Raw genomic sequence first — 47,797 nt, forward strand, 5'->3', positions numbered from 1 at the left:
CTCAAGCGATTTTGCCAATTCGTGGGAAGATCCTTAACGTTGAAAAAGCCAGTTTGGATCGGGTGTTGGCGAATGAGGAAATTCGGTCCTTGTTTACTGCGTTAGGCACTGGATTTGGTGAAGATTTTGATATTTCTAAAGCGAATTATCATAAATTAATTATCATGACCGATGCCGATGTGGATGGCGCTCATATTCGTATCTTGTTGTTAACTTTGTTCTATCGGTTTATGCGACCAATGATCGATGCTGGCTACGTGTACATTGCTCAGCCACCGCTTTATCGAGTGGCCCAAGGTAAAATGATGCGCTACATCGATTCAGACGAGGAATTGAACACGATTTTAGGCCAATTACCACCTTCGCCAAAACCAACCATTCAACGGTACAAAGGGCTAGGTGAAATGGACGCTGAACAATTATGGGAAACGACAATGGATCCAGAAAAACGTCGCTTACTGCGTGTTGATCTACAAGATGCCATTGAAGCTGACCAAATTTTTACGATGCTAATGGGTGACAAGGTCGCACCACGGCGCGAATTTATCGAAGCCAACGCGAAATTTGTTGAAAATTTGGATGCTTAGCATTTAGTGTGTACGGCTTCAAGACGCATTGTGTCACACTGAGATTGTTGTCGTGTTCCACAATGCTGAAGCCTGCGCCTAACTTAATCATCGCCATTGACCAAGAACGTCAATCCCGCTGATTTTGTTAGTGCTCAGCTTCAGGGCACATTGTGTCACACTGAGATTAAAGGAGTTGCAAAATGAGCGAAGATTTACCGAGTCGCATTACCGACGTCAATCTGTCGCAAACGATGCGGACATCATTTTTGGACTACGCCATGTCCGTCATTGTGGCACGGGCGTTGCCAGATGTGCGTGATGGGATGAAACCAGTTCATCGGCGAATTTTGTATGATATGCATGAACTGGGCAACACGCCAGACAAGCCTTACAAAAAGTCCGCCAGAATTGTGGGAGACGTGTTAGGTAAGTATCACCCCCATGGGGATAGCGCTGTGTATGAGTCAATGGTTCGCATGGCACAAGATTTCAGTTATCGGTACATGTTGGTTGATGGTCATGGGAACTTTGGGTCGGTGGACGGCGATGGTGCCGCAGCCATGCGGTACACTGAAGTTCGAATGAGCAAAATCGCGCTAGAAATGTTGCGAGACATCAACAAAGACACCATTGATTTTCAAGATAACTATGATGGCACAGAACGGGAACCAACCGTTTTGCCGGCTCGTTTTCCCAATCTGTTGGTGAATGGGACCTCAGGGATTGCCGTGGGGATGGCAACCAGTATTCCACCGCATAACTTATCTGAAGTTATCAAGGGGATTCACATCCTGATGAATAATCCGGAAGCGACGACTGCTGACTTGATGGAAGCCATTCCGGGACCAGACTTCCCAACTGGTGCAATCGTCATGGGGAAAGCAGGCATTCGCAAGGCCTATGAGACCGGAAAAGGTTCCATCACGGTCCGTTCTAAAGTCGATATTGAAACAGCTAAGAACGGTAAAGAACGCATCATTGTGACGGAATTGCCCTATATGGTTAATAAGGCTCGCCTCATTGAACATATTGCTGAATTAGCCCGCGACAAACGAATTGAAGGAATCACTGATATCAATGACGAATCCGACCGTGAAGGATTGCGGGTGGTAATTGATGTTCGCCGAGATATGTCGGCATCGGTAGTTTTAAATAACTTGTATAAGATGACGATGTTGCAAACGTCCTTTAGCTTTAACATGTTGGCGATTGAGGACGGCACACCAAAAGTGCTGGGCTTAAAGCAAATTTTGATTGATTACTTACGCCATCAAGAAAGTGTGATCCGGCGGCGGACTGAATTTGATCTAAAACGTGCGCAAGCGCGAGCTCATATTTTGGAAGGTTTGCGGATTGCATTAGATCACATCGATGCGATTATTTCGATCATTCGTAATTCTCAAACAGCTGATATTGCTAAAACGCAATTGATGGAGAACTACTCACTTTCCGATAAACAGGCACAAGCCATTTTGGATATGCGGTTGGTTCGGTTAACCGGTTTGGAACGGGGTAAAATTGAGGATGAATACAATGCCTTGATGAAAGACATTGCTGATTATCAGGATATTTTGGCTCATGAATCACGGATTAATGAAATCATTTATCAGGAATTATTAGAGGTTCAAAACAAATTTGGCGATGCACGACGGACAGAACTACAAGTTGGTGACATTTCGAGCATCGAAGATGAAGATCTTATTGAACAAGAAGACGTCATCGTCACTTTGACGCACAAGGGCTATATTAAGCGCCTACCAACGACTGAATTTAAATCGCAACATCGTGGTGGTCGTGGTATTCAAGGCATGAATGTGCATGATGATGACTTTATTGAGCATTTGATTTCCACTTCAACCCATGATCGTCTATTACTGTTTACCAACACCGGTAAAGTTTATACGATGAAGGGCTACGAAATTCCTGAATATGGTCGGACGGCCAAAGGAATCCCCGTGATCAATCTGTTAGGGATTGATGGTGGTGAACGCATTCAGGCAGTGATCAATGTCACTGGAGACCCGAGCGAAAGCAAGAATTATTTGTTCTTTACGACGGTTCACGGGGTCGTCAAACGCACAGCGGTGACAGAATTTAGTAATATTCGCAGTAACGGGTTGAAGGCGATTACGCTACATGATGATGATGAAGTCATGAATGTGTCGATTACCGATGGTAGCCAGAACATGATTATCGGTACCCATGCGGGCTATGCAGTCTCATTTGCGGAAACAACGGTTCGTGACATGGGTCGGTCAGCTGCCGGGGTCCGTGGGATTCGGCTACGTGATGATGACTTTGTTGTTGGTGCTGACGTATTAAGTCCTGATAGTCATGTATTGGTTATCAGTGAAAAAGGTTATGGGAAGCAGACCAAAGCCAGTGAGTACCCGATTAAAGGCCGCGGTGGTAAAGGGATTAAGACCGTTAATGTGACGAAAAAGAATGGCCCATTAGCTGGGCTAACGACTGTTGATGGCACTGAAGACATCATGCTGGTCACTGACAAGGGTGTCATGATTCGGTTTAACATTAATAGTGTGTCCGAAACTGGCCGGGCAACCTTGGGGGTTCATCTCATTCGGATTGATGAGGATGCTTCTGTTGCCACGATGGCAAAGGTGGAACCAGAGTTGCCTGAAGATGAAACCGATGCTGGTGCAACGGAAGGTACAGTGACGGGACCGGTAGCTGGCGATCAACCTGCTGGCAATGCTGATGCACAAGTAAAGGAACTTTTGCAACGAGCAGAGAACGATGATTCCGATGATCCGGATGCTGAATAGCAGTTGTTAAACATGTTTATCCAAAGAAAGTGGTTTCAGTTTTTAAACTGAAGCCATTTTTATAATTGAGTTTAAAAATAGTATTGATTGCCTTTTGTAAGTTGTTTGGGCGACAATGGTCTTATATCAAAATTTAGTTCAGACGGGGGTTATCAGATGAGTGAAGCAAAAGACCTATTGGTTGTGACCACAGAACACATTCCAGGACAAGAGTATGAAGTGATTGGGGAAGTCTTTGGCTTAACCAGTCAATCTAAAAACGTGGTTAAGAATATTGGCGCTGGATTAAAGAACATCGTGGGTGGCGAAATCAAGGCGTACACAGAACTGTTGACTGAAGCGCGGGACATTGCTATTGGTCGATTGCGCGATAACGCTAAGGCCATGGGTGCTGACGCAGTTGTAATGATGCGCTTTGATTCGGATTCCATCAGTCAAGATATGGAAACAGTTGCCGCTTATGGAACGGCAGTCAAATTTAAATAGTGTTGAAAATTACGCCTTGTTTGCAAGGTGTTTTTTTGTGATCTGGCGTTTAAAAATAGAGAAGCCGCGTATGTATAGTTGTGTGAACGAACTTCAGGTGTCCGGCAAAGGACCTTGTTATTAAAGCTCCAGCATGCTATACTTTTAGCTTGTGAGCGTTCGTCTTAATTAACGAACGACGCCTTACCCACTGGAATAACAGTGGGTCAATAGACCATAAGGAGGTAGACAGTCGATGTTAGCAACTAAGTATGAAATTACTTACATCATTCGTCCTGATTTAGACAGCGAAGCTAAGCAAGCCTTAGTGGATCGTTTCGACAAAATCTTGACGGACAACGGTGCCCAAATTGCTGATTCAAAGGACTGGTCAACTCGGCGCTTTGCGTACGAAATCGGAGGCTTCAACGAAGGAACTTACCACGTTGTTAACCTAACCACTGACCAAGCCGAAGCTTTAAACGAATTTGATCGTTTGGCTAAAATCAACGATGGCATTTTGCGTCACATGATTGTTAAACGTGACGCTTAATAATCAGTAAAACTCAACTTTTACAGAGAGGAGCACTTCACTATGATCAATCGCGCAGTTCTCACTGGTCGTTTGACTAGGGATCCTGAAGTTCGTTACACACAATCAGGTGCTGCTGTCGCTACCTTTACATTGGCTGTGGACCGTCAGTTCACTAACCAACAGGGGCAACGTGAAGCAGACTTCATTAACTGTGTTATTTGGCGGAAATCTGCAGAAAATTTTGCTAATTTTACGCATAAAGGATCCTTGGTGGGGATCGAAGGTCGGATTCAAACCCGAAATTACGAAAACCAACAAGGCCAACGCGTGTACGTCACAGAAGTGGTCGTTGAAAACTTTGCGTTACTTGAATCCCGTTCACAAACTGAACAGCGAGCAAGTAATACGAATAACAATGACAACTTTGCCAACAACGCTCCTCAAGCGGGAAGTGCCAATCCGTTCGGGAATAACGGTGGGGGTAATGGAAGCAATGTTAGCAATGCGCCAACCAGCAACCAGCCTGCTCAACCTGTCGATCCGTTTGCCAGTAATGGCGAAAGTATCGATATCTCGGACGATGACCTTCCATTCTAATTTTAATCGTTAGGAGGATTAGACAATGGCAGATCAACGTCGTCGTGGTGGTAACCGTCGTCGCCGTAAGGTAGACTTTATCGCTGCAAACCACATCGAATACATCGATTACAAAGACACTGAATTATTGCAACGCTTCATCTCAGAACGAGGCAAGATTTTACCTCGCCGAGTAACTGGGACGTCCGCTAAGAACCAACGTCGTTTGACGGTGGCAATTAAGCGTTCACGGATCATGGGCTTGCTTCCATTCGTGGCTGAAGACTAATTGAACGTATTGAAAAGCAGTCCATGATGGGCTGCTTTTTTAGTGCGCAAGGAATGGTACTGTTAGTTAATTTCAAACATGGGAAAAGCACTCATAAGCGGTAATTCCAATCGCGGTGATGCGTTGAGTTTTTGTGTTTCAAGTTATCGCAGGCTAGGTGTGATAAACTACTATCAGTAGTTTATACAGAAAGGACCGGACGTTATGCGACAATTATTTGCAAAACTTCATCTACCCGTCTTTATGCAAAATACACGGTTACGCTGGGTGGCGGGATATGGCTTCGCATTAGGCCTGTTGAGTGTGATTATCGCATTCATCCTTAATTGGATTTTTGGCATAGTCATGCTGGTGATCGTAGTCGTCTTGCTAGTCCTAGTTTTTAATACGCTTCAGGAAATCAGTATTGATACTCAAGAATTTATCGCAGACTTGTCTTATCGCATCAAACGTGGCGAGCAAGAAGCACTAATCGAGATGCCAATGGGAATCTTGATTTTTAATGAACGTCAGCGAATTTCTTGGATTAATCCCTACTTACAAACTTATTTTGGGGAAATTGACGTATTAGGTAAGACAATTGCGGAAGTGAGTGGTCAGTTAGCAGAGGCCATTGAGACACATGAAAAAGATGGTGCGTACACAACCATTACATGGGCTGATAAACAATTTTATCTGTTGGTACAGCCGGAACTAAATGTCGTTTATTTAATGGATGTTAGTCATTATGCCCAGATTGAACGAGATTACCATGATGAACAATTAGTTCTAGGTATGATTTCGCTAGATAATTATGATGAAGTCACCCAAAGTATGAATGACTCAGACGTGTCTACGCTTAGAAACTATGTGACCAGCACGTTAACAGACTGGACATTAGCATTTAATATGTATTTACGTCGATTAAACTCAGATCGTTATTTAATCTTGGGGCATCTAAGCGATTTAGAGCAATTAGAGACGGATAAATTTAAAATACTGGACACCATTCGTGAAACCACCTCTAAGCAAAATTATCCATTAACATTATCACTGGGAATTGCATACGGCCAGAAGGATTTGAATCGTTTGGCCACTTTATCGCAAAGCAATCTTGACTTGGCGCTTGGCCGTGGTGGTGATCAAGTGGTGGTTAAGGCAGAAGATGCTGAGGCGCGCTTCTATGGTGGTAAGACTAACCCGATGGAAAAACGAACCCGGGTTCGTGCTCGGATGATCTCACAGGCCTTACAAGAGCTTTTCAGCCAGTCTGACCAGATCTTTGTTGCTGGTCACCAATCACCAGATATGGACTCGCTAGGCGCTTGTTTGGGTATTCGAAGAATTGCGCAAATGAACGGGAAAAAATGTTGGATTATTCTTGATGAAGCGCAACAAACACATTCTGACATCCAGCGACTGTTAACCGTTATTGAAAAAGATTCTGAAATTCAAGATGCCATTATTACGCCGGCCGATGCTGCTAATCGTGCAACGGATCAGAGTTTGTTGATCATGGTCGATCATTCAAAACCATCACTTTCGATGGGAAGTAGCATTTACGAATCGCTCCAGAATCGGACCGTGATTATTGACCATCATCGACGTGGTGAAGAATTTCCAGAGAATCCGTTGCTGGTTTATATCGAACCCTATGCAAGTTCCACTTGTGAACTGATTACCGAAATGTTAGAGTATCAGCCACAAGAAGCTAATTCTATTAATCGGATTGAAGCAACAGCGATGCTCTCCGGGATCGAAATTGACACCAAACACTTCACAGATCATACAGGGACACGGACATTTGACGCTGCTAGCTATTTACGGTCTGCCGGTGCCGATGCCGAATTAATTGCTCAATTTAATAAAGAAAATCCCGATAGTTATATGGAACGAAATCACTTAATCAGTCGAGTTGAGTTGATCAACGACAACATGGCGTTGATTGCTGGTGAAGACAATCGCCCATATGACTCGGTTACCGCAGCTCAAGCCGCGGATTCGTTATTGAGTATGTCGGGAATCGATGCGTCTTTTGTCATTACACAACGAGGTGATGGTCGGGTTGGTGTGTCAGCTCGATCAACGGGCGAAGTGAACGTGCAAGTCATTATGGAACAAATGGGTGGTGGCGGACATCTGCAGAATGCGGCGACTCAAATTGAAAATCAAAGTGTTAGTGACGTTCGGCAGACACTAGTTGACTTGTTAATTAATCAAACGGACGACAATCCTACTGAAGCAAAGGAGTAAGACAATGAAAGTTATTTTTACTGAAGATGTACGTGGACGAGGCAAGCGTGGTGAAGTGAAAGATGTTCCAGATGGTTATGCTCAGAACTTTTTGATTAAATCAGGTAAAGCCAAAGCCGCAACAGCAGCTGCTTTAAGCCAGCTAAAAGGGCAGCAACGTGCCGAAGCACGTGAAGAGGCGACTGAGCTTGCCCACGCACAAGCGCTTAAATCACAGTTAGAAGCAGATGAGACGGTCGTGGAAATTAAAGCCAAGGCTGGTGCCGACAGTCGGTTGTTTGGTTCCATCCCATCTAAACAGATTGCCCAAGCGTTGAACCAACAATTTCAGATAAAACTGGATAAACATAAGATTGAACTACCAGAACCAATTCGAGTCCTGGGGTACACAAACGTCCCCGTTAAGTTGCACAGCCAAGTAACGGCTAAGATTCGAGTTCACGTCGTATCACAATAATGGCGCAATCTTGACCGTACTATTTCCTGGGAAATAGTACGGTCATTGTCTTAAAGTCGTGTTATTAGACCGGAGAAAGCATGGATAATGTAGATTTGCGGGAGCAAACCCCGCCCCAAAATATTGAAGCTGAACAGGCTGTTTTAGGAGCAGTATTTCTAAGTAATGATGCCTATTCAGAAGCAGCCGAATATTTACAACCGGAAGATTTTTATCGGCGCGCCCATCAGATTATTTTCCAAACTATGGTGGATTTAAATAATAACAACACTGTCGTGGATGCTGTCACTGTCAACGAGGCCTTGACTGCAAATGGACAGTTGGATGATGTCGGTGGTGTGGCCTATATCGCAGAATTGGCTCAAGCGGTACCCACCGCGGCTAATGTGGGTTACTACGCGCAAATTGTTCGTGAAAAGGCAGTATTACGTCGTCTAATCAAAACCGCCACGGATATCGTGACGCATTCTTATAATGAAGACGACGATGTTGCTACATTACTGGAAAATGCTGAGTCTGAGATCATGAAGGTGTCAGATGACCGGACGAGTGGTGGTTTTAAACCGATTGCCGAAGTTTTGAATCAAGCTATGAACACCGTCAATGAACTGGCAAAACATGGTGACGAGATTACTGGTTTAGCGACCGGTTTTCATGAATTGGATAAAATGACGACCGGATTCCATGATGATGAGTTAATCATCTTGGCGGCCAGACCAGGGGTTGGTAAGACGGCCTTTGTGTTGAATATTGCAGAAAACGTCGCCACGAAGACCAACAAAACCGTCGCATTGTTTAGCCTTGAAATGGGTGCCGAATCCTTAGTGAACCGGATGTTGTGTTCGGAAGGTAGTATTGATGCCAATCATTTGCGAACGGGTCAATTAACCGATGATGAGTGGCAAAATTTAGTGGTTGCCATGGGGGCATTGTCCAAGACTAGCGTGTTTATTGATGATACGCCTGGAAATCGAATGGCCGAAATTAGCGCGAAATGTCGACGATTAGCTAAGGAGCATGATCTGGGGCTAATTGTTATTGATTACTTGCAACTAATCGAAGGCGGAAATAAAGAAAACCGTCAGCAAGAAGTTTCCGAAATTTCCCGACAGTTAAAAAAATTAGCTAAAGAACTTAGTGTTCCCGTCATTGCGTTATCACAATTGTCACGTGGCTTGGAGCAACGACAAGATAAGCGGCCTGTTTTATCTGATATTCGTGAATCAGGCTCAATCGAACAGGATGCCGATATTGTCGCCTTTTTATACCGTGATGACTACTATCAACGGGATAACGATGATGAAGATAGTAATAGTGATCCACGGGATGACGAAGATCAGAATGTTGGTGAAGTTGAAGTCATCATTGAAAAGAACCGTTCCGGGGCACGAGGAACGGTTAAGCTATTGTTCGTGAAGTCATATAATAAATTTTCTAATATTGCTTATAATGCGCCTGGTTAATATCGGTATCACATGATTTTAGCTAGCCGCCTGTAGGCTGCATATTTCCAGGGAAATAATCGGGGAGGAGGGGACCTATGCAAACAAAGACAAACGGTAAAGAAATTAAACTACCGTGGTTACTAGTTGCCGGTTTATTAAATAATATGGGGCAGAGTTTCATCTGGCCCTTAACGACGATTTATATTCACGACGCGCTTCATGAGTCACTGACCATGGTCGGAATTGTCCTATTATTGAATTCAACGGCTAGCATCATCGGTGCTTATTTAGGCGGTTGGCTTTTTGATCGGGTAAATGCTTATCGACTAACTTTGATTGTCACGATATATGAATTTCTAGCTACCGCCTTCTTGATCTTTTGGCATGGGTGGCCGGCCTTTCCAATCGGGTTAGTCTTTATGGGATTTGGCAGTGGTCTCTTAATTACCCTGATTAATTCTTTAGGTACCACGATTAAAAGTCGTGATGGCCGTTATGTTTTCAACATGATTTATTTCATGCAGAATCTAGGGACGGTCTTTGGCACGATGATGGTGGGCTTTGTTTACCAGCATGGGGTCCAGTACCTTTTCATGATCACGGCCGCAATGTACTTTTTGTATTTCTTCATCGTGTTGTTTCAATTCAATGTCCCGACAATCAGCCATCATGTACAACACCGTGATCAGGCCCAGGCGTCGGTTAAGCTAGCTAAACCGAATTTAATTGTGATCTGGACACTGTTTATCTCGTTGATCGTGATTTGGATCATGTACGAACAATGGGTATCTAACATGGCCGTTTATATGACCGATCAAGGAATTCCATTGACGAAGTATAGCTTTTTATGGACGATCAACGCAGCACTCATTTTGGTTTTCCAGATGGGGGTAAATGTCCTTGGGGATCGAATTCGCAATCCATACTATCAAATTATTCCTGGGATTGCAGCGGTGGTTGTTTCGTTTATCATTTTGCTTTTTGTTAAACAGTATGGTGGTTTTGTTTTAGCAATGGCGGTATTAACTTTGGGCGAAGCAACCGCGTTCCCAGCTATTCCGGCTTTAGTCAATCAGTTAACACCGTTGGCGGTAAAGGGAAAGTACCAAGGATCGGTCAACGCAGCTGCATCTGCCGGACGAGCGCTAGGTCCATTATTAGGTGGAATTTTAATCGATGCGACGTCGTATAAATTTATGTTTGGATTTGCGGCGATTGCAGTGGCGGTGATTTTAGGGTTAGTCATTATTGTTCGGCGAACATTTTATGCCAAAACGGTTAGGTATTAATGTTTCACATGAAACAAAGCGTAGAATTGGAATTAACATCTCCAATTAGGCGTAATATTCAGGTAAAGTACCCCTCAATTAAAGGCCCTTATTTTGAAGCTATGATTTGCTTTGAAATAAGGGCCTTTTTGTTCTCGGTTAAATGTCATACGCGCTGTCCATACATACGCATTGAGTCACCACTAAAAGTACCAATTGTGAGGCTCGCAATAACGGTTCCTAACCCGCCGATTTTGAGAATTAAGACATAACCATAAAAAAACTGACCTAGGATCGGGGAATCCTAGGTCAGTCATCATTCTAGAGAGAGTCTTAACATATCTGGGGGGAGATACATTATGCGAAGGAGTGAGGGGTATCAACTCCTTCGATGCTTATAATATACCGATGTAACCTAAAGTGAAGCTTAAAAAGAAGTTACAAAAAATTTGCGGTGGTGAATCATGAAGCGTTAATCCGTTGATATGACTGATGTTTAGAGACAAAGAGGTCGTCAAAAGCAATAAAAATTTTTTTGATAGCAATCTAGGAGCACTGAGAACGCACTTTTTTACGTTAGTCAGTTATAATGACAGTCGTTAACAATGAATGACAGGAGGAAATAACAATGGATCTATCAGCAACAGATTACGATATTTTATCCGCCATTTCCGATGGGCGCGTTGAACCAGGGACACCGGTTACTCACTTCGTCGATTACTGTGATAACGCGATTGGGGGTAATCCGCGACCATTGATTGCGGCCGGGTATATCGATGCATCCGATAATGCTGTAACGGGATTGACCGACAAAGGTAAACAAGCGCTAGCTGAGCATCAAGCCTAGTTTCTAAATGAGGTCGTGTGATTCGTGGAATTGTGTCATAATGGATGACATTAATTAAAAAGGACGGAATTCCATGAATCAGCAATGGCGTGAAGAAGCAACCACAGCGGTTAGAGGTCTTCTCTTATGGGCCAGTCTCATTAATATCTTTGTCGGCGTGGTTTTAGCTTGGACAATGTTAAATAATGGTGCACCATTTTGGCTTTATATGTTATTTTTAATACCAGCTGTCGTGGGGGTCTGGCAATACACTAAAGTGGGTCGGTTAAGCGATCGTTGGCTAATTAATGCGCGGATGTTTTATAGCCAGGCAATTATCAGTTTTGTACTTGCCTCATGGCTTTCCAGCATTTTCTTATGGCTCGCTGGTCGCCGAGTGACTTTGATTGCTAACAACCATCAATCATAAGCTTAAAACTAAGGGTCTCTGGAAATCTGGAGGCCTGTTTTGTTGGCTTAATCGTCGCCGTGGTGAATTGTTTCAATTAAAATTGAAAATTGTTGAGAACGGGTAAAGTAGTGTATGATAAAGGGCGATTAAAATTTTATTGAGCAATTTTTTGGAGGATACACGGATGAGAAAGTATTTCGCCGAATTTATCGGAACTTTTATGCTCGTCTTTATTGGGACTGGTGCGGTGACAATCGCAAAGGGTGGTACATTAACCATTGGACTGGCTTTTGGCTTAGCTATTACAATGATGGCTTACGCGGTCGGTGGCGTTTCTGGTGGTCACTTTAATCCTGCGGTTTCAATCGCCATGTTCATTAACGGGCGGTTATCCGGCACAGATACCTTGTTTTACATTGTTTCACAGTTTTTAGGAGCAACTGTAGCTTCCAGTGTGATTGCCTTTATGGAACACGCATTAAAATTATCTAAAGCGGTTGGCTTTGGGCAAACAGATTTCCCCAATATTTCAGCTGGAGCAGCATTCTTGACGGAAGCTATCATTACATTCTTATTCGTCTTTGTTATTTTGATGGTCACGAGCGACGAATACGGTAATGGCCAAATGGCGCCCTTAGCGATTGGGTTAACTCTCGGCTTCTTAATCATCGTCGTCTTAAACTTAACAGGTGGCTCATTAAACCCAGCGCGGAGTTTTGGACCAGCTATTTTTGCTGGTGGTTCTGCTTTAGCTCATTACTGGGTCTACTTAACCGCCCCAGTTGTTGGAGCTGTGATTGCCGCTTTTGTCGGTCGTTTGATGGGTAGTGAAGATTAATTAGTTTGGATCAGTGAATCGCCAGTTTGGGCTTAACCCAGACTGGTTTTTTGTTCAAAAAATTTATTGATATTCGATAAACGATCCGAAGAGGAACGAACTATTTGGACCTAGGTATGTATAAATGAAGCTGGTCAGGTTAACGGTGTGATTTATTGGTCTATCAAAAAATATCTCACTAATGAAGAATCTGTTTAATGTCTTATTGACGATACTGTTACCAGACAAAAATTTTATGGAAAATTGGTCTACTTTTTGCCACAAAGGTTGATGGATTTAGCATTATCAGTAGGTTTACAAACAATTACATGAGTTATACTATTATACTAAATGTTTAATTTTGAAAACTGTTGATATAAGCGTTGCTTTTTTAGGATCCGGGGGAGTTATGAAAGAAAGTCAATTGGGGCATGTAAATACTGCACAAAAAACCCACTATAAAATGTATAAAGCCGGCAAACAATGGCTGTTTGCGGGCTTAACTTTACTGTTTTTTGGTGTCGCTGAGGGCTTTGCGACACAAACGGCAGCCGCTGATACAACTACTGACCAGACAACATTGACTGACGAATCAAAGGCAGCAACCAGTTCAGTTGCCAGTCAAGGCAGTGTTGTGTTATCGAACACGAGTGCTGCGAGTGAACCGTCAGCAGATAAACAAGCTGATTTGATGGCTGTCGCCAGTGAAGCACAGGTTGATGACATTGCAGTCTTGCAATCAACTCAACTAACATCACGGGCCAGTCTGACTGATTTAACAGATGTACCGACTGATACACCTGCGCCACAACCAGTTGATTTTCAAGCAGCGATTATTAATCCGGCGACGCTCACTTCGCGGGCAACGTTAGCTGCTGATTCGCAGGCGACCACTGTTGGTCCCACACTGGCTCTGCCAACTGGAGCGACTTCAAGTACCGCTGTTGATGGTGTGTTAACGGTCAATTTACCGACTGATACACCTAGTTCAGCTGTGCAAACGGTTAAGGCTGAATTAGCTGCTTTAAATCAACCGGTTGCAATTACGCAAACAGCAGCAGCTTCGACGATCTCAACTTTAAGCGACGGGATGGAAATCGGCACGACAGTCGGTAACGTGACCGCCACAAACGCGTCAACTCAATTTACTGGTAATGGGACCAGTGTGCAGTTTGATAGCACTGGAACAGTTGGATTAACGGACGATGTAAATGATCAAGTTGGCCATGCCAATTTAAACAATGTGGTGGATTTGACACGGAATTTCACTTTAAAGGGTGCTATTGAGGTTGGTAAGAGTGGTGGTGCTGATGGCATTTCGTTAGTTTTTGTTCAAGCACCTGAAAACCCTAGTGATACTTATGTTGCTCAAAAAGGGGGCGGATTAGGTATTGCCGGGCTATCTAACGCACTGGGCTTTACCTTTGATACTTATGGGAATACGGGTTCGCCTTATGAAGACCCCGATACAAAATCATGGATTTTTGGATCTTGGCAACCATATATGGGTTGGCGGACGACTAATAGTTCTGGGGTAATTAATGATTACTCGTCTGTGTCTGCTGGTCCAACAACTTGGCAAGTAATGAACAGCACAGTGTTAGACGCGCAGTATCATAAATTTACGATGGCATATCATTACGATAGTTCCAAAAATCAAGGCACGTTTACGATGACCGTCCCTGATAATGGAACAAATCAAACCTTTACGTACACCTTAACCATTAACCCTAGCTTAGCTAACTATACGATGTCCTTCGCGGCTTCAACTGGAAATTCCACAAATAAGCAAGGGGCGCAGGTAACGTCGTTTGAATACACTAAAGGAACTTCCCAAGTAACCCTCAACGTGCAAACGCCAAATGGAACATCGGCGCCACTGATCGTAACAGCTAACATCGGGGATACAATTCATGTTTACCCCGATCAAAAGTCAGCACAAGCCGCGATTGATATGGGGATGGGCCCATCTACAGTGGTGGTGTGGGATAACAGTGTTGGGTATGGTTTGAAGAAGCCATTTGATTATGTGGTGAAGAACAATCTGACGCAAACGACACCGGTCATTAATGCTGCCGCCGTTGTGTCGACAACGATCCAGTATCAAACTGCAAATGGACAAGTCGTCTTGCCTGATCGAACAGTGTCTGGGGTATTAGGGACAGCGATTGACTTATCAGTCGTTGAGCCAGGTGCTGAAGTGACGAGCACCAAAGACGGTGCTAAATATTTACTGACAACCTCGCCAGCGTTGAATGAGACATTTTCAAATAGTCAAATACTGACCTACACCTTTACACCTGACCCAACGCCAACTGTGACAGCGGCAGAAGTGCAAGTCAATTCATATCAAGGATTAACCAGCACAGCGTTATCAAACGCAGAATCAGCATTGTCAGCAGCTAGTTATGCAGCTTCAGTGTCGCCTAACGATTCAGCGGTCTTGGCTCAATACTCGGCCACACAAACCTATTACGATGAAGTCCAGAAGCAAGGTACAGCCGCGATCAGCGCGCAAGCTGTGCTTGATTCCGTTAATGCTCAAGTTGCGAATGTGATTATCACTGCTAATTCAGCTAATGATTTAGCGATGAGTCTAGAACAAACCTACCTAAAGGAGGTTGCCGACGCTTCAGCGGCGACAACTGCTGAAGCTTCCGCCACTTCACTGTACAATTTTGAATCTAAAAACTTTTCGAATGATTCTAATACTTCATACTATGCTGCTACGGCTTCATTGAACGCTTTAAAAGCAGCTAGTGCAACAGCTGCCGCCACTTCAGCAACGCAGGTCTACAATAGTGCTTTATCAGCAGCGCAAATGGCAATTAACAATGCGGCCAGTGTGGCTGACAGTGCTGCGGCTGCGGCTGAAGCCCTTACTTTGGCGACGAGTCAAACCGCTTCACAGACGACTTCAACGGCTTCACAAGCGATCGTTGTTGCGGATAAAGCCACCTCAATTGCAGCCTCCAATGTCGCGTCGACGGCGAAAAAAGTGGTCGATTCTGTACAATCAATGGCACTTTCAGCCGCTATGACCGCGATTGAAGCTAATTTGACTGCCAGCCAGGCAATGTCATTGGCTAGTGCTGACCAAGCAAATAACGATGTGCAGACAGGTGCCAATGCGACCTCGACGACAGCTAATGCCGGAAATGTGGCCGCCCAATCGGCAACGAATGATGCTAATCAAGCTTTACAGTACGCGTCCTTAGCTGCCAGTGCCGCATCAGCCAATGATGTTAGTGGCGCATACTCTTACGCCATGCAAGCTTCCAGTTTGGCGGCACAGGCAACCTCTGAAGCGGCGGTGACACACAGTGCGGCGTCAATCGTTACTTCTTCAACAAAGCAAGTGGCCAGTCAGGTTACGGTTGACAGCCAGGTTTCTTCGCAACTAGCCAGTCAAGCGCAAAGTGTGGCTTCGACAGCGGTAACGAATGCGGCTACTGCTAGTGGTGCGGCTGACTCGGCAGTAACCAACGCTAATGAAGCATCAGCTACTGGGCGGACCGACTTAGCGAACAGTGGGGTTGTTAGTGCAGCTAGTCTAGCCCAGTCGGCCGCCAGTGGCGCGATATCCGCTTCCTCATTGGCTAGTTATGAAGCTAAACAAGCGACCTCCTTCGCGAGTGCATCGAGTAACTACGCAAGTACGGCTAGCGACTTTGCTAGTCGAGCTTCGTTAGCGGCGGCGTCAAACAATGCCAGTTTAGCTAGCGATTTTGCGTTGTCTGCTTCTAGTGCTCAAGCGGCAGCATTTTCGGCAGCGATCGTGGCGACGAGCTTATTCGGTGTGGCGCAAAGTGCTAATAATTATGTTCAAAGTGCGGTGGCATCGGATAGTGCGGCAGCTAGTTCAGCAGCGACGGCTACCAGTTTAGCTGCTGACCAAGCTAGTCAGGATGTTATCACGATTCAAAGTTATGGTGATCACAACACATCCTTAAGTAATAAAGCGGCCTCTTTAGCCAAATTAGATCCGAATAATGCGAAAATTCAAACGCAAGCGGCTTCAGCGACAGTGGTTATCGCTGAAAATGCCTCCTTGCAAGCTGTTGCTAGCACCCAAACATTGAGTGCTAATCAGCTGTATGCGGCGGCTGTCTCAGCTGCAGATTTAAACCAAGCAGAATCGGCTCAGGGCATATATCAAAGTGCGGTAAACGCTCAAAGTATTGCCGACTCTGCGGCGGCTCGTGCACATCGGATCTATTTGGACTTTTTAGCCGTTGATGACGATATGGAACAACAAGTCAATACTGATTCAACGGTGGCGTCTACAAATGCCTCGGTGGCGGCTTCCGCAGATTCAGCCGCGGCTCAAATAATAACCAATGCTGCTACTACCGGCAGTGTGGCGATGTCTTTGGCAAACAAAGCGTTATCAATTGCCGCGACTGATTCGCAAAACGTTTCGGTGCAAGCTTCGGCCGCCACGGTTAGTACCGCTGCTTCGCAAATTGCTAGTACTGTTCAGCAGTTGCAAGATAATCAGGCGACAATTAATCAGTTAACCGCTAGTGCTGCTAGTGCGGCCTTGAGTTACGACGCTAGCCAAGCGGTCACGATGGCTTCACAAGTCAATTCCTTGATGACACAGGATAACGCCTTAATTGCAGCAATGAATTCGGCTGCGACAGTGATTAGTCAACAATCGCCGATTCTAAGTCAGGCGGTGCACGTGGATAGCGTGACTGCCAGTGAAAAGGCCTCAGACGCGGCGGCAGCGGCTTCAACGGCGTCAGGTCAAGTTAAAACGGTTAGTGAACAAACAAATACGATTTCACAGGCGACTAGTGAAGTGATGAGCGCGGCCAGTGCTGCAGCCACGGATGTCAAGTTACAGTCCGCAGCAGTTTCTGCGGCTTCGATGGCTGAGCTTGCAAATCAACTGGCGACAATCGCTCAGGAAGATGAAAACGCGGCGGCAGCGGCCAATACATCCGCGCAAAGTGCGGCGCAGGCGAATGATGTTGCTTCAGCGACCTTCTTCGCTTCAACAGCTGCCAGTTATGCGGCGTTAGTCCCGAGTTTACAGAATTCGCTAGCTTCGTTAATTAGTGCGGCTAATTCATTAGCGAGTGCTGCTGGGCAAAAAGTAATTGATGACCAGACAGCCGCTCAAATACAAGCTTCTGCTGCATCGATGACAGCGAGCGCGGCAACCAAAGCAGCCAGCGCCGGTTCCGCAGAAGGAATGAACGTCAACAATATCTTGAATTCTGCTCAAGTGATTGCGGCGACAGCACCTAAAGATGCTGCAGTAATTAATCTGCTTTCTGAAGCCAATAGCTTAACAGCTCAGGTAAACGCTGATAATGTTGCGGCCTCCGCGGCAGTTAGTGATGCTGATCGGTATGCCTCATTAGCTGTGTCAGCTGCAACTAATAATGATGTTTCAGGCGCGGCCGCATATGTGTTAGCTGCATCTACAGCGGGTTCTACGGTGAGTTCCTTGGAATATCAAGTGGATCATTTAGCTACTGCAGCCAACAACGTCTACAGTCAAATGACAACCCGAGTTGCTGGTGATGCGGCAGCTGCTAGCCAAGCGTTAAGTGAAGCCAATAGCTACGCGAGTCAAACAACTAGTGCGAACACTGCAACGATACAAGTTTCGGCAGCGATGAGTACGGCTGCCAGTCAGATTGCCCAGTTGGTGACAACTGATTCAGCTAATGGCGATTTAACGGGATTGTTAATTTCAGCCAATCAATTGAATCAGCAGGTCAGCGCGCTGACCAGCCGTGCTTCGATTGCACAGAGTATAGCCAATTCTGCGGCAAGTGATGCGCAATCAGCGACTGGCTTAAATGACAATCAAACGGCCAGTGCGGCGGCATCAGTTGCCGCTACTCAAGCCGGTGTGGCCGTAGCTGCTTTGGCCAGTGCGACAGCGTTAGCGACTAGCGTTAACGATTTGGCTAACCAAGTCAGTCAAGCTGTTAGCACTGACGCCAGTGTGGCTGCCAGTGCCGCTAGTGGTGCTAGTGCTGATGCTGCTTCAACTAGTAACGATGCAGCACTTGCTAGTCAGCAAGTGATTGATTTGAACAGCATGGTTGATCAAGTAAATTCTATTGTTGGTGCTGATCAGAAGAATTCTGCAGTTAAGGCTGATGCCACATTAGTCAAAAGTTTGGCTGACCAAGCTGGTAATGTCGCTAGTACCGCAGCTGCTTTTACTGACTCGGCAAATGAATTATCACGTCAAGCCAATTCAGCTGCCGCAGATAATAACGCCAGCGCAGCGCAAACATTAGCCAGCCAAGTGACAAGTCTTGAAGTTCAGGCAGCTAGCGCGGCTAACCAAGCAGTCGCTGCGGCTAAAGCTGCTAAAAATGCACTGGCGGATGCGACCAACAACTTAATTAACGATACGATTGGCGCCAATGATGCTGCTGATCAAGTTGCCAGTGCGGAAAATGTGACAAGTATCGCCGCGTCGTTAGTGGCCGCTAACGCTTCTGCCGCTGCGTCAGAAGTGGACTCACTCGTTAAAACAACGCAAAGTGATGCAGGCAATTCGACGCTATCAGGAAACATTGAAGCGGCTAAACAGCTTGTGAGTGGTTATGAGGAATTAACCAGTGCGGCTGCCAGCACGGAACAACAGGCGCAGTCCTTGGTCAGTGCTGCCAGTGTCGCTGCCGCTAGTCATGACCTGAATACAGCAAGTCAATTGGCTGATCAGGCGCAAACTGTGCAGACGCTAGCGAATAGTTTGGAAACGAGTGCGGAAAACTTAGCTACTCAGGTGGCCAGTGTGGCAACAACAGTCGATCACACTGTGGCATCTGATTTAGCTGCGACAGCCGCAGCAACAGTGGCCGCGGCTGCAAGTAACGTCACTTCAGCGAATACGCTGTCAGCAGCAGTTCTTAGTGATGTTGCCAGTTTGCAAGCCGATGTTGCGCAGACACCAAATGATTCGCGATTGGCAAGCGCACTTACGACGGGTCAATCTTTGAGTAGTGGCTACGATTCGGCCGCTAGTCTAGCTAGTTCAATGGCGACAATTGCCGCGAGTGCTGCCAGTGCGGCAAATAGTTTAGCTGAATTTAATAATCCATTATTGACCAGTCAGGCAGCGTCAACGGCGGCCAGTGCTGCTAGTGTCGCAACAAGTGCGGCAGCAACAGCCGCTACCATCCAACAATCATTAGCGGGGTTAGTGGCTAGTGCGGCAGCGGTTAATTCAGCTGATCAGAGTGCAGCAACACAGGATCAATTGGCAACTGATACGTTGAATACTAGTGCTCATCAAGCAGCAACGTCGCTGGCGGATATGTTTGCTAACCTGACCAGTGCCGACAAGGTCAGTCAGTCAACAGCCAAGACTGATTTACAGAATGCTGCAGTTACCAATTTGGCTAGTGATGCTAGTAGCGTACAGGCAGCGGCTAGCTTAGCTAATTCGCAAGCCATCATTGCCATTTCCTTGATTAACAGTGCGCAACAGGCGGCCTCCACCGCAGCTTTAAGCAATGATTCTAATGCCACCAGTCTTGCTTTATCAGCTGCACAAGTGGCGACTAAAGCATTGTCAACCGCTGCTGCACAATTAGATTCATTAGCGACGGTTGCCAAAGACACGGCGACAAAAGTTCAAAGTTCAGTCACGGCAGACTCAATGGCAGCAGTGGTTGACGCAATAACAGCCAGTGTTGCAGCAAATAATGCCGATCAGGCAGCCACCAGTGTTGATCAATTTAACCAGCAAATAAGTGCCCTGACCGACAGCGCTGCGACCCTAGCCAAAACTGATTTACAAAACGCAGCTGTCCAAAATGCAGCTAGTACTGCTGTGTCAGCGGCCAGTACCGCCGATTCGCTAGCAGGTGTGGCGCAATCAGCCGCTGCCGTGGCCAGCGTCGCGGCGGCTAAAGTCACCAGTGCTGCCGCTGCTAATGATGTCAGCGCAGCTAGCCAATTTGCTAGTGCCGCGATCGTCGCACAAAGCACGGCTACTTCAGCCGTGGCCGCCGCCAGCACCGCCGCAGTGACTGCGCATCAAGCGCAATCAACTGTTAGTGACCTAGTAACGGTTGATTCACAAGCTGCGTCTGGGTATGCGGATAATGCCAGTGACCAGGCTGACTCAGCCGGTGTGGCAACAACGAGCGCCCACACTGATTACACTAAAACGAGTAGTTTGACAACCGCTGGCCAACATCTAGCAACGACTGACTTGCAAAACTCGGCTGTTCAAAGTGCTGCAAACGCCTTATCAGCGACCAATAACCTAGTTCAGTCATTGGCGTCGGTCGCTGCGAGTGCTGCGGAGATCGCTAGTTTAGATGCTCAAAAAGCTGCGCGTGCAGCTCAATTAAATGATGTGACTGCCGCTAGTCAACTTGCTAGTGCCGCGACCAGTGCTGACCGTGTGGCTAGTTCTGCTGCCAGTCAAGCTGCTAGTGCTGAACAAGTTGCCAGTCAGACGATGACTGATTTAAGTACCGCCGTGACGACAGATTCTACGGCAGCTTCAGTTGAAGCAACAACGGCAGGCTTGGCGGCAAGTGGCGCTGACAAGACGGTCACTAGTGCCGATCAACTTAAACAGCAGGCGAGTGATTGGGCGGCTAGTGCAACTTCCCTAGCTAAGCGTGATTTACAAGATTCGGCCGTTCAAAATGCAGCTAGTACTGCGGCTTCAGCGGCCAATACTGCCGATTCATTGGCAAGGTTAGTGCAATCTGCGGCCGCCGTTGCTAGTCAAGCAAGTTCTTTGGCCGCGAGTGCAGCAGCGAACAATGATGTTAACTTGGCCAGTCAGTTGGCTAGCGCAGCGGCCAGTGCGCAAAGCGTCACTACTTCGGCCATGACGGCAGAAAGTGATGCGGCTAAAGTTGCTAGTCAAGCACAGTCTACCGCCGGTTCATTGGTAACAGTTGATTCTGTCGCGGCTGCAAGTAATGCAACGAAAGCTAGTACCGCGGCCAATCATACGAGTGACTTGTCTGCTCGTGCCGATCAGACGAGTAAGGCGCTGAGTTCATTAGCAACTGGTGCAACTTCTTTAGGCCAGACTGATGGTCAGAATGAAGTGGTTCAAAGTTTAACTAATAAAGTCAGTTCGATCGCTAATATTGCCGAGTCATTAACTAGTGTTGCTCAGTTAGCGGCTTCAGCAGTGAGCGCCGCCGCCCTAGCCGCTTCAAATGCTGCTAGTGTTAACGATACCAGCGCCGCTAGTCAGTTCGCTAGTGAAGCGGCTAGCGCGCAAAGTATCGCCACTTCCGCTAATCAAGCAGTGGCTGATGAACAACAGACTGCTACGGAAACGCTATCGGCAGCTAATTCATTAGTAACCGCTGACTCACTGGCCGCGGCAAAAGGTGCCGCTAATGCTAGTACAGCAGTCAGCGCAACCGGTGATGTCGTGACAAGCGCGGACCAACTCAACCAACAAACGCATTCTTTGGCTACCGAGGCAACTTCTTTAGCTAAAACCGACTTACAGAATTCGGCAGTTCAGAGTTTGGCGAATGTCGCAGAAGTAGCGGTCAGCGCTGCTGATTCGTTAGTCAGCCAAGCCCAATCTGCCGCGGACGTTGCTAGGATTACTGCGTCATTAGCGGCCAGTGCCGCTAGTGCCAATGATGCCAGCGCGGCCAGCCAATTTGCTAGTGAAGCAGTGAGTGCTTTAAGCTTAGCTACTTCGGCAAATCGAGCGGTCGGCGCTGAACAGATCACTACCAGCCAAGCCCAATCGATGACCGATTCGCTGGTGGCAGGTGACTCAAATGCGGCATTAGCCGCAGAAAGGGCAGTCAGTGAAGCCACGGTTTCACTGACTGGGGTCACTGAAAGTACTGATCAAAGTCGGCAACAAACCGATTCGCTTGCTGCAAATGCCGTTTCTCTAGCTAAGACAGATTTGCAGAATTCTGCCGTGCAAAGTTTAGCGGACGTTGTGAGCGCGACGGCCAGCGGTGCTGATTCATTAGTGGTTGTTACCCAATCAGCGACGGCGGTAGCTAGTGCAGCGCTTGAGTCAGCAAAATGTGCTGCTAGTGCCAACGATGCCAGTGCCGCCAGACAATTTGCTAGTGAGGCAACGAGTGCTCAACTTGTGGCGCAATCAGCAGCTAATCAAGCAACGAGTGTCGAAACTTTGGCGAGTCAGCTGGTCAATGAATTAAGGACAGCGGTTCTTGACGATGCCAGCGCGGCCTTGAGTGAGGCAGCGAAGGCCAGCCAAGCCGCAGCTGCTGCAGAGGCGATAGCAATTAGCGCTGATCAAGTTGATCAGCAAACGAGTGCATTAGCTTCAACAGCCGGTTCACTCGCAAAAACGGATTTACAGAATTCCGCCGTGCGAAGTTTGGCTGGTGACGCCGGTTCCGCAGCAAGGACAGCCGATTTCCTGACGAGTGAAGCCCAATCCGCGGCCTCCGTCGCTAGTGAAGCCAGTTCGCTAGCTAAACGAGCCGCTAGCGTTAACGATGCCAGTGCCGCTAGTCAATTTGCCAGTGAAGCAGTGAGTGCACAGAGCGTGGCTGCTTCCGCGAATCAAGCTGCCAGCGCTGAACAAATTCGCGCCAGTCAAACGCAATCTATGGTTAGTTCATTAGTGACTGGTGATTCGACGTCCGCTTTGAAGGACGCCCAAGAGGCCAGTGAAGCCGCAGTTTCTGCTAGTTCAATTACGAACAGTACTGCTAAGTTGACTCAACCAACCAGCGAGCTAGTTACCCAAGCCGCGTCATTGGCTGAGCGCGATTTACAAAACTCCGCCGTGCAAAGTTTGGCTGCCCAAGTTAATTCGGCTAATCAGGTAACTGAATTATTAACTAGTGTGACCCAGTCAGCGACAGCGGTTGCTAGTATCGCTGCCTCATTAGCTGCTAGTGCTGCCGAGATCAACGATGCCAATGCTGCCAGTCAATTTGCTAGTGCAGCAGCGAATGCGCAAAGTGTTGCTGCTTCTGCAAACCGAGCTGCGACTCAAGCAATTCGCTCGGCCAATGATGCCTTATCGACAGTTGAACAATTGGTTGAGATCGATCAGTCAACTGCCCAAAGTGCGGCGAAAGTTGCTCAACAGCAAGCCGCAGTTGCTAGCTTGCAGGCCAGCGTCGCCGCTGAAAGTAAGCGCCAGACAGACTTAGCAACAGCTGATGTAGCAGCTTTGGCGGCCACTGATTCCAGTAACGAAGCGGTGCAAAGTTTAGTCAATGCCGCTAATGTTGCCGATAAAGCAGCCGATTCATTGAATGGTGCTGTTGAATCAGTTGCCTTGCTTGTTAGTGCAGCGGCTTCGTTAGCAAGTAGCACTGCCGCAAGCAATGATGCGTCACTAGCTAAGTGGTGGGCGACGCAAGCACAACGAGATGCTACCTACTTGTCCAGTCTGACGAATGAAGTCAAACAGCGGCGACAAGTCGCAGCGCAAGCTCAATCGCAGGCGCAACAATTAATTAAAATTGATTCAATGGCTGCAGCTCAACTAGCCAGTCAAATTGCCGAAGTAGCAGCTAGGTTGGCTAGTGCCGCAGCGGCGCTATCAGCAGCCAAGTTGGTGGCGAAAACAGGCGCTGCAGCACAATCTGCAACGAACCAAGTGTCGCAATCGTTGGCGAGTCAGGCGCAACAATTGGCCAGCCAAGCTGTCAGTCGGCAAGTTGACGTTAATCGATTGGTCGGGCAAGCAACGAAGCAGCTGCAGCCACATACGACTAATGAGCAAGCTCAACAGATACTAACCCATTTGACAGCCGCACAGCAGCAAGTGCAATCAATAACGGAGAACATTTCGTCATTGGCAGACCAAATTGCGAAATTATTGTTAGAGGCAGCCCAAACGAATGGTGACGCGAAATCAGTTGAGCCGTTAAAACCGATGTCTTCGAATCAGCCGATGGTTTCAACAAAGCCGGGAGCTTTCGCGGATCAACATTTTGGCAAATCGCAAGTTGAGGAAATTAAGGTTAGTGCTAAAACAATTGCATCAGCGCCGAAAGCAAGCAATATTTCGACAGCTAAGCATTCAACAAAAGCGCAGCCGCAGCTACCAGCAACGAATACGCCAGTAAGCTCATCACGCTGGGGGTTGGTTGGCTTAACCTTACTCAGCTTAGTGGGGCTTGGCAGCTTGCGAAGGAAAAAAGATAATTAAGAGGGATTAAAAGTTCGTTCAGTCGTAACGAGGTACGGTAAAATAGGGTTTAGCAATGTGCTAGATCCTATTTTTTTGAAAGGCACTCAGTGAGGTCATAAAATGTATTATTTTATTAATGCGAGTTTCAATGAAAAAAAATCAGGGATTGAGCACGCTGAAATGAAGCGACTCAATTTGTTTAAAGATCACCATGTGCCAGCTAAAATCGTGACGCGCTCGTTTTCACTGAGCCTACACGACACACTAGCTAATGCCGGTTTAGCTGATGACGATATGGTCAATTTATTTGATTTTTTTGAAGGGACTGAGACATTCCCCAAGCAGTCTTTTAAGCTAGCTGATTTGCATATCAAACCCAATTTGCAAGTTTTGGTGAATGATCAAGACGAGCATGGTTTTATGGTGCGCAATTCAGAGCGAATTATTCAGCGTATTAAAATGCGCGCCCCGCAGTATCAAGAAGTTGAAAACGTCCTGACGTTTGATCGGTTCGCTAAATTGGTGAAGAGTGAATATTGGGATACCCGTGGCTTTAAGGCGTTGGAACAGTGGCATGATGCTAATGGGGCAGTCACGGCTGAACAGGTCTTTAATCCGCAAGGCGACGTGGTTTACCAAACATTTCATATGAAAAATCAACAAGGGAAAGCGGTCAATTCGCTTTATCGAATTTTGAATTGGCATGGCAGCGATTACTCGTTTAACGGTGAGCAAGCGATGATGCGTTTCTTCCTTGATGAATTAAACCGGCGCGATGGTGAGAATAATGTTATGGTCGTTGATCGGACGTTTGAATTAGCTTGGTCGGTCCTAAACATGAAGACGCGCGCCTTCAAAATGATGCATTTACATTCCAACCACTTGAATGACCCAGAACAAGTGATGACAGCGACGCTTAATTATAATTACGAATATGCGATTAAGAACTTACATCAGTGGCAAGGTGTGATTGCACCGACGCCACAGCAACGCCTCGATTTCATGCATCGGTGGGGTGATGTACCAACGGTTTTCGAATTGCCGGTGGGAATTGTGGATGACCAAGTGCTCAATGCTCCGCACGTGGATTGGCGTAAACGGACACTTGGAAAAATCATTATGGTGGCCCGTCTCTCGCCTGAAAAGCAACAGGATAAGGTGATTGAAGCGTTCGAGCAGGTCCACAAACAGGTACCAAGTGCGCGTCTAGAGTTCTGGGGTTACGCTAATGGTAAGGAAGGTGAACGACTGCATAAGATCGTTGCCGACAAACAACTGGGTGAACTCGTTACCTTCCACGATTACACGTTGGATATTGGCAAGGTTTATGATGGTGCGCAGATCAATGTCTTGGCCTCTCGAGCTGAAGGCTTCTCATTGGCGCTGTTAGAAGCGCAGTCACATGGGGTACCAACGGTTTCTTACGATGCTAAATATGGGCCACAGGGGATTATTCAAAATGATCGGGATGGCTATTTGGTCAAACTTGACGATGTGGATGCCTTAGCTAACGCAATTAGCAAATTATTGAGCGATGATACGCTGATGCAGACTTTTAGTGAGCATGCCTATGACGACGCCAAACGTTTTTCTGAAGCGGCAGTTTGGGAAAAATGGCAGGCGGTCTTTGAAGCAGTGGCCGCGTTTAATCAAGGTCATGAACAGGAGGTTCAAGCGTGATTTATTTTGTAAACGAATACTTGATGGCGTTGAACTCTGGGATTGAACACGCCGAAATTAAACGGCTCCAATTATTCAAACACCAAGGTAAGCCAGCGAAGTTAGTGACGCGAAATTTTGATCAAATGTTGTACTCGAACAAGCAACGCTTTGGTCTTGAAGATGATCAAATCGTTAATATGTATGACTTTTTCCAAGGAATTGAAACACGGGTCCCTGTTGGGAAAAATGAACCAAAAATTGAAGCACTTCACTTAGCACCTGAATATAATGTTGATCCAGGGGCAGATGTGAGCCATGTCTATGATGGTGATCAGCTCATCATGGATGTCCATTTTGCGCCTGGGACAATCGGCCAGCTATACAGCGTCGATGTGTACGATAAGACTGGCAAAAAAGTTCAAATGAGTTTGTGGGATTTTCGTGGTTTCAAGACCCGGGATCAGTTCTTTAGTAACGAAGGCGACCTGATTAGTCAGGTGACTTATGACCCCAGCGGTCAACGAGTGATTGAAGAATATTTTGGGCATGATGCAGATGGTCGCACTGTGTTGACATTGTTACAGTTGTTGGATTATCAGAATCAGGATTTGTTTTTTAATAGTTATGACGAATTATTCACGTTCTTTTTGGATGAACTTAATCGACGTGACGGTGAGAAATCGACTTTTGTAGCCGACCGACCAGGGGCTTCCTACGATGCCGTTTTGAGTATGACGACCAAGGCTCGGCGCTACATAACGCTACCGACAACGCATACGGTGGACGCCAAGGATCAAGTTTATGCCAACCTGTCGGGATTGTATGCTAACGCGCTGGTTAATCATATTGATCAACTCGACGGCGTGATTGTGGCGACTGAAGCTCAAAAAGCTGATTTAACGCGTTGGATGGGCGGCGAAGAACGTGTGAAGACACCGATTTTTGCTGTGCCAGCAGGCGTCGTTGATCCAAAACAAGAGCACGCTAAGCACATTGCGTTGGCGCAACGTCACCGGCACGAGGTAGTCGTCGTCGGTCGTTTAACCAAAGAACGGCATACCGAAGATGTTGTGACCGCTTTTGCTAAGGTCAAACAACAGATTCCTGACGCGACATTAGCGATTTATGGTTACGGAGATCAAGAAAAACCGTTAAATGACCAAATTAAACAACAATCGTTGACTGATAGTGTGAAGTTACACGGTTATCAAGCCAAGCTGGACGACGTATATGATCAAGCCCAAGTCTACGTGAATGCCACAGAGGGCGACAATGATCCACTGGCATTAACAGAAGCGTTGTCACATGGCTTACCAGCAGTTGTTTATAACGTCTTCTATGGACCAGCTGATCTAATTATGGATGGCCGTAATGGTTATTTAGTCGGCCGTGGTGATGTGGATGGTTTAGCAGGAGCGATGATCCGGCTGCTTAAAGATGACAAACTATGGCAACAGATGAGTCAACATGCTTATCAGAGCATGACAACTCGGATTGAATCGGTCGTGTATGCAAAGTGGAAACGTGCTTTACACATAACGCATTAAATTGAGTAATCAAAAAGATCAGCAAATTTGCTGATCTTTTTGTTTTGTGAGCTTAAGTGAATGGTAGGGCAATGGATTGCTGAGGAAAGCGGTCTTGTAAGTCGTTTAGCGAAACTTGGTGAATTTGTTGGGTTCTGGTGGATTTAAAAGTCATCTGCAGATTAGTCAAATCCAAAACATCCTCATAATGAGTGTAGTCTAAATTATGACGGGTTAAGCGGTCGGGGGTACGCGCAATGACCACATCATCTAGCAACATAATTAATTGATTAACAGCCGCTGCTGCGTCTTGTGGTTGCGCTTGTTGCCACAGGTGAATGGCAGTTCGTTGAAACCGATCGGTGGGTAAATTTGTATGTGGCAGATCACCGATAAAAGCTTTTATTTGTGAAAGTAGGTTTGACCAAGAGGTCGCTTCTGGGTGGCCTAATCGTTGCTGCAATCGTTTGACGTGCGCCGGATAATTCGGCGTATTCGTCAGGACGTGCAATGGTGCTGGGGTTAAGGTAAGCGTCTCATCCCGTGGTTCAAGGATGGCTGTTTGTCCGGTCCGATCGGTTAACAGCCAGTGAAACGGCCGCCAGTTGTCTTCTTGTTGCCAAGCCTTTGCAACGATGCGGAGGGTGGGTAGATCAGCTGCAACACTAGCAATTGAGTCGTGTAAGAGCGCCCAGTAAATAAAATCTTGGGGCGTGAGGTTCAAATGATGTGCCGATGGCGTTGTCGCATAGTGGGCTTCGATGGGGAAAAAGAGCTCTGCGCAGGCTAACCCGGCCGTATTCATCGCGTCCCCCATTAGGTAATGATTGCCGGGCGTCCAGCGACCGCCACCTAATAAGGCAAATGGCAGTGATTGTCCAGTATCGCCAGTGGATGGTTGCCACCAACTATCTGCGGGTAAATAAACTGGCCGCCATGGGGTCGTTGTTGGTAAATCCATCGTGCGCGCAAAAAAATGATGTTGGTCTAAACTAGACGTTGTGATTGCTGTACACATGATATGCCTCCATGTGGCTCAATATACCACAATTGGCTTGAAAAACGGTTATGAAAATAGCAGAGCGTGAACCATCACGGGTGAAGGCGAGCAACAACTGAAAATCGTGAGCGGGCGGTCTTGGCCCGAACAGGATTTTGGGTTGTGCACAGGCTTCAGTGATGGTGAGCGCGTTTATGTCAGAGTGTGAGCCAGACTGGGTGAGACCGAGCAACAACGGACAATCGCAATTGGGCGCTTTTGGCCTGGTGGCGATTGTTGGTTCTGTACAGGGCTCAGGCCTGGCGAGCACGTTAATAGCAAATGCTGGTCGGTAGCCTTTTCTAAGCGGAGACCTGTCTACAAATCTCGTTTAACGCCAACGGTGGTAATTTTTTACCAATCCTTACGATTCCTCATCTTGAAAGCTGGGTAAAAAGGACTAAACTTTGGTGACATTATTAAATCGGACAAGAAAAACGGAGGACCACAAATGGGTTTATTAATCGGCTTAGCCCTGTTACTTTTATTCGGACGTTTTATTGGCAAATTAGTTTTTTGGATTTTAGGTGGGCTATTAGTCATTGGTGCATTTATGTTTTTTGCCCATTTAGCGATCTGGTTAGTCGTAATTTTTCTAGCAATCGGCGGGTTGTCGTATTTGGGAAGTAACTAAGGAGGCTTGGTTTATTTAAAGACCAAGGTTGCCAAGAGCAGTGTTTTTGTTTCACGTGAAACAGGCAGTCTTGGGGAAACGAAAATAGGTATCTAAGGCGTGCTTTGTTATAATGGTTCACATTGGAAAATCAATTAAAACAGATGGGACTAACCCAGCTGTTTGTAAGGAGTCATCATGTCCAGACCAATGCGAATTAGCCTGATTTTAATTACTGTCGGTTTGATTAGTTTATTAGCTTGGGGCAGTGTATATCGTCAAGTACGTCGAACGACCAAAGTCGAGCATGTGGTTCATCATCGCAAGTCAACTGCTGAGCCTGTTCGTCAATGGTCCACGCTAAAGTTACCGAAGACCATTAATCAGCAAGAAGCGACGACGTTGAATCAGCAAATTAATGACATGCATTTTGTCGGCTCGGTGCTGATTGTGCGTGATGGTAAAATCACTTATGAACGACAATTTGGACAAGCCAACGTGGCGAGAAAGCTACCGAATCGCGCATCAACGGCCTACGCAATTGATTCAATTCAGAAAATTGCCACGGGTGCACTGGTGATGCAACAGATTGAACAACATCACTTGTCAATGACAGATCACTTGAAGCGCTTCTTTCCTGAAGTACCACACAGTAATGAGATCACGATTCGTCAAATGTTAGATATGACCTCTGGCTTACGGATGGACGGTCCGGCTGGTCCAACAAATTTACAAACGGACGATCAAATCGTTGATTATGATGTCCACCATGTGACATTTGATCCAGCGTTGTACAATCAATGGCAATACTCACAAGTTAACTACAACATTTTAACGGGCGTATTGAAGAAGTTAACTGGGAAATCGTATGAACAGCTATTTAATCAACAAGTGGTTAAACGACTAGGCTTACATCAAACAGTGATGATGCCTTCAGAGCGACTACAAGTAGCGGTGGCCTATGCGGGTACGCCAGCGGGAGATGTTGATTACAATCGAGCGGTCGTTACGCCAGCGGCGCAATGGCATGATGAAGTCGGAACGGGGCGTGTAGCCACTTCCGCACGGGATTTGTATGGCCTGATCAGCGGCATCATGGCCGGAAAAATTATCTCTAAACAAGCCGTCACGCAACTATATCAGTCGGGCAGTCGGAGCACGTACGGGGGTGGCACATATAATCTGTACGGGGCGGCTGTCAATCATGGTCTCGGTTACGGGTATCAATCGATGAGTTGTGTATCAAAAGACGGCAAAAATGCGGTCATTATGTTAAGCAATAGCTTTCGACCGCGGTATAGTTTTAAGCCATTTGCAGAACAGCTGTATCTAAAATTATTTTCAAATTAATTTCTTTGGGCCACCAATGATTGGTGGTCTTTTTGTCGATCGACGGCAGTCCGCCGCTGGTGTTTTAATGGCCATCAGCTAAGGGTGCCAGTTGCCAAGGCTCAAGATCACCCGAGCGTTTTGTCTGGCTACACAAGCCTGCTGTCTGCGCCTAGCCCAGACTTATCAATTGGCCAAGACCATGCCAACTGCTAAGTCTCAGCTAGTGCTCGACACCAACCCGGCTTGTTTCGCCTTGAGGCCCTTTTGCCCAGAGTCCTATCACTGATCGGAAGTTAAAATCTGTACAGATGGAAGAAATCAGGTATGATAATTCTAATAATCAAGGGGGTCTGGGGATGAAGGGGACTAAACGAACTAGTATTTGGCGATTTACGCGAGCGTTTTGGTATTTTTTTAAACATTATTCATTTACAGCTATTATTGTCTATGCAGTATTAATTCCTGTTTTTTCGTGGTTGGGAGCCGGTATTTTACGGTGGAGCAATATTGCCTATTTGTCATACACGAATTTTGGCACCGTCGTGAAGGCGCACCCGGTAGCGATCGTTAGTTTACTGTTACTGTTGTTCGTGATTTTGGCGGCTATTTATCTTCAATTTGCTTATCTTTTGTTGATGGTGGCCTATCGACGTAAGGAGCAGCGGCCGACGATTCGCCAATTGGTTAGCGAACTATGGCATCGTTTGCCGCGTTTGTCGCTAGGAACTTTTGGCTTTTTCCTCCTTTATTTCATCTTAATTGTGCCTTTTGGCGGCAGTTTCATTCGTACGCCATTGTTAGCTAAGGTTCAAATTCCAGCCTTTATTTTGGAATTCATTACGACGAAACCGTTACTTTTAGCTGCCTTAGTTCTCGTTTATGTGCTCGGGTATTATTTTGGCTTGCGTTTGTTGGTTGTAATTCCACTTTTGATGTTCCAACGGAGCTCTGTTAAACAAGCCGTTAAAGAATCGTGGCAACAAACATGGGGTTCTTTTTGGTGGATCACGTTAAGGATCATCGGCATTATTGTGAGCGCAGCCATTTTGTACTTTGTTATTTTAATGGGCTTTTATGGTGCACAGACTTGGTTTGATCAACAAAGTCATGTCACTGCGTTGACGGCAGCAATTGTTAATTTCAATTTGTTATCACTATTGACCTACACGATCTCGATTTTAACGACTGTCTGGGTAATCGATTTAAGTTTGCAAGTCATGCAACGCTATGATGTTCACGCGTTGGAACAGTTACCTGATATGCCTCGTGTCGTCGCTAAACCATGGTGGCGCGTTAGTGTGTTTGTTGCTTTTGTCGTTGTCGGAGTTATTTTTGCTGGCTATGGGTATAGTTACTTTGATGGACTCTTGGAAGTTAATCCACAAACCCTATCTCATCGGGGCGTTAACGATGGTAATGGTGTCCAAAATACGATCCCTGCGCTAACCAAAACGCATCGCGAGCACCCGAAATATGTTGAAATGGATATTCGTGAAACTAAAGATCATCAATTTGTCGTCATGCATGACGATAATTTAATGAATTTAGCTGGTAAAAATGAAAAAGTTGATCAACAGACATTAGCTCATTTGACTGCGATGACGATTCATGAGAATGGCTATTCCACCAAGATTGATTCATTTGATCAGTATCTAAAAGCGGCCCAGGCGATGCATCAAAAATTGTTGGTTGAAATTAAAATTGATTCTGATCAGGATCGAAAAGCGTTGGTGAATCGCTTCATCGATCGCTATGCGGACACGTTATTGGCCCATCAAGATATCATTCATACACTTGATTACGGCATTGTGGAACAATTGAAACGTGAACGTCCAGCATTAACAGTTGGATACATTTTGCCGTATAACTTCGTTGGCGTTCCACGAACGAGAGCCAACTTTTTCACAATGGAATATAGCACGTTAAACGATCGTTTTGTTTCAGCGGCCCACCGTGATCACAAGCGGGTTTTTGCGTGGACCGTCAATGATGAAGATGATATGGACCAAGTGATGCGTTTGGATGTCGACGGGATTATCACAGATCAATTAACTACCCTAAAAAGTGAAATTTCGCAGCAGAAACGTGATCGCAATTATGCGGATCAATTGCTTAAATACGGCACTGAGGTTCTTTATCAGCAACCAAGATAAAGCTGAGCTTCGTTTTTGGTGAGCTTGCTGACTATTGCTCGGCTTATCTGACTTATACGCTGCATAAACGTGCTCGCCAGATCTGAGTGCTGTGCACACCCGGTCTGGCACACACTCTGATCTAAACGTGCTCGCCAGATCTGAACCCTGTGCACAACCAACAATCGCCACCGGGCCAAAAGCGCCCAATCGCGATTGTCTGTTGTTGCTCGGGCTCACCCGGTCTGGCACACACTCTGATCTTAAAAACCTTTGCATGAATAAAATTGCTGTGTTAAGGTGGACAACATAAATTAATACGTTGAGCGACAACGCTTATATATGGTCATAATACGGATGGCTGTCTCTACCCAGAACCTTAAACTCTGGACTATAAGCAAAATGAGCTGTCTTTAGTGAGCTCCTTTTGCGGATTTCCGTAAAGGGAGCTTTTTGTGTCTGATCATTTAGATTAGAGCTGGTTGTCAGATTGACAGTGATTCTCGACGCGCACACATAACATTGAATCAGCAAGCTATCAGAGGAGGAGACCATTATCAAAGAATTAGAGCAACGAATTGAGTCAGAAGGTCGTGTATTAGGTGATGATATTTTAAAAGTAGATGGTTTTCTTAACCATCAGGTCGACCCCAAGTTAATGCAAAATATTGGTGAGGCTTTTGCTGACCGCTTTGATGGGCTTGGGATTACTAAAGTATTGACAGTTGAGTCTTCGGGCATTGCTCCAGCTGTAATGACTGCGTTATCGTTACAGGTTCCGCTAGTATTTGCTCGTAAACACAAGAGTCTGACACTTACGGATAATTTGTACACGGCGACAGTTTATTCATTTACAAAACAAGTCGACAATCAGATTTCAATTTCGCGCGATTTCCTTTCGGCTGATGATAATGTTCTCATTATTGACGACTTTTTAGCCAATGGGCAAGCAGTCAATGGTCTGCTTGAGATTATTAAGCAAGCCGGCGCGACTGTTGGCGGCGTAGGAGTAGTGATTGAAAAACGTTTCCAGCGTGGCCATGCTCTGATTGAAGAACAAGGTATTCCGTTACTTGCGTTAGCCAGCATCAGTGGTTTTGAACAGGGCCATGTGATTTTTGCTGAAACCGAAGATAAGGAGTCGACGAATGTTGAAAAAGGTTAATCCCGCTCGTGAATCAAAAGCAGCTATGTTAGGACTTCAACACTTACTAGCAATGTATTCAGGCGCTATTTTGGTTCCTTTACTGATTGGTGGTGCGTTACATTTTAACAGTAGCCAAATGACCTATCTTGTTTCAATTGATATTTTTATGTGTGGGTTAGCCACTTTATTGCAGTTACTGAAGAATCGCATGTTTGGCATCGGCCTACCAGTTGTTTTAGGTTGTGCCGTCCAAGCTGTGGCGCCATTACAGATGATTGGCCAACACTTTACGATCGGGACGATGTACGGTGCAATCATTGTTGCTGGGATTTTCGTCTTTGCGATTGCTGGTGTTTTTGCAAAGATTCGGCGCTTATTTCCGCCACTAGTGACGGGGACAGTTATTACGGTTATCGGTTTAACACTGATTCCAATTGCATTTTTAAATTTGGGTGGTGGCGATGTCACTGCTAAAAACTTCGGCTCACCCGTTAACTTAGGGGTTGGCGCCCTAACCATTGTTGTCATTCTAGCTTGCAATATCTGGGGCCGAGGGTTTATTCGTCAAATTGCTGTCTTAATCGGGTTATTAGTGGGGAGCTTAGCTGCAGGATTTGCCGGGATGGTTTCGGTACGCCCAGTCCTAGAGGCGAGCTGGTTTCACTTCCCACAACCCTTTTACTTTGGTATGCCTCATTTTGAACTCTCCTCTAGCTTGACGATGATCATGATTGCCTTGGTGTCGATGGTTGAATCGACTGGGGTCTTCTTTGCTCTTGGCGATTTGCTCAATCGACCGGTATCCACAGCGGATCTGAAGAAAGGTTATCGTGCCGAAGCGTTAGCAGTGATGCTAGGCGGGATCTTCAATACCTTTCCTTATACCACGTACTCACAAAATGTTGGGTTAGTGCAATTATCGGGTATTAAAACGCGGCGCCCAGTCTTTTATGCGGCAGGGTTCTTAATGCTACTAGGTTTGTTGCCTAAAGTAGGCGCATTGGCAACCATGATTCCTGTACCAGTTATCGGCGGCGCGATGGTCGTGATGTTTGGAATGGTTGCGATGCAAGGGGTTCGGATGTTAGGGCAGGTAGATTTTCGAAACAACAAGAATATTCTGATTGCCGCGGTTTCCATTGGCTTAGGCTTGGGAGTCACGGTTCAACCAGCTATTTTCCAAGCATTACCGAAAACAGCTCAATTGATGCTGAGTAATGGCATTGTGATGGCCAGTGTGACTGCAGTAGTCCTGAATCTATTATTAAAGCCGGAAGAAGAGACCGTAACGGCAACACCAACGGCTAACGAGATCGAACAACCTGTTTCGCATAGTTAAATATGATCGTAACCAACTAAAAAGTGGCGGTTCATCTGATTACTCAGAGGAAACCGCCACTTTTTTATGTGGATTAATTAATCACCATTGGTAATGGTGTTGCGAACTAAAACATAGTCAACTGTTTTTAAAGCGGTTAAGTCATTGCCCCCAGCGTAAGAAATGGATGATTGCAGATCTTCACTCATTTCGGTGAGTGTATCTTGAATGTCGCCACGATAAGGGACCAGCATGTCTTTGCCTTCGACATTTTTATGCGCGCCTTTTTGCTGGGCAGAGGCCGAACCATAATATTGCTTGAAATGACGATGGTCAATCATAAGATCAGTACCTGGCGATTGTTTGTGGCCGGCAAATAAAGAACCGACCATGACCATGCTAGCGCCGAAACGAAGGGATTTAGCGATATCACCATTATGACGAATACCACCATCCGCAATGATCGGTTTGCGTGCGGCTTTAGCACACCATCTTACAGCCGCAAGTTGCCAACCACCAGTGCCGAAGCCAGTTTTTAGTTTAGTGATGCACGCCTTACCTGGTCCGATACCAACTTTGGTGGCATCAGCACCCGCATCTTCTAGTTCACGAACGGCTTCGGGTGTTGCCACGTTACCAGCAATGACAAAGCTGTCTGGTAATTGTGATTTAATCGCGTGAATCATTTCAATAACCCGGTTTGAGTGGCCGTGAGCGATATCGATGGTAATGAAGTCAGGCGTCAATTCAGCAGCGGCCAGTGCATCGATGAGTTGGTATTCTTCTGGCTTCACGCCGACACTGATCGAACTGAATAGTCCGCGTTCGTGCATGGCTTGTACGAAGGCTAAGCGACGCTCTGGATTAAAACGGTGCATGATGTAAAAATAATCGTGTTCCGCTAGCCAAATTGCCAAGGGCTCATCGATAACCGTCGCCATATTAGCGGGAACAACCGGGAGCTTAAAGCGGTGCCCACCAAATGTCGTTGTCGGATCGGCTTGAGATCGACTATCGATCAAACATTTATTGGGAATGAGTTGCACATCTTCGTAATCAAAAATTTCCATCACGTGACGACCTCTTTCTAAAATGAATCGTTGTAAAGTTCGGCAACGGAAACTAAGATAAGCGTTTTTACGATGCAAGTCAAATGTTTTTGGAATATAAAAGAACGTTCTAAATTGAAACTAATTAGTTCGTTCGATTTTTGTTGATAAACTGAACGATATACGTTAAACTCAACCTTGTTGTTCGAAAATAAAACGTTGAGGTGAAAAAATGACAGCAGTTGTGATTGTTGGTAGTCAATGGGGCGATGAAGGAAAAGGAAAGATTACAGATTTCGTTAGTCAACGCGCTGACATGATCTCACGGTATCAAGGTGGTGACAACGCAGGTCACACCATCACTTTTGCTGGTGATCGATATCAACTCCAATTGTTGCCATCCGGTATTTTTGAAGCTGATAAATTATGTTTGATCGGTAATGGGGTTGTGCTGAACCCGAAGACCTTGTTAGCTGAAATTGATTATTTACATGAACGGGGCATTAAGACTGATAATTTACGGATTTCTGATCGAGCGCATCTCATTTTTCCGTATCATATTTTGCAAGACCATTGTGAAGAGACAAGTAAACAGGGTCATAAAATTGGCACGACTAATAAAGGAATCGGGCCAGCCTACATGGATAAGGCATCACGGATTGGTATTCGTGTGGCTGACCTGCTTGAGCCGGAAACGTTTAAAACATTATTGCAACGTAATTTAATTGTTAAAAATAACTTACTGGCGAAGGTCTACGACGCACAACCACTGGACTTTAACACGATCTACCAAGACTATGTTGGTTATGCAAAGCGCTTGGCGCCGTATGTAACGGATACGTCGGTGGTTATCGATGAAGCTTTGACTAAAGGTGAACGCGTCTTGTTTGAAGGGGCGCAAGGTGTGATGCTAGACATTGATCATGGCACATATCCTTATGTAACGTCTTCGAACCCAATCGCCGGTGGCGTGACCATCGGTAGTGGTCTTGGACCGAATAAGGTAATGGCCGTCGTGGGTGCCGCAAAAGCCTATACGTCTCGCGTGGGGGATGGTCCGTTCCCTACTGAATTGCATGATCAAATTGGCGATCAAATTCGCGAAGTCGGTCATGAATATGGCACGGTGACTAAGCGTCCTCGGCGTATCGGCTGGCTTGATACGGTTGTCTTACGTCATGCACGACGGGTATCAGGTTTGGACTATTTAGCCCTGAACTGTCTCGATGTTTTGACTGGTTTACCAGAGCTAAAAATCTGTGTTGCTTATGACTTGGATGGTGAACGGATTGACCGGTATCCGGCTGGCCGTGAAGCCTTGTTAAGATGCCAACCAGTTTATGAGACCTTGCCAGGATGGACAGAAGATATTACGCAGTGTCAGCGATTTGAAGATCTGCCTGTGAACGCACAACGCTATGTGCAACGCGTGGTTGAACTAGTTGGCACGAAGTTAGCGACCTTGTCGGTCGGACCTGACCGCGAACAAACGATGATTTTGGCAGATGTTTGGCAAAAGCCGAACATTGAAGCGGAAATGGCGGTGTCCGAATGATTGATCGATACGTTCGTTCGGAAATGGGGCAAATTTGGTCACAGGAAAACAAGTTACAGCAGTGGTTGGCTGTTGAACTCGCTGCTTGCCAAGCGTGGGCCGACGCCGGTAAAATTCCTCAGGCTGATGTTGACGCCTTAAGGATGCACGCAACGATTAATGTGGAGCGGATGGCCGAAATTGAAGCAGAGACACATCATGATGTCGTTGCTTTCACGCGAATGTTATCAGAATCACTTGGCTCGGAACGAAAATGGGTTCATTATGGTTTGACCAGTACCGATGTGGTCGACACTGCGCAAGCGTTACAACTAAAGGCCGCTAATGCCTTAATCAAAACAGATTTGGAAACGCTACGCGATACGTTGGTTCGGCAAGCTAGACGCTATAAAAGGACCATGTTGATGGGGCGAACTCACGGTATACAGGCAGAACCAATGTCGTTAGGAATTAAACTTGCGCGATGGGTGGATGAACTAAACCGGGATTTGAATCGCTTTCAATTGGTCAGTGATGAGCTGGCGGTCGGTGAATTGAGTGGTGCGGTCGGAACGTTTGCCAACATCCCACCACAGATCGAAGCAGATGTTTGTCAGCAGTTAGGCTTGCGCCCGCAACCCGTCACCAGCCAAGTTCTACCACGCGATTTGCACGCTCATTATCTGAGTGTCTTAGCACTAATTGCGACCGGGTTGGAAACCTACGCCACTGAGATTCGCGGTCTGCAACGTTCAGAGATTCATGAAGTGGCCGAACCGTTTGCCAGTGGTCAAAAGGGGTCGTCAGCGATGCCCCATAAACATAACCCGATCGGCTCAGAAAACATCACGGGTTTGTCACGAGTTATTCGCGGGTACATGGTGACAGCCTATGAGGACGTTGCGTTGTGGCATGAACGTGATATTTCTCATTCATCAGCCGAACGGATCATTTTACCGGATGCGACGGCGCTATTAGATTACATGCTGCACCGGTTTAATCGAATTATGGACAAACTTGTCGTGGACGAGCGGCAAATGTTGACCAATATTAACGCGAGCGGTGGGTTGGTCTTTAGTCAGCAGGTCTTGCTGGCGCTAGTTGATACTGGACTAAGTCGTGAGGTGGCCTATGATCACGTACAACAGTTAGCTAATCAAGCAATAACGACCGGGCAGTCCTTTAAGCAATTGGTCACTGACGATCGGTTCATTAAAGAACACTTAGATGCGAGCGCCATTGAAGCGGCATTTGACCTGCAGCGGCACGTTCAATATGTTGATGAAATCTTCAGTCGGGTGGGCATTCCAACAGATTAGAATAGCGTTCCCAGAAAACACTTGTCAGTTGATAAGTGTTTTTTTAGTTAAAACAGTTTCCGTAAGAAACAAATGGTGCTATACTGCTCGCTGGTTGTTAAAATTGTGGTGTCACTGATCTTTATTGCGTCATCAATCTGATAAATTTTGGAAATCCACAATTAAGTCGACTACAAGCGGTACAAAAAGCGTATAATGGCGTGCTGTCGTTACACACAGCTACATAGTTGATAAACAGGAGGAACGTGCTAAATGCTAAAAATTGCAAGAGGCCGAATTTCATCATGGGCAGTTCTCGGGGCGGTCTTTTTCATGATTATTCAGGTCGTTGCCAATCTAAATTTACCTAGTTTGACGTCAGATATCGTCAACAATGGGGTCGCCAAGGGGGATATTGGTTATATTTGGCGGATTGGTTTTGAAATGATTGCTTTTTCATTGCTCTCAGTTGGAGCGGCGGTCGTCAATGTGCTGCTAGCAGCACGCTCGTCACAAAAATTGGGACAAAATTTACGAAGTGATATCTATCGTAAAGTAATGAATTTTTCAAATGATGAATTTGATCAAGTCGAAACATCCTCTTTAATTACGCGGACTACTAACGACGTGGTGCAAATTCAAAACGTCACGATGATGGCTTTGCGGATGATGATCATGGCACCGATCATGCTGGTGGGGGCAAGCTTCTTGGCTTACAACAAGAGTCCTCAACTATCTTGGATTTTTGTGGTCGCCATTCCCGTGTTAGTGCTCTGTATTGGATTAATTATGGGTCTGGCAATTCCACTTTTCCGGGCGATGCAGACGAAAACCGATCGTTTAAACTTAGTCTTTCGTGAAGGGTTAACTGGGGTGCGAGTGATTCGGGCTTTCCGACAAGATCAATTTGAGCAAGATCGGTTTGAAGCTGCCAACCAAGACTATACGCAAAATTCGATCAAAGTTAACACGATTGTCGCCTTTGCTTTTCCCGTGATGACTTTGATCATGAGTGGCACGAATATCGCAATTGTCTGGTTTGGCGGACAATTAATTAGTTCGCAAACAATGCAAGTTGGGAACATGATTGCGTTTATGACTTATGCGATGCAGGTCTTGATGAGCTTTATGATGTTGGCGATGATTATGGCTTTTCTGCCACGGGCAGCAGCTTCAGCCACACGAATTCAGGAAGTTCTTTCATTAGAGAGTCATATTACTGACCCAAAAGAAGCCACGAATCAAGCAGCCGAAGCGCCGAAAGCCTTGGCCTTTGATCACGTTGATTTCCGTTATCAGCAAGCCGAACAGCCAGCGTTGACGGATATTGACTTTAAGGTCCACGCGGGTCAGACCGTGGCAATCATTGGTGGTACGGGTTCTGGTAAGACAACCCTCGTTAATTTAATTCCTCGTTTCTTCGATGTGGAGAAGGGGGCTGTTAAAGTCAACGACGTGGACGTGCGCCAGCAAAATTTACATCAGTTACACGGTGAAGTTGCGATGGTTCCTCAAAAAGCAACCTTATTTACAGGAACCATTCGTGATAATTTGAAGTTTGGTAATGAAAATGCGACGGATGATGATTTATGGCAGGCGTTAGCCATCGCTCAGTCAACCGACTTTGTCAAAGAAGAGGGCGGCTTGGATGCCCATGTTGAGCAAGGTGGAGACAACTTCTCTGGTGGTCAAAAGCAGCGATTGGCGATTGCTCGAGCATTGGTTAAACAAGCTAGCGTCTATGTCTTCGACGATTCATTTTCAGCGTTAGACTTTAAAACAGACGCTGCCTTACGAGCGCAATTACGCGCCGATCAGCAAATTCAGCAAAGCGTGGTTGTCATTGTCGCTCAACGGATTGCGACAGTTGCGGATGCCGATCTTATTTTGGTGTTAGATAACGGCAAATTAGTGGGTAAAGGAACTCACGATGAACTCCGGGCAAACAACGCTGTTTATCAAGAAATTATGAAATCACAACTACGTGAAGGGGAGGCGGCCTTATCATGAGTGAAAATAAAGCAAAAAGTTCAACGCCAGCTTCACGTCCGATGGGCGGCCATGGCCCCGGTGGTCATGGTGGACCAGGTTTAGTTGAAAAACCGAATCATTTTTGGCGCACTTTCGGCCGCTTATTACGGTATATGTCAGATCGGTGGCTAGGAATGGTCTTAGTCTTAATCTTTGCCATTACAGCCGTTATTTTCCAAATTCGGACGCCGAAAATTTTAGGACAAGCCACGACAGAAATTTTTAAGGGCATTATGAAGGGAACTGCTGAACAAAAAGCCGGCATTCCCATGAATGGCTTTCCAATTAACTTCGGTAAAGTTTTGAATATTATTGTCGTTGTGTTGATCATGTATCTAGCATCGGCGATCTTCAACTTTTTACAACAGTATATTATGACCCGTATTTCTCAACGAACCGTTTATAAATTACGGCGTGAATTTAAGGGTAAAATGCGTCTGGTTCCGATTAAGTATTATGATACCCACAGCAATGGGGACATTATGAGTCGGGCCGTCAATGATATGGATAATATCGCTAGTACGTTACAGCAAAGTTTGACCCAAGCGATCACGAGTTTAGTCACTTTTGTGGGAACTTTGTGGATGATGCTTACAATTAGTTGGCAGTTGACCTTGATTGCCTTAGTGACAATTCCACTGAGTTTGGTTGTTGTTGGCCTGGTGGCGCCTCGATCACAGCGTTTCTTCGGGCAGCAGCAGAAAAGCTTGGGCTTGATCAATAATGAAGTCGAAGAAAATTACGCGGGTCATGAGGTCGTCAAAAGCTTCAATCGTGAAGACCGGGCGATTGAAACGTTTGAAAAGCAGAATGAAGCCTACTATGGCGCGGCCTGGAAAGCACAATTTATTTCCGGTGTGATCATGCCATTGATGATGTTTATTAACAACATTGGTTATGTATTCGTTGCGATCGTTGGTGGGATTCAAGTTGCCAATGGGAACGTAACTTTAGGGAACGTGCAAGCCTTCTTGCAATATACCCAACAATTCTCGCAACCAATTTCGCAGTTGGCTAACTTATTGAACACCATTCAGTCCACAATTGCCTCAGCTGAACGGGTCTTTGATGTCATTGATGAAGAAGAAATGACGGATACGAAGTCCGGTTTGCCGGTGAAAACAGATGATCCGAACTTAATCACATTAGATCATGTGAAATTTGGTTACGGCGATGAACTGTTGATGACTGACTATAATTTAGCCGTTAAGCGTGGTCAACAGGTGGCAATTGTGGGACCAACCGGTGCTGGTAAGACGACGATTATTAACTTACTGGAACGCTTCTATGATGTTTCCGGCGGGTCAATTCGATTAAGCGGCACCGATACTCGTGATTTAGCTCGTGAAGATTTACGGTCACACTTTGCGATGGTTCTGCAAGATACCTGGCTCTTTACCGGCACAATTTGGGACAATTTGAAGTATGGGCGTGAGGACGCGACTGATGATGAGATTTTAGCGGCCGCTCAAGCAGCCCATGTGGACGAATTTGTTCGTAAATTACCAGATGGCTATCAAACAATCTTAAATGAAGAAGCTTCCAATATTTCGCAGGGGCAACGACAGCTGTTAACGATTGCTAGAGCGTTCGTGGCCAATCCTGAAATTCTGATTTTGGATGAAGCAACTAGTTCCGTGGATACGCGGACTGAAGTACAGATTCAACATGCCATGGAGCAGCTCTTGGTCAACCGAACGAGCTTTATCGTGGCTCACCGATTATCCACAATTCAAAATGCGGATAACATTATCGTGATGAATCATGGTTCAGTCGTGGAGACCGGGAATCATAATGAGTTAATGGCTGCTAATGGTTTTTACGCGGACCTTTACAACAGTCAATTTTCTGGCAACATTTCGATGGACGAGGAGGCTAACTAAGATGCGACGAAATTCATTATTGATTGTGACAGCCGCGGTTAGTTTGCTGGCATTAGCTGGCTGTGGCCGTACCTCATTATCAACGACGAAACAAACTTACCATGCTAATGTGTTAGTGGCGGCAGTTAAAGGTCACACGAATGCTAAGACCGTGACCTATCAAATTGATCAACAAGCGCATCGGAAGCAAACAGTTCACGACGGGACTTTCGTCATTCAGGTGCCGAGTACCACCAAGCGCCAGCAAGTTAAGTTGAGTGCCAATGGTGATCGTCAGACCGTCCAGGTAGCGGCGGTGAAACCGCTGGCTAATTATCAAAGCCTGCAACAAGCTTATAATCAGGCATTGACAGGTTCGAAAATGTCTCCAGCTGCGCAAAAGCAAGCCGCAACTTTACAAAAAGCTGCCGCGCAGTTAAAGCAACAACCTAATCCAGAATTGGCGGCGACCGTGCAACAGTTACAACCACAAGTGCAAGCTGCGATGGCGCAGGCTAAGACCGCAGCTAAGGGACAGTTATTGCCATTAACCACACCGAAAAATGGCTTGCATGACGTGGTTAGAACGAAAGTTGTTCAAACGCGGATGAATGTTCAAGATGGTCAAGTGATGGCAGCGTCGATGATGGTGCCAACTAAGGCTTTCAAGACCAAAGCAGGGCAAAAAGAATTTGGCACGAGTTTTGCCCTAATGGCTAGTACGACAGGTGCGGATGCCAAGAAAGTGATGAAAGAATTTGGTAAGCAAACAAAAGCGGCCAAAAAAGGTAATACGACAGTTCATCCAATCTATTCAAATGGCGTGAAATTTACGTTTGGCGTCTCAGCTAGTAAGATTTATCTGTTTATGGAAAAATAATGGTTCACTATTAGTCTGAAATGGCTGGTTCAATTCAGTCAGCAAATGGCAGGAGCCGTGACATAATTCCGCTTTGCCAACGAGTACCAACGAAAATAACCCTGCTTCCCGAACTTTGGGAAACAGGGCTATTTATGTTGGCCGGAATTGGCCGGAGTTTGGTGCGCGTGATTGAGACAACGTTCGTCTTACATACTTATGTCACAAGTCCGCCGTTTAATTTATTGGCTTAATTCCCGTAAACGTTGATGCAACGCAGGCTGACTAGCATACAGATATAAGCCTTGGACGCCGCGTTTCATTAAGACGTTTAGAACGTTTAACGTCAACTGTTCGTTAATTTGCTGGCGCTCTTTTGGATCTGACAAATCAGCGCGTCGTTTGAAGACCTCTGGATCGGTCACGCGACTTGGATCTACCGTTAATTGATCACTAACCGGATCATAACCAAAAGGTGGCCCAATAATGACCCCGACATAATTTAAATCGAAGCCTTGAACCGTGTAAATTGAGCCGACTTCGTCAATGGTGCTGGCTTTTTCAGCCCAAGCCGTGGTTTGGTAATTGTATTGATCCCAAGGTAGTTTGAAACGTCCTGCAGTGACAAAGTGCTGCCCACCATCGAGTTTAGAGGGATAACCAGATGTAGCAACGATACGAGAGAGCCCCATTTGTTCATTTTTGTCGCGAATTTTTTGATACATCGTTTGAGCATCATCAAAAATTTGCAAATCATAGTGATCTTGATGCAGTGGCAGGGGCAATAGTTGGCGACTAGTAAAGGCGTTAATCCAATCAACCACCGCCGAGTCGGCATGCATGCGAAACTGTTCGCGTAGTTCGAAATCGGCGTGTGGAATGGATCCAATCAATTGTTGCAAGCGTTGCGGCGTCCAAAAGCTCTTTGTTTTTAGAACTTGGTTAGCGTCGAAGACAATAATGACGACTTTAGCGAGTTTTAAGAGCTCACCTAATTGATTTTGTTGATCGAAGTTATTGTAGCGGTCGGGTCGTGATAACAGGAGGTGAGCTTCATCAACGATCACTATGTCAGCCTGGGTCTGCTGTTTGTGCGAGCGATTGATGAACGATGTCGGTCGATCAAAGTCTTTCTTGCGTAAATTGGGTAGAGGACCGGCGAGTTCCTTATAGACTTTGAGAATCTCGGGATGATTAACGAGAAAAATATTAGTTGTTTGATAAAACGGACTCTGTGGCTCAGTCCGAGCGGCCGTTTGTAAAGTGTTAAATAGGTGACTGAGAACGACACTTTTGCCGGTTCCCGTTTCACCACGAATCGTAAAAATTGCCGGTTCTGACGTCTTGGTTTGCATTCGTTGCGTGCAAAAAGCCAGTGCTTGGTTGACCAGTTCTGACTGTTGTTTTGATAAAGGCTGATCTGGTGCCAATTTGGCGAGTGCTGAATTGTGGTTACTCACATTAAACTTCCTTACTAAGGTTTTACGTTATTTTACACCTCAGTAAACATCATGGTAGTGGGTTTGTTTAACAGAGGTTATCAATGAAGGCGGCTACTTGACGTATGCGGCTTTATAATTCCAGTTGATACCAGCTGAATTATAGACAATCCCTTTAACATAAGGTCGTTGTAAGAAAGGCCCAGAACCGGGTACCGATCCGTCAAATAATGGCAGGACACCGTAGTCTTTGACTAGTGTTTGGTCTGAGGTGACAAGGTTATCGAATCGTTTGGTTGGGGAAAGGGCATTTTTTCCGGCGGCATTGGCAACATTTTCATCATAAGTTTCATTTGACCAATGGCCATTGTTGTAGGAATTATCGCTGGTAAAGATTGCGTAAGTGTTGGGATCGCTGTAGTCGGCTAGCCAACTAGAAAGCGCTAATTGGAATTGCCCTTTACTGGTATGAGCGAGTTTAACTTTACCAGGCATGGGTGTAACGGTGATTTTAACATTGGGTAATTTTTCTAATTCGGATTGGATAAACTGCGCATTACGCTTATCTGAGTCGGTGTCACCAGCTAGCAGACTTAATTTTAGTTCAGAAATGCCACTTTCTTGTTCACCTTGTTTGAGTAATGTCTTAGCTTTGGCGAGGTTTTTGGACAAGGCACCTGGTATAGCCGCTTGTTTGGCGAAATCTTGTCCGGTCGTCGGATTGCTAGCCAACTTTGGTGGTGTGAATGTCTTGGCAGCCGTTGAACCATCTTGGAGGACGTTATTGACCAGTTGTTGGCGATCAATCGCATAGGATAGCGCGGCGCGGATCTTTTGATTCTTTAGCGCAGGGACCGATTTTTCGTTGAGTTGCAAGTAGGTCACGGCTGATCCTGGTCGGTAAATGTAGTTTTTGTTGTGCTTATATTGTTCCACCTGGTCACCAGTTAGTTGTGTCATGTCGGCTTTGTTTGAGTTGTATAAATTCAATTGGGTGCTAGCGTCTTTAACGACTTGGAAGTTAATACGGTCGAGCTTGACGTGCTTTTTGTCCCAATAGGTTGGATTTTTAACCCAGGCCCATTTGGTATTCGTTCCTTTATAACCGGTCACTTTAAACGGTCCATTAAAAACTTGGTGACTAGAGGTTTGTCCATAAGTCTTCCCATACTTGTCAACGACTTTTTGATCTTGTGGAAAAAATACAGGAAAACCTAGCAATAATTTGAAATATGGAATTGGCTTTTCTAGCGTGATGACGAGTTTATGTGCGCCAATAGCTCGAATACCCAAGCTTTTGACCGAAGCCTTGCCCGCTTGAATTGCATCGGCATTCTTTACTCCGCTGAATAAATAAGCAAATTCTGATGCCGTTTTGGGATCGTTAGTCCGTTGCCAAGCGTACACAAAATTTTGGGCGGTTACGGGGTCGCCATTGGACCATTTAACGTGCCGACGCAACGTGAAGGTCCATTTTAAACCGTCAGTGGAAGTTTTGGTGGCCGTTGCTAATGCGTTTTCTGGTTTTGCATTTTTACCGATTCGATATAATCCGTCGTTAGTGTTCGACAAGGCAGTTAATGATGCATCGTCAGTTGCTAATGATGGATCTAACGTTGGCATTTCGCCACTAGCCATCAGGTTAAGCTGATTAGCGTGTCCTGAAGCATTCTTATTGCCACAGGCGGCTAATGTGGTGAGTGTACATATCGATAGAACTAGTAGGCCAAGTTCTTTAGTTAGTTTCATGTTTTGTCGTACTCCCCTCAGAAAACGATTTTTGCATAATATAAAGATAAAACGGGGTAAAGTCAAACAAATATGAATATTATTGCTATTTTTTGTGTTTAAAATGCATATATTCATCATATTCAGTTTGCGTGACAAGTGTGATATTGATAACTTTCGATCGGATGACGAATATTTTCTTGATAAAATGCTTGACCCAAATGAAACGGATTGATATAGTATTACTTGCTGTTACGGACGAGCAAGTAATTGATAAACAGATTTCAAAAAAATGTTCATTTAATTGCTTGACTCATGACGGATGGCATGATACACTAATTAAGTTGTCACATGGCAACAAAGTAGATCTTTGAAAACTGAACAACGTTTCGACGAATCAAATGTGTAGGGTCTTTGAACTTCGGTTCGAAGCAATACA

The 47,797-nt window shown here is 45.8% G+C and carries 30 protein-coding genes and 1 riboswitch (1 of these 31 cut by a window edge); of the genes, 26 read left to right on the plus strand and 4 right to left on the minus strand.

All coding sequences use genetic code 11. The annotated features are described in order from the left end of the window. From gyrB to AC27FN_RS05660, 16 genes are all read left to right on the plus strand, one after another. Positions 1-587, plus strand: partial view of a DNA topoisomerase (ATP-hydrolyzing) subunit B gene (gene gyrB / locus AC27FN_RS05585; RefSeq protein WP_487167023.1) — the end only. The gene continues 1,441 nt to the left of window position 1, outside the view; the window shows 587 of its 2,028 coding nt (coding positions 1,442-2,028); the start codon falls outside the window, past its left edge; it ends in the stop codon at positions 585-587. A gap of 182 nt (positions 588-769) precedes the next feature. Further along, complete coding sequence (gene gyrA / locus AC27FN_RS05590; RefSeq protein WP_487167024.1) at positions 770-3,355, plus strand: DNA gyrase subunit A; 2,586 nt, start codon at positions 770-772, stop codon at positions 3,353-3,355. Positions 3,356-3,511: 156 nt separating this feature from the next. Beyond that, positions 3,512-3,841 carry a heavy metal-binding domain-containing protein gene (locus AC27FN_RS05595; RefSeq protein ID WP_487167025.1) on the plus strand — a complete coding sequence of 110 codons (330 nt, stop codon included), beginning with the start codon at positions 3,512-3,514 and terminating at the stop codon, positions 3,839-3,841. Between the two features lie 235 nt (positions 3,842-4,076). Beyond that, positions 4,077-4,373 carry a 30S ribosomal protein S6 gene (rpsF, locus tag AC27FN_RS05600; protein ID WP_487167026.1) on the plus strand — a complete coding sequence of 99 codons (297 nt, stop codon included), beginning with the start codon at positions 4,077-4,079 and terminating at the stop codon, positions 4,371-4,373. 42 nt (positions 4,374-4,415) lie between these two features. Further along, complete coding sequence (ssb, locus tag AC27FN_RS05605) at positions 4,416-4,952, plus strand: single-stranded DNA-binding protein (RefSeq protein ID WP_487167027.1); 537 nt, start codon at positions 4,416-4,418, stop codon at positions 4,950-4,952. A gap of 25 nt (positions 4,953-4,977) precedes the next feature. Next, complete coding sequence (rpsR, locus tag AC27FN_RS05610) at positions 4,978-5,220, plus strand: 30S ribosomal protein S18 (protein ID WP_017262420.1); 243 nt, start codon at positions 4,978-4,980, stop codon at positions 5,218-5,220. A gap of 204 nt (positions 5,221-5,424) precedes the next feature. Further along, on the plus strand, positions 5,425-7,452 hold the full coding sequence (locus AC27FN_RS05615) for a DHH family phosphoesterase (protein WP_487167028.1): 2,028 nt from the start codon (positions 5,425-5,427) through the stop codon (positions 7,450-7,452). A gap of 4 nt (positions 7,453-7,456) precedes the next feature. After that, positions 7,457-7,909 (plus strand): 50S ribosomal protein L9, encoded by a 453-nt coding sequence (gene rplI / locus AC27FN_RS05620; protein ID WP_487167029.1) that lies wholly within the window; start codon positions 7,457-7,459, stop codon positions 7,907-7,909. A gap of 80 nt (positions 7,910-7,989) precedes the next feature. Then, positions 7,990-9,372 (plus strand): replicative DNA helicase, encoded by a 1,383-nt coding sequence (gene dnaB, locus AC27FN_RS05625; RefSeq protein WP_487167030.1) that lies wholly within the window; start codon positions 7,990-7,992, stop codon positions 9,370-9,372. A 77-nt stretch (positions 9,373-9,449) separates the two neighbouring features. Then, the gene (locus AC27FN_RS05630; RefSeq protein WP_487167031.1) at positions 9,450-10,643 is read left to right on the plus strand and encodes an MDR family MFS transporter; all 1,194 of its coding nucleotides are present in this window, start codon (positions 9,450-9,452) and stop codon (positions 10,641-10,643) included. Positions 10,644-11,250: 607 nt separating this feature from the next. Further along, on the plus strand, positions 11,251-11,469 hold the full coding sequence (locus tag AC27FN_RS05635) for a hypothetical protein (RefSeq protein ID WP_487167032.1): 219 nt from the start codon (positions 11,251-11,253) through the stop codon (positions 11,467-11,469). A 73-nt stretch (positions 11,470-11,542) separates the two neighbouring features. Beyond that, the gene (locus AC27FN_RS05640; protein WP_487167033.1) at positions 11,543-11,878 is read left to right on the plus strand and encodes a hypothetical protein; all 336 of its coding nucleotides are present in this window, start codon (positions 11,543-11,545) and stop codon (positions 11,876-11,878) included. A 166-nt stretch (positions 11,879-12,044) separates the two neighbouring features. After that, entirely contained in the window at positions 12,045-12,698 is a 654-nt protein-coding gene (locus AC27FN_RS05645) for an MIP/aquaporin family protein (protein WP_407882603.1), read from the plus strand. Positions 12,699-13,086: 388 nt separating this feature from the next. Further along, a complete protein-coding gene (locus tag AC27FN_RS05650; RefSeq protein ID WP_487167034.1) occupies positions 13,087-24,807 on the plus strand; it encodes a lectin-like domain-containing protein in 11,721 nt (3,906 codons plus the stop codon). A 102-nt stretch (positions 24,808-24,909) separates the two neighbouring features. Continuing rightward, positions 24,910-26,469 (plus strand): glycosyltransferase, encoded by a 1,560-nt coding sequence (locus AC27FN_RS05655; RefSeq protein WP_487167035.1) that lies wholly within the window; start codon positions 24,910-24,912, stop codon positions 26,467-26,469. Further along, positions 26,466-27,998: a glycosyltransferase gene (locus tag AC27FN_RS05660; RefSeq protein WP_487167036.1), complete on the plus strand. Its 1,533-nt coding sequence runs from the start codon at positions 26,466-26,468 to the stop codon at positions 27,996-27,998. The genes AC27FN_RS05655 and AC27FN_RS05660 overlap by 4 nt, the downstream gene beginning before the upstream one ends. A gap of 52 nt (positions 27,999-28,050) precedes the next feature. Here the strand turns inward: AC27FN_RS05660 and AC27FN_RS05665 are convergent, their stop codons facing one another. Then, the gene (locus tag AC27FN_RS05665; RefSeq protein ID WP_487167037.1) at positions 28,051-28,995 is read right to left on the minus strand and encodes a linear amide C-N hydrolase; all 945 of its coding nucleotides are present in this window, start codon (positions 28,993-28,995) and stop codon (positions 28,051-28,053) included. 472 nt (positions 28,996-29,467) lie between these two features. Here AC27FN_RS05665 and AC27FN_RS05670 point away from each other — a divergent pair, with 472 nt between their 5' ends. From AC27FN_RS05670 to AC27FN_RS05690, 5 genes are all read left to right on the plus strand, one after another. After that, positions 29,468-29,650, plus strand: coding sequence for a hypothetical protein (locus tag AC27FN_RS05670; RefSeq protein ID WP_487167038.1), 183 nt, complete (start codon positions 29,468-29,470; stop codon positions 29,648-29,650). Between the two features lie 177 nt (positions 29,651-29,827). Next, positions 29,828-30,979 (plus strand): serine hydrolase domain-containing protein, encoded by a 1,152-nt coding sequence (locus AC27FN_RS05675; RefSeq protein WP_487167039.1) that lies wholly within the window; start codon positions 29,828-29,830, stop codon positions 30,977-30,979. A 338-nt stretch (positions 30,980-31,317) separates the two neighbouring features. Continuing rightward, entirely contained in the window at positions 31,318-33,114 is a 1,797-nt protein-coding gene (locus AC27FN_RS05680; protein WP_487167040.1) for a glycerophosphoryl diester phosphodiesterase membrane domain-containing protein, read from the plus strand. Positions 33,115-33,409: 295 nt separating this feature from the next. Beyond that, a riboswitch (purine riboswitch) is annotated at positions 33,410-33,507 on the plus strand. 142 nt (positions 33,508-33,649) lie between these two features. Beyond that, positions 33,650-34,258, plus strand: coding sequence for a xanthine phosphoribosyltransferase (locus AC27FN_RS05685; protein WP_487167063.1), 609 nt, complete (start codon positions 33,650-33,652; stop codon positions 34,256-34,258). Continuing rightward, on the plus strand, positions 34,242-35,579 hold the full coding sequence (locus AC27FN_RS05690; RefSeq protein ID WP_487167041.1) for a nucleobase:cation symporter-2 family protein: 1,338 nt from the start codon (positions 34,242-34,244) through the stop codon (positions 35,577-35,579). Before AC27FN_RS05685 ends, AC27FN_RS05690 begins: the two co-directional genes overlap by 17 nt. A gap of 77 nt (positions 35,580-35,656) precedes the next feature. On the opposite strand, the gene AC27FN_RS05695 is transcribed toward AC27FN_RS05690, so the two are convergent. Further along, positions 35,657-36,628 carry a GMP reductase gene (locus AC27FN_RS05695; RefSeq protein WP_487167064.1) on the minus strand — a complete coding sequence of 324 codons (972 nt, stop codon included), beginning with the start codon at positions 36,626-36,628 and terminating at the stop codon, positions 35,657-35,659. 211 nt (positions 36,629-36,839) lie between these two features. Between AC27FN_RS05695 and AC27FN_RS05700 the strand changes: the two genes are divergently transcribed. From AC27FN_RS05700 to AC27FN_RS05720, 5 genes are all read left to right on the plus strand, one after another. Then, the gene (locus tag AC27FN_RS05700) at positions 36,840-38,162 is read left to right on the plus strand and encodes an adenylosuccinate synthase (RefSeq protein WP_487167042.1); all 1,323 of its coding nucleotides are present in this window, start codon (positions 36,840-36,842) and stop codon (positions 38,160-38,162) included. Then, positions 38,159-39,460, plus strand: a complete 1,302-nt coding sequence (gene purB / locus AC27FN_RS05705) for an adenylosuccinate lyase (RefSeq protein ID WP_487167043.1) — start codon at positions 38,159-38,161, stop codon at positions 39,458-39,460. Before AC27FN_RS05700 ends, purB begins: the two co-directional genes overlap by 4 nt. 252 nt (positions 39,461-39,712) lie before the next feature. After that, positions 39,713-41,449 carry an ABC transporter ATP-binding protein gene (locus AC27FN_RS05710; RefSeq protein WP_487167044.1) on the plus strand — a complete coding sequence of 579 codons (1,737 nt, stop codon included), beginning with the start codon at positions 39,713-39,715 and terminating at the stop codon, positions 41,447-41,449. Next, on the plus strand, positions 41,446-43,353 hold the full coding sequence (locus AC27FN_RS05715; protein WP_487167045.1) for an ABC transporter ATP-binding protein: 1,908 nt from the start codon (positions 41,446-41,448) through the stop codon (positions 43,351-43,353). The genes AC27FN_RS05710 and AC27FN_RS05715 overlap by 4 nt, the downstream gene beginning before the upstream one ends. 1 nt (position 43,354) lies before the next feature. Further along, positions 43,355-44,212, plus strand: a complete 858-nt coding sequence (locus tag AC27FN_RS05720) for a hypothetical protein (protein WP_487167046.1) — start codon at positions 43,355-43,357, stop codon at positions 44,210-44,212. 221 nt (positions 44,213-44,433) lie between these two features. Here AC27FN_RS05720 and AC27FN_RS05725 read toward each other — a convergent pair whose 3' ends face one another. After that, the gene (locus AC27FN_RS05725; RefSeq protein ID WP_487167047.1) at positions 44,434-45,651 is read right to left on the minus strand and encodes a DUF2075 domain-containing protein; all 1,218 of its coding nucleotides are present in this window, start codon (positions 45,649-45,651) and stop codon (positions 44,434-44,436) included. Positions 45,652-45,744: 93 nt separating this feature from the next. Next, positions 45,745-47,379, minus strand: coding sequence for a peptide ABC transporter substrate-binding protein (locus AC27FN_RS05730; protein WP_487167048.1), 1,635 nt, complete (start codon positions 47,377-47,379; stop codon positions 45,745-45,747). Between the last annotated feature and the right edge of the window lie 418 nt (positions 47,380-47,797).

Source organism: Furfurilactobacillus sp. W61-4 (genome assembly GCF_057545565.1).

Bases quoted from the DNA above. Each gene is read 5' to 3' on its own strand.
- gyrA (WP_487167024.1), top strand. From the start codon at position 770: ATGAGCGAAGATTTACCGAGTCGCATTACCGACGTCAATCTGTCGCAA.
- AC27FN_RS05595 (WP_487167025.1), top strand. From the start codon at position 3,512: ATGAGTGAAGCAAAAGACCTATTGGTTGTGACCACAGAACACATTCCA.
- rpsF (WP_487167026.1), top strand. From the start codon at position 4,077: ATGTTAGCAACTAAGTATGAAATTACTTACATCATTCGTCCTGATTTA.
- ssb (WP_487167027.1), top strand. From the start codon at position 4,416: ATGATCAATCGCGCAGTTCTCACTGGTCGTTTGACTAGGGATCCTGAA.
- rpsR (WP_017262420.1), top strand. From the start codon at position 4,978: ATGGCAGATCAACGTCGTCGTGGTGGTAACCGTCGTCGCCGTAAGGTA.
- AC27FN_RS05615 (WP_487167028.1), top strand. From the start codon at position 5,425: ATGCGACAATTATTTGCAAAACTTCATCTACCCGTCTTTATGCAAAAT.
- rplI (WP_487167029.1), top strand. From the start codon at position 7,457: ATGAAAGTTATTTTTACTGAAGATGTACGTGGACGAGGCAAGCGTGGT.
- dnaB (WP_487167030.1), top strand. From the start codon at position 7,990: ATGGATAATGTAGATTTGCGGGAGCAAACCCCGCCCCAAAATATTGAA.
- AC27FN_RS05630 (WP_487167031.1), top strand. From the start codon at position 9,450: ATGCAAACAAAGACAAACGGTAAAGAAATTAAACTACCGTGGTTACTA.
- AC27FN_RS05635 (WP_487167032.1), top strand. From the start codon at position 11,251: ATGGATCTATCAGCAACAGATTACGATATTTTATCCGCCATTTCCGAT.
- AC27FN_RS05640 (WP_487167033.1), top strand. From the start codon at position 11,543: ATGAATCAGCAATGGCGTGAAGAAGCAACCACAGCGGTTAGAGGTCTT.
- AC27FN_RS05645 (WP_407882603.1), top strand. From the start codon at position 12,045: ATGAGAAAGTATTTCGCCGAATTTATCGGAACTTTTATGCTCGTCTTT.
- AC27FN_RS05650 (WP_487167034.1), top strand. From the start codon at position 13,087: ATGAAAGAAAGTCAATTGGGGCATGTAAATACTGCACAAAAAACCCAC.
- AC27FN_RS05655 (WP_487167035.1), top strand. From the start codon at position 24,910: ATGTATTATTTTATTAATGCGAGTTTCAATGAAAAAAAATCAGGGATT.
- AC27FN_RS05665 (WP_487167037.1), bottom strand. From the start codon at position 28,995: ATGTGTACAGCAATCACAACGTCTAGTTTAGACCAACATCATTTTTTT.
- AC27FN_RS05670 (WP_487167038.1), top strand. From the start codon at position 29,468: ATGGGTTTATTAATCGGCTTAGCCCTGTTACTTTTATTCGGACGTTTT.
- AC27FN_RS05675 (WP_487167039.1), top strand. From the start codon at position 29,828: ATGTCCAGACCAATGCGAATTAGCCTGATTTTAATTACTGTCGGTTTG.
- AC27FN_RS05680 (WP_487167040.1), top strand. From the start codon at position 31,318: ATGAAGGGGACTAAACGAACTAGTATTTGGCGATTTACGCGAGCGTTT.
- AC27FN_RS05690 (WP_487167041.1), top strand. From the start codon at position 34,242: ATGTTGAAAAAGGTTAATCCCGCTCGTGAATCAAAAGCAGCTATGTTA.
- AC27FN_RS05695 (WP_487167064.1), bottom strand. From the start codon at position 36,628: ATGGAAATTTTTGATTACGAAGATGTGCAACTCATTCCCAATAAATGT.
- AC27FN_RS05700 (WP_487167042.1), top strand. From the start codon at position 36,840: ATGACAGCAGTTGTGATTGTTGGTAGTCAATGGGGCGATGAAGGAAAA.
- purB (WP_487167043.1), top strand. From the start codon at position 38,159: ATGATTGATCGATACGTTCGTTCGGAAATGGGGCAAATTTGGTCACAG.
- AC27FN_RS05710 (WP_487167044.1), top strand. From the start codon at position 39,713: ATGCTAAAAATTGCAAGAGGCCGAATTTCATCATGGGCAGTTCTCGGG.
- AC27FN_RS05715 (WP_487167045.1), top strand. From the start codon at position 41,446: ATGAGTGAAAATAAAGCAAAAAGTTCAACGCCAGCTTCACGTCCGATG.
- AC27FN_RS05720 (WP_487167046.1), top strand. From the start codon at position 43,355: ATGCGACGAAATTCATTATTGATTGTGACAGCCGCGGTTAGTTTGCTG.
- AC27FN_RS05730 (WP_487167048.1), bottom strand. From the start codon at position 47,379: ATGAAACTAACTAAAGAACTTGGCCTACTAGTTCTATCGATATGTACA.